The 56,319-nt window shown below is 72.7% G+C and carries 50 protein-coding genes and 1 rRNA gene (1 of these 51 only partly in view); 23 read left to right on the forward strand and 28 right to left on the reverse strand.

Annotated features, from left to right (window positions below; all coding sequences use genetic code 11):
- Window positions 1-105, forward strand: a 5S ribosomal RNA gene (gene rrf / locus AB0H37_RS37040); the annotation flags it as partial.
- Between the two features lie 93 nt (window positions 106-198).
- On the opposite strand, the gene AB0H37_RS37045 is transcribed toward rrf, so the two are convergent.
- The 4 genes from AB0H37_RS37045 to AB0H37_RS37060 form a co-directional block, all read right to left on the reverse strand.
- Window positions 199-1,851, reverse strand: coding sequence for a DNA repair helicase XPB (locus AB0H37_RS37045; protein WP_179832445.1), 1,653 nt, complete (start codon window positions 1,849-1,851; stop codon window positions 199-201).
- A gap of 169 nt (window positions 1,852-2,020) precedes the next feature.
- Window positions 2,021-2,494 carry a hypothetical protein gene (locus tag AB0H37_RS37050; protein WP_360617292.1) on the reverse strand — a complete coding sequence of 158 codons (474 nt, stop codon included), beginning with the start codon at window positions 2,492-2,494 and terminating at the stop codon, window positions 2,021-2,023.
- 138 nt (window positions 2,495-2,632) lie between these two features.
- Window positions 2,633-4,993 (reverse strand): helicase-associated domain-containing protein, encoded by a 2,361-nt coding sequence (locus AB0H37_RS37055; RefSeq protein WP_360617293.1) that lies wholly within the window; start codon window positions 4,991-4,993, stop codon window positions 2,633-2,635.
- 94 nt (window positions 4,994-5,087) lie between these two features.
- Window positions 5,088-5,678: a helix-turn-helix domain-containing protein gene (locus AB0H37_RS37060; protein ID WP_360617294.1), complete on the reverse strand. Its 591-nt coding sequence runs from the start codon at window positions 5,676-5,678 to the stop codon at window positions 5,088-5,090.
- A 196-nt stretch (window positions 5,679-5,874) separates the two neighbouring features.
- Between AB0H37_RS37060 and AB0H37_RS37065 the strand changes: the two genes are divergently transcribed.
- A complete protein-coding gene (locus AB0H37_RS37065) occupies window positions 5,875-6,357 on the forward strand; it encodes a GNAT family N-acetyltransferase (protein WP_218905396.1) in 483 nt (160 codons plus the stop codon).
- Here the strand turns inward: AB0H37_RS37065 and AB0H37_RS37070 are convergent.
- Window positions 6,354-6,716 (reverse strand): hypothetical protein, encoded by a 363-nt coding sequence (locus AB0H37_RS37070; protein ID WP_329095436.1) that lies wholly within the window; start codon window positions 6,714-6,716, stop codon window positions 6,354-6,356. The two genes, AB0H37_RS37065 and AB0H37_RS37070, sit on opposite strands and share 4 nt — an antisense overlap.
- Before the next feature lie 207 nt (window positions 6,717-6,923).
- On the opposite strand from AB0H37_RS37070, the gene AB0H37_RS37075 reads away from it, so the two are divergent.
- Together AB0H37_RS37075 and AB0H37_RS37080 are read left to right on the forward strand one after the other, a co-directional pair.
- Window positions 6,924-7,583: an HAD hydrolase-like protein gene (locus AB0H37_RS37075; RefSeq protein WP_229810736.1), complete on the forward strand. Its 660-nt coding sequence runs from the start codon at window positions 6,924-6,926 to the stop codon at window positions 7,581-7,583.
- Window positions 7,584-7,739: 156 nt separating this feature from the next.
- Window positions 7,740-8,135, forward strand: coding sequence for a cold-shock protein (locus tag AB0H37_RS37080; protein WP_179832451.1), 396 nt, complete (start codon window positions 7,740-7,742; stop codon window positions 8,133-8,135).
- Window positions 8,136-8,155: 20 nt separating this feature from the next.
- Here AB0H37_RS37080 and AB0H37_RS37085 read toward each other — a convergent pair whose 3' ends face one another.
- Window positions 8,156-9,550: an MFS transporter gene (locus tag AB0H37_RS37085; RefSeq protein ID WP_360617295.1), complete on the reverse strand. Its 1,395-nt coding sequence runs from the start codon at window positions 9,548-9,550 to the stop codon at window positions 8,156-8,158.
- 241 nt (window positions 9,551-9,791) lie between these two features.
- On the opposite strand from AB0H37_RS37085, the gene AB0H37_RS37090 reads away from it, so the two are divergent.
- Together AB0H37_RS37090 and AB0H37_RS37095 are read left to right on the forward strand one after the other, a co-directional pair.
- On the forward strand, window positions 9,792-10,568 hold the full coding sequence (locus tag AB0H37_RS37090) for a DUF3027 domain-containing protein (protein WP_360617348.1): 777 nt from the start codon (window positions 9,792-9,794) through the stop codon (window positions 10,566-10,568).
- A 4-nt stretch (window positions 10,569-10,572) separates the two neighbouring features.
- Window positions 10,573-13,569: a hypothetical protein gene (locus AB0H37_RS37095; protein WP_360617296.1), complete on the forward strand. Its 2,997-nt coding sequence runs from the start codon at window positions 10,573-10,575 to the stop codon at window positions 13,567-13,569.
- Window positions 13,570-13,575: 6 nt separating this feature from the next.
- Here AB0H37_RS37095 and AB0H37_RS37100 read toward each other — a convergent pair whose 3' ends face one another.
- On the reverse strand, window positions 13,576-13,836 hold the full coding sequence (locus tag AB0H37_RS37100; RefSeq protein WP_360617298.1) for a DUF2530 domain-containing protein: 261 nt from the start codon (window positions 13,834-13,836) through the stop codon (window positions 13,576-13,578).
- 4 nt (window positions 13,837-13,840) lie between these two features.
- On the reverse strand, window positions 13,841-14,413 hold the full coding sequence (locus AB0H37_RS37105) for a TetR-like C-terminal domain-containing protein (protein WP_179832456.1): 573 nt from the start codon (window positions 14,411-14,413) through the stop codon (window positions 13,841-13,843).
- Window positions 14,414-14,514: 101 nt separating this feature from the next.
- Here AB0H37_RS37105 and AB0H37_RS37110 point away from each other — a divergent pair, with 101 nt between their 5' ends.
- The 3 genes from AB0H37_RS37110 (at window position 14,515) to thpR (ending at window position 17,430) form a co-directional block, all read left to right on the forward strand.
- Window positions 14,515-14,985: a MarR family transcriptional regulator gene (locus AB0H37_RS37110; protein WP_179832457.1), complete on the forward strand. Its 471-nt coding sequence runs from the start codon at window positions 14,515-14,517 to the stop codon at window positions 14,983-14,985.
- Between the two features lie 428 nt (window positions 14,986-15,413).
- Window positions 15,414-16,691 (forward strand): MFS transporter, encoded by a 1,278-nt coding sequence (locus AB0H37_RS37115; RefSeq protein WP_329098404.1) that lies wholly within the window; start codon window positions 15,414-15,416, stop codon window positions 16,689-16,691.
- A gap of 115 nt (window positions 16,692-16,806) precedes the next feature.
- On the forward strand, window positions 16,807-17,430 hold the full coding sequence (gene thpR, locus AB0H37_RS37120; RefSeq protein WP_329095423.1) for an RNA 2',3'-cyclic phosphodiesterase: 624 nt from the start codon (window positions 16,807-16,809) through the stop codon (window positions 17,428-17,430).
- Here thpR and AB0H37_RS37125 read toward each other — a convergent pair.
- The 3 genes from AB0H37_RS37125 to AB0H37_RS37135 form a co-directional block, all read right to left on the reverse strand.
- On the reverse strand, window positions 17,367-19,481 hold the full coding sequence (locus AB0H37_RS37125; RefSeq protein WP_360617300.1) for a hypothetical protein: 2,115 nt from the start codon (window positions 19,479-19,481) through the stop codon (window positions 17,367-17,369). The genes thpR and AB0H37_RS37125 overlap by 64 nt on opposite strands.
- 152 nt (window positions 19,482-19,633) lie before the next feature.
- Window positions 19,634-20,647 (reverse strand): hypothetical protein, encoded by a 1,014-nt coding sequence (locus AB0H37_RS37130; protein WP_329095418.1) that lies wholly within the window; start codon window positions 20,645-20,647, stop codon window positions 19,634-19,636.
- A 240-nt stretch (window positions 20,648-20,887) separates the two neighbouring features.
- Window positions 20,888-21,517 (reverse strand): A24 family peptidase, encoded by a 630-nt coding sequence (locus AB0H37_RS37135; protein ID WP_360617302.1) that lies wholly within the window; start codon window positions 21,515-21,517, stop codon window positions 20,888-20,890.
- A gap of 177 nt (window positions 21,518-21,694) precedes the next feature.
- Here AB0H37_RS37135 and AB0H37_RS37140 point away from each other — a divergent pair, with 177 nt between their 5' ends.
- The 4 genes from AB0H37_RS37140 to AB0H37_RS37155 all read left to right on the forward strand — a co-directional run bounded on the left by AB0H37_RS37140 (window position 21,695) and on the right by AB0H37_RS37155 (window position 24,635).
- Entirely contained in the window at window positions 21,695-22,069 is a 375-nt protein-coding gene (locus AB0H37_RS37140; RefSeq protein ID WP_360617303.1) for a hypothetical protein, read from the forward strand.
- A 236-nt stretch (window positions 22,070-22,305) separates the two neighbouring features.
- Complete coding sequence (locus tag AB0H37_RS37145; protein WP_360617305.1) at window positions 22,306-23,724, forward strand: hypothetical protein; 1,419 nt, start codon at window positions 22,306-22,308, stop codon at window positions 23,722-23,724.
- Between the two features lie 42 nt (window positions 23,725-23,766).
- Window positions 23,767-24,165, forward strand: a complete 399-nt coding sequence (locus AB0H37_RS37150; protein ID WP_360617306.1) for a DUF3592 domain-containing protein — start codon at window positions 23,767-23,769, stop codon at window positions 24,163-24,165.
- Between the two features lie 53 nt (window positions 24,166-24,218).
- Complete coding sequence (locus tag AB0H37_RS37155) at window positions 24,219-24,635, forward strand: hypothetical protein (protein ID WP_360617307.1); 417 nt, start codon at window positions 24,219-24,221, stop codon at window positions 24,633-24,635.
- Between the two features lie 72 nt (window positions 24,636-24,707).
- On the opposite strand, the gene AB0H37_RS37160 is transcribed toward AB0H37_RS37155, so the two are convergent.
- A complete protein-coding gene (locus AB0H37_RS37160; RefSeq protein WP_360617308.1) occupies window positions 24,708-25,895 on the reverse strand; it encodes a C40 family peptidase in 1,188 nt (395 codons plus the stop codon).
- A 284-nt stretch (window positions 25,896-26,179) separates the two neighbouring features.
- Between AB0H37_RS37160 and AB0H37_RS37165 the strand changes: the two genes are divergently transcribed.
- The 3 genes from AB0H37_RS37165 to AB0H37_RS37175 all read left to right on the forward strand — a co-directional run bounded on the left by AB0H37_RS37165 (window position 26,180) and on the right by AB0H37_RS37175 (window position 29,922).
- Window positions 26,180-27,733 (forward strand): hypothetical protein, encoded by a 1,554-nt coding sequence (locus AB0H37_RS37165; protein ID WP_360617309.1) that lies wholly within the window; start codon window positions 26,180-26,182, stop codon window positions 27,731-27,733.
- Between the two features lie 14 nt (window positions 27,734-27,747).
- Window positions 27,748-28,191, forward strand: a complete 444-nt coding sequence (locus tag AB0H37_RS37170; RefSeq protein ID WP_360617310.1) for a hypothetical protein — start codon at window positions 27,748-27,750, stop codon at window positions 28,189-28,191.
- A gap of 105 nt (window positions 28,192-28,296) precedes the next feature.
- On the forward strand, window positions 28,297-29,922 hold the full coding sequence (locus tag AB0H37_RS37175; protein WP_360617311.1) for a serine/threonine-protein kinase: 1,626 nt from the start codon (window positions 28,297-28,299) through the stop codon (window positions 29,920-29,922).
- Window positions 29,923-29,946: 24 nt separating this feature from the next.
- Here the strand turns inward: AB0H37_RS37175 and AB0H37_RS37180 are convergent, their stop codons facing one another.
- The 11 genes from AB0H37_RS37180 to AB0H37_RS37230 all read right to left on the reverse strand — a co-directional run bounded on the left by AB0H37_RS37180 (window position 29,947) and on the right by AB0H37_RS37230 (window position 41,167).
- Window positions 29,947-31,458, reverse strand: a complete 1,512-nt coding sequence (locus AB0H37_RS37180) for an OmpA family protein (RefSeq protein WP_360617312.1) — start codon at window positions 31,456-31,458, stop codon at window positions 29,947-29,949.
- Window positions 31,459-31,612: 154 nt separating this feature from the next.
- Window positions 31,613-31,912, reverse strand: a complete 300-nt coding sequence (locus AB0H37_RS37185; protein WP_360617313.1) for a DUF4244 domain-containing protein — start codon at window positions 31,910-31,912, stop codon at window positions 31,613-31,615.
- A gap of 156 nt (window positions 31,913-32,068) precedes the next feature.
- On the reverse strand, window positions 32,069-32,833 hold the full coding sequence (locus AB0H37_RS37190) for a response regulator transcription factor (RefSeq protein WP_360617314.1): 765 nt from the start codon (window positions 32,831-32,833) through the stop codon (window positions 32,069-32,071).
- A 3-nt stretch (window positions 32,834-32,836) separates the two neighbouring features.
- Window positions 32,837-34,009 (reverse strand): ATP-binding protein, encoded by a 1,173-nt coding sequence (locus tag AB0H37_RS37195; protein WP_360617315.1) that lies wholly within the window; start codon window positions 34,007-34,009, stop codon window positions 32,837-32,839.
- Between the two features lie 25 nt (window positions 34,010-34,034).
- A complete protein-coding gene (locus AB0H37_RS37200; RefSeq protein WP_360617316.1) occupies window positions 34,035-34,925 on the reverse strand; it encodes a type II secretion system F family protein in 891 nt (296 codons plus the stop codon).
- A gap of 7 nt (window positions 34,926-34,932) precedes the next feature.
- The gene (locus AB0H37_RS37205) at window positions 34,933-35,862 is read right to left on the reverse strand and encodes a type II secretion system F family protein (protein WP_360617318.1); all 930 of its coding nucleotides are present in this window, start codon (window positions 35,860-35,862) and stop codon (window positions 34,933-34,935) included.
- Window positions 35,859-37,223 carry a CpaF family protein gene (locus AB0H37_RS37210; protein ID WP_360617319.1) on the reverse strand — a complete coding sequence of 455 codons (1,365 nt, stop codon included), beginning with the start codon at window positions 37,221-37,223 and terminating at the stop codon, window positions 35,859-35,861. The genes AB0H37_RS37205 and AB0H37_RS37210 overlap by 4 nt, the downstream gene beginning before the upstream one ends.
- Before the next feature lie 3 nt (window positions 37,224-37,226).
- Window positions 37,227-37,601, reverse strand: coding sequence for a TadE family protein (locus tag AB0H37_RS37215; protein ID WP_360617320.1), 375 nt, complete (start codon window positions 37,599-37,601; stop codon window positions 37,227-37,229).
- Window positions 37,598-39,172, reverse strand: a complete 1,575-nt coding sequence (locus AB0H37_RS37220; RefSeq protein WP_360617322.1) for an AAA family ATPase — start codon at window positions 39,170-39,172, stop codon at window positions 37,598-37,600. The genes AB0H37_RS37215 and AB0H37_RS37220 overlap by 4 nt, the downstream gene beginning before the upstream one ends.
- A gap of 6 nt (window positions 39,173-39,178) precedes the next feature.
- The gene (gene cpaB, locus AB0H37_RS37225; RefSeq protein ID WP_360617324.1) at window positions 39,179-39,886 is read right to left on the reverse strand and encodes a Flp pilus assembly protein CpaB; all 708 of its coding nucleotides are present in this window, start codon (window positions 39,884-39,886) and stop codon (window positions 39,179-39,181) included.
- A 36-nt stretch (window positions 39,887-39,922) separates the two neighbouring features.
- Window positions 39,923-41,167 carry a hypothetical protein gene (locus tag AB0H37_RS37230; RefSeq protein ID WP_360617326.1) on the reverse strand — a complete coding sequence of 415 codons (1,245 nt, stop codon included), beginning with the start codon at window positions 41,165-41,167 and terminating at the stop codon, window positions 39,923-39,925.
- Between the two features lie 659 nt (window positions 41,168-41,826).
- On the opposite strand from AB0H37_RS37230, the gene AB0H37_RS37235 reads away from it, so the two are divergent.
- Window positions 41,827-42,729, forward strand: coding sequence for a hypothetical protein (locus AB0H37_RS37235; RefSeq protein ID WP_360617328.1), 903 nt, complete (start codon window positions 41,827-41,829; stop codon window positions 42,727-42,729).
- Between the two features lie 48 nt (window positions 42,730-42,777).
- On the opposite strand, the gene serC is transcribed toward AB0H37_RS37235, so the two are convergent.
- Entirely contained in the window at window positions 42,778-43,914 is a 1,137-nt protein-coding gene (gene serC / locus AB0H37_RS37240) for a phosphoserine transaminase (protein ID WP_329095373.1), read from the reverse strand.
- 44 nt (window positions 43,915-43,958) lie between these two features.
- On the reverse strand, window positions 43,959-44,342 hold the full coding sequence (locus AB0H37_RS37245; RefSeq protein WP_329095371.1) for a hypothetical protein: 384 nt from the start codon (window positions 44,340-44,342) through the stop codon (window positions 43,959-43,961).
- Window positions 44,343-44,502: 160 nt separating this feature from the next.
- Here AB0H37_RS37245 and AB0H37_RS37250 point away from each other — a divergent pair, with 160 nt between their 5' ends.
- Window positions 44,503-47,394, forward strand: a complete 2,892-nt coding sequence (locus tag AB0H37_RS37250; protein ID WP_329095369.1) for an ABC transporter substrate-binding protein — start codon at window positions 44,503-44,505, stop codon at window positions 47,392-47,394.
- A 79-nt stretch (window positions 47,395-47,473) separates the two neighbouring features.
- Here the strand turns inward: AB0H37_RS37250 and AB0H37_RS37255 are convergent, their stop codons facing one another.
- The gene (locus AB0H37_RS37255; protein WP_329095367.1) at window positions 47,474-48,586 is read right to left on the reverse strand and encodes a citrate synthase 2; all 1,113 of its coding nucleotides are present in this window, start codon (window positions 48,584-48,586) and stop codon (window positions 47,474-47,476) included.
- Window positions 48,587-48,767: 181 nt separating this feature from the next.
- Here AB0H37_RS37255 and pdxH point away from each other — a divergent pair, with 181 nt between their 5' ends.
- The 5 genes from pdxH to AB0H37_RS37280 all read left to right on the forward strand — a co-directional run bounded on the left by pdxH (window position 48,768) and on the right by AB0H37_RS37280 (window position 55,111).
- A complete protein-coding gene (pdxH, locus tag AB0H37_RS37260) occupies window positions 48,768-49,418 on the forward strand; it encodes a pyridoxamine 5'-phosphate oxidase (protein WP_360617331.1) in 651 nt (216 codons plus the stop codon).
- Window positions 49,415-50,710, forward strand: a complete 1,296-nt coding sequence (locus AB0H37_RS37265) for an MFS transporter (protein WP_360617332.1) — start codon at window positions 49,415-49,417, stop codon at window positions 50,708-50,710. Before pdxH ends, AB0H37_RS37265 begins: the two co-directional genes overlap by 4 nt.
- A 185-nt stretch (window positions 50,711-50,895) precedes the next feature.
- Window positions 50,896-51,597 carry a metal-dependent transcriptional regulator gene (locus AB0H37_RS37270; protein WP_179832469.1) on the forward strand — a complete coding sequence of 234 codons (702 nt, stop codon included), beginning with the start codon at window positions 50,896-50,898 and terminating at the stop codon, window positions 51,595-51,597.
- 186 nt (window positions 51,598-51,783) lie between these two features.
- Entirely contained in the window at window positions 51,784-54,111 is a 2,328-nt protein-coding gene (locus AB0H37_RS37275; protein WP_179832470.1) for a SpoIIE family protein phosphatase, read from the forward strand.
- Window positions 54,112-54,115: 4 nt separating this feature from the next.
- Entirely contained in the window at window positions 54,116-55,111 is a 996-nt protein-coding gene (locus AB0H37_RS37280; RefSeq protein ID WP_329095361.1) for a zinc-dependent alcohol dehydrogenase family protein, read from the forward strand.
- A 36-nt stretch (window positions 55,112-55,147) separates the two neighbouring features.
- Here AB0H37_RS37280 and AB0H37_RS37285 read toward each other — a convergent pair whose 3' ends face one another.
- On the reverse strand, window positions 55,148-56,032 hold the full coding sequence (locus tag AB0H37_RS37285) for a methyltransferase domain-containing protein (RefSeq protein WP_360617334.1): 885 nt from the start codon (window positions 56,030-56,032) through the stop codon (window positions 55,148-55,150).
- 218 nt (window positions 56,033-56,250) lie between these two features.
- Window positions 56,251-56,319 carry the 3' end of a hypothetical protein gene (locus AB0H37_RS37290; RefSeq protein ID WP_179832473.1) on the reverse strand. 93 nt of this gene lie beyond the right edge of the window, so the window shows 69 of its 162 coding nt (coding positions 94-162); its start codon lies off the right edge, out of view; the stop codon is at window positions 56,251-56,253.

Genomic DNA, 56,319 nt, shown 5'->3' on the forward strand with positions numbered 1-56,319 from the left:
GGCGAGGGGGAAACACCCGGTCCCATCCCGAACCCGGAAGTTAAGCCCTTCAGCGCCGATGGTACTGCATGGGAGACCGTGTGGGAGAGTAGGACACCGCCGGACATATATTGCAGAAAGGCCCCGCCGTTACCGGCGGGGCCTTTCTCATTTCCGAGGTCTCGGCGCCGACGCTCGGCACCGTCCGGACGGAGTGACTCAGAACTCGTCGCCGGCGAGGACCGTGTCGGCGTCGACGATCCGGTAGGCGTAGCCCTGTTCCGCCAGAAAACGCTGCCGGTGGGCGGCGTAATCCTGGTCCAGGGTGTCGCGGGCCACGACGGCGTAGAAGCGCGCTCCCGCACCGGACGCCTTGGGCCGCAGCAGGCGACCCAGCCGCTGCGCCTCCTCCTGCCGGGACCCGTAGGCGCCCGAGACCTGGACGGCGACGGACGCCTCGGGCAGGTCGATGGAGAAGTTCGCCACCTTGGAGACCACCAGGACGTCGATCTCCCCCTGGCGGAACGCCTCGAACAGCCGCTCCCGCTCGCGGATGCGGGTCTCGCCCTTGATGACCGGAGCGTCCAGGAGCACGCCGAGCTCGTCCAGCTGGTCGATGTACTGCCCGATGACGAGGGTCTGCTCGCCGCGGTGCCGGTCGACGAGCGCCTGGATGAGCTTGGTCTTGGTGTCGGTCGTGGCGCAGAAGCGGTACCGCTCCTCGGGCTCGGCGGTCGCGTAGGCGAGGCGCTCGGAGTCGGTGAGGGTGACGCGCACCTCGACGCAGTCGGCGGGCGCGATCCAGCCCTGCGCCTCCATGTCCTTCCACGGCGCGTCGTACCGCTTGGGGCCGATGAGGGAGAACACGTCCCCCTCGCGGCCGTCCTCCCGGACGAGGGTCGCGGTGAGGCCGAGGCGCCGGCGGGCCTGCAGGTCGGCGGTCATCCGGAAGATCGGCGCGGGCAGCAGGTGGACCTCGTCGTAGACGACCAGGCCCCAGTCGCGGGCGTCGAAGAGCTCCAGGTGCGCGTAGGCGCCCTTCCGGCGCGTCGTCATGATCTGGTAGGTGGCGATGGTGACCGGCCGGATCTCCTTCTTGGTGCCGCTGTACTCGCCGATCTCGTCCTCGGTGAGGGTCGTGCGGCGCAGCAGCTCCTGCTTCCACTGGTGCGCGGAGACGGTGTTGGTGACGAGGATCAGCGTGGTCGCCTGGGCGCGGGCCATGGCGGCGGCGCCGACGATGGTCTTGCCGGAGCCGCAGGGCAGCACGACGACGCCGGAGCCGCCGTGCCAGAACGCCGAGGCGGCCTCGCTCTGGTAGGAGCGCAGCTCCCAGCCGTCCTCGGCGAGGGAGATGGCGTGGGCCTCGCCGTCCACGTAGCCGGCGAGGTCCTCGGCGGGCCAGCCGAGTTTGAGCAGGGCCTGCTTGAGGGCGCCGCGCTCGCTCGGGTGGACGGCGACGGCGTCGTCGCCGACCCGGTCGCCGATCATGCCCTTGATCTTCTTGGCGCGCAGCACCTCCTCCAGGACCGACCGGTCGGAGGACGACAGGATGAGCCCGTGCACGGGGTCCTTCTCCAGCCGCAGGCGCCCGTACCGGGCCATCGTGTCGGCGACGTCCACGAGCAGGGCGTGCGGGACGGGGTACCGGGAGAACCGGATCAGGGTGTCGACGACCTGCTCGGCGTCGTGGCCGGCGGCGCGCGCGTTCCACAGGGCGAGCGGCGTCACCCGGTAGGTGTGGATGTGCTCGGGCGCCCGTTCGAGCTCGGCGAACGGGGCGATGTCCTTGCGGCAGGCGTCGGCGAGGTCGTGGTCGACCTCCAGCAGCAGCGTCTTGTCGGACTGGACGATGAGCGGACCGTCGGTCAAAGCAGAAGCCCCCGTCGGGTTTCGGAAGATCGATGCCTCGTCCGGACAGTGGCATCGCTGCCGCACGCTACCCGAGCGGCGACGGCGCTTCGCGCGTTCCGGAGAGGACTGCGGTCTTCAACGCCCCGACCGCCGGGTTTATTGCGCGCGGGCGGCGCCGGCGCGCCGGTCAGATGCCATCGGAGGAGCTGTAGTCCGGCTCGGACATGACGCCGAACGCGATGTAGATGATCAGGATGACGATGCCGATGAGGACGGACGCGGCGAACAGCGACCAGCTCCAGATCGTCAGTCTCCGGGCGGACGGCGGGTCGGTCTGGGTGCGGCCGAGGGCGATCGCCGCGGTGATCACGCCGGGGATCGCCACGATGTTGCAGCACAGCAGGATCGCGACGGCGTTGCAGACGAGCGCGGCGATGGTGGAGCCGTTGCTCGCGGCCTGGTAGGGGACGCCCGGAGGCCCGTACCCGTAGCCGGGCTGGCCGTAGCCGGGCTGGCCGTAGCCGGGCTGGCCGTAGCCGGGCTGGGTGTAGCCGTATCCCTGCCCGTACGGCTGCCCATAGGCGCCGCCCGTGTCCCAGTTCTGGTCGCCGCCGTAGGGGTCGTCCCAGCCCGACGGCGGACGCCCTCCGTACCCGCTCATCGGGAGCCTCCTCACACCATTCGCCCGGACACGCTATCCCGTCCGATGGGCCCTTGATTGGACCGTATGGGAGGTTCTTCGGTTCCCGCCGGTCTCAGCGTCCTGTTCCGGACAGCAGCGGGGTTCGCCGGGGCGGCCTCAGGGGGCGTCGTCGAGTTCGGAGACGCCGGTGATGCGGTGCAGCGCGAAGCGGTGCACGGCGGCGCGGGTCGCGTCGTAGCCGGTGAGGAATCCGCCCTCGACGCGGACGGGTTCGACGATGCGGCTGGACGCCTGGCCCTGCTGGTCGAGGTAGCCGATCCAGACGCGGCCGCCGCGCTCGACGGCGCCGCGGAGCCGCTCGACGGTGGCCATCGCGGGGGAGCGGGGCGGGTCGCCGGACGGGGCCTGCCGGGCGTGCTCGGCGCCGTGCAGGGACGCCTCGTCCCCGGCGCGCAGCGCCCGCACGGCCGCGGAGATCATCGAGGCGTCGGTGCGGTCGTCGGGGCGGAGCCGGACGATCTCGGCGGTGGGCGGCGGATCGGCGCGCTGCGCGTCCGGCCGGGTCACGATCACGCCGCCGCCGGGCGCCTCGGCGACCGGGGCGAGGCCCATGGCGCGCAGGCCGTCGAGCAGGTCGGCGCGCTGCACCCCGGACGCCAGGACGGTCGGGGCGAGGCGGTGCAGGCGCAGCGGCGCGGCGCGCCGGTCGGCGAGGATCTCGTCGAGGGTGGCGGGCGCGTCGGTGCGGACGTAGGACGACAGGGCGCCGACGCGCAGGTGGCCGTGCCGGCGGCCGACGTCGTCGATCAGGTAGACGAGCGGCTGCGGGAGCGGGGTCGCCGAGTGCCGGGTGAGCAGGTCGGTGACGTCGGCGGCGGTCCGCCCCGCGTCCAGGGCCCGGCGGATGGACTCGGGGGTGAAGCGGTACACGGTGGCGCCGCCGGTGGACTCGACGTCGGCGGCGAGCGCCAGCTCCCGGGCGAGTTCGGTGACCAGCGGGCCGGGTGCGACGGCGGTCAGGTCGGCCTGGACGAGGATCTCGTCGACGGGCTCCGGGAGGTACTTCTCCAGCGCGGGCTCGGGGTCGTCGCCGGCGAGCAGGTCGCGGCCGAACGGGGCCAGCTCCCCGAACCCGGTGAGGCCGAGGGCGGCGGCCTCGCGGAGCGTCCAGCCGACGAGGCGGTCGCGGGCCGGTCCGCCGTGGCGGGGCCGCAGCCACGCCAGCCGGGCGAGGAGCGCGTCCTCGCCGACGACGACGCCGCGGCCCGCGCCGGCGAGGACGTCCAGGGCGGCGCGGCGGGTGGACGGCGCGCTGCTGCGCACCATCGCCTCGCTGAGGGCGTTGATGAGCCGGTCGCGGTCGTCGCGGTCCCCGGCGAGCCCGGCGGCGCGGTCGGACTTCAGCCAGCCGCGGGCCAGCTCCGTCCAGCGCCCGGCGGTGTCGCGCATCAGCCACAGGTCGTAGGCGGGGGTGGGCAGCCATTCGCCGTCGAGGTCGCCGCTGCGGGTCAGCAGGCCCGCCGCGTAGGCGACCTCGACGAGCAGGGCGGCCTTCCACTCCGGGACGTCCAGGAGCGTCGCGGCGGCGCGCAGGTCGCGGACGGCGAGGCCGCCGCTGCGCAGGACGGGCGGCGGTTCCAGGCCCCAGCGCTCCAGCAGCTCCTCGATCAACCGGACGGCGCCCGCGGCCTCGCCCGCGGCGGCGCGCACGACCACGTCCTCGCGGCGCGGTGCGGCCGCGGAGGCGAGCGTGGGCGGCTCGGCGGGGACGTCCCGGAACAGCCGCCCGCCGCGCAGGTGCAGGGCGACCTCGCGGGGCAGGGTGACCGTGCGGTCGTCCTCGGCGACGAGGAGGCCGCGCGCGAGGAGCCGCTCGATCGGGGTGGTCGCGGTGGCGAGCCGGACGGGACGGCGCGCGTCGGCGACGCGCCCGACCGGCGGGCCCCACGCGAGCTGGTCGAGGGCGGCACGCGCCTCGGGCCCGGCGTCCTCGACCAGGGCGGCGGGGTCGCCCAGCAGCTCGGTGAGCCGGGCGAGGAGGCGGCCGGAGTCGGCGAAGCCGCGCGGCGCCTCGCCGTCCAGGTCGGTGACCAGGTCGGTGAGCCGCTCGGCGGGGTAGCCCGCGAAGACCTCCCGGGCGGGCGGCCCGAGCCCGGCGGGGTGCGGCAGGCTCTGCCGGACGCCGGGCGCCGTGGCCGGGGCGTCGTTCCCCCAGGCCAGCCCGAACCGGCGGAGGGTGGCGAGCGCGCCCTCGACCTGCTCGGGGGCGGCGTCGAGGGCGGCGGCGAGCGCGTCCGGCCCGGCCGGGGCGGGCAGGACGAGCAGGGCCTCCAGGACGGCGAGGGTGAAGCGGTCGAGCCGGTCGAGCGCGCGGGACACGGCGGCGGGCGTGGCGGCGCGGGCGGCGAGCGCGGTCAGGTCGGCGGGGACGGGGGCGAGCAGCTCGGGACGCGCGGACAGCAGCGCGCGCAGTTCGTCGTCGCCGCGCGCGCGCAACCAGTCCGCATACGTTTCCATGCCGTTCCCCAACTTTATGTCGCGTGCATGCCGCAGGCACGCGGGCCTCCAGGTTAGAGGCCCGCGCGAGGTGGGGAACTCCGGTGTGCCGCGATCAGGTGGCCGGCGTGCGCTCCAGGTGCACCAGCCCGAGGCCGAGGCGCGCCCAGCTCTCCACGAACCGCTTCTCGTCGATGCGCGTGGGCGGCTCGTACATCGCCTCGTTCGCGAGCCAGTAGTTCACCACGGCGCCGCCGAGGATCGACGCGACCGCCGGCCAGTCCTCGTCGGAGCCCTCGAACTCGGGCTGCGTCGCGAGCCAGGTGGCGATCCCGTCGTACAGCGGGTTGACGATGCCCTCGCGCATCTCCGCCACCAGGTTCGGGAACTGGTCGAGGTCGCGGAACAGGACCCGGATGAGGTCCTGCTCCTCGCGCATCTTGGCCAGTCCGGCCTGGCACGTCATGCGCAGCCGGGTTTCGAGCGGGCGCTCCTCGAAGGCGGTGGACTGCGTGAGGACGTCGCTGATCTGCCGGCGGGTCCGCTCGATGTGCTCGCGGATGGCCGAGGAGAGCACCTCCTCCTTGGACCGGAAGTGCCGGTAGAGACCGCCCGCGCCCGGGGACAGGCCGGCCGCCGCCTCGATCTCGGCGACCGACGTCGCCGCGTAGCCCCGGTCGGCGAACAGCCGGAGCGACTCGGTCACGATGCGATCGCGCGTAGATGTCGTCATGGTGATGAATTCCTCCGCAAGAACAGTAAGGCATGTTCATGCGGCCGGCCCCCCGCGTCACGCGCGGCGCGCCCGAATCCTTGATGCCGCTCGCGGCGGGCCGGCCGGCGACTAGAGTTCCTTCGTCCGCGCCCCGTCGCCGGAAGGGGCGTCGTCGGAAAGGTCGGCGATGTTCAAGTCTCCGCGGAAGGCGGCCGACGGGGCCTTCCTGCCCGAGGACTTCGTGGTGCCCACGCTGGTGGCCGGGCCCGACTTCCAGATCCGTCCGATCACCGTGCACGACGTGGTCAAGGACTACGGCGCCGTCATCGGCAGCCTGGACCGGCTGGCCGGCCGGTTCGGGCCCGAGTGGGGCTGGCCCGACCGCGAGTTCACCTTCGAGCAGGCCCTGATCGACGTCGCGTGGCTGCAGAAGCAGGGTCAGTTGCGGCGCTCGTTCAGCTACGTCGTGATCACCCCGGACGGGGAGCGGCAGCTCGGCCGCATCCACGTCGCCCCGTCGGACCGTCCCGGCTCGGACGCGGTGGTGGTGTTCTGGGTGCGCGCGGACGAGGAGAACTCCGTCCTGGAGAAGGAGCTGGAGGGGTTCGTCCGCGAATGGGTCGGCACGGCGTGGCCCTTCGACAAGGTCCGCTTCCCCGGCCGCGACTAGCCCAGGCGGCGGACGAGACCGACGAGGACGCGGCCGACCACCAGGTAGACGAGGGCGGCCAGACCGTAGTTGACGGCGACCTCCACCTTGGGGTTCTCCGGCTGGAAGACGTCCTTGAACTGCCAGCACAGGTCGGTGGCCCGGTCCCCGAACCAGCGGACGAGGTCGTTGGCCGTGTTGGCCTCGAACGCGACGAAGACGATGTGCACGGCCAGGACCGTCACCACGAGCGTGGTGGCGATGGAGACCGCCGCCGCCAGCAGGCCGACGGCGCGGCGGCGGGCCGCGGCGGCGGTGGGGATCCGGCGGGCGCGCGGGGCGCGGTGGTCACCGCCCGGCTCGGTCTGGGTCCCTGCCATGTGCGGCCTCCTTCACCGGGTCGGATCGTCCTTGGGGCGGGGATGGGGGGTTCGTGTGCTGCGTTTTCCCTGGTCAGGTGGTTTGTGGGCGAGGGCCCGGGTATATCCGGAGCACGGTCCCGCGCTCTCCTACTCGGATCCCGTCGCATCGCCACTACCAGGAGAGCGCGGGTCCTTGCGTGTGTCCAGCCCCCTTACCCTGTGGACGTGTTCGATCTCGCCTCCTCCGCGCCGTCCCGCGACGGCCTCGCCATCGGTTTCGACCTCGATCTGACCCTCGCCGACACCCGCGCCGGGATCAGTGCCGTCTACGCGGCCCTGGCGGCGGAGACGGGCGTGCCGATCGACACCGGGCAGGTGGTGCGGCGCATCGGACCCCCGCTGGAGGAGGAGCTGGCGTACTGGTTCCCGCCGGAGCGGGTGCCGGCGATGGCGGCGCGCTACCGGGCGATCTACGCCGACGTCGCGGTCCCGGCGACCGTCCTCATGCCGGGGGCGGCCGCCGCGCTGGAGGCGGTGCGGGCCCGCGGCGGGCGGGTGGTCGTCGTGTCGGGCAAGAACCAGGCCGACACCGAGCGGACCGTCCGGTTCCTCGGGCTGGCGGCGGACGCGGTCGTGGGCGGCCTGTTCGGCGCCGACAAGGGCGCCGTCCTGCGCGAGCACGGCGCCGGCGCCTACATCGGCGACCACACCGGCGACGTGGACGCCGCCCGGGCCGCCTCGGCGGTGGCGGTGGCCGTCGCGACCGGCGCGTTCGACTCGGCGGCCCTCACCGCCTACGGCGCGGACGTCGTGCTTCCGGACCTGCTGGCGTTCCCCGGCTGGCTCGGCGGTTTCGGGGCGGGCGGAGCCGCCCCGCAGGGCTGAGCTGGGCGGCGATAATCGGATGCCCTTCCGGGGTGCCCGGGATAGCGTCGATCCCGTTGCCCCACAGGCGTCGCGGGGCCCCCGGCATGTTCACCGGCCCGCGGCGAGGGACTAATCTTGGGGTCGATTCAGGACGATTACCGAACGAGGTCTCCGGTGCCGACTGGCAAGGTCAAGTGGTACGACTCCGACAAGGGGTTCGGCTTCCTCACCCGCGACGACGGCGGTGAGGTCTTCGTGCACTCGTCGGCGCTGCCGGGCGGGGTCACGACCCTCAAGCCGGGCCAGCGCATCGAGTTCGGCGTGGTCGAGGGGCGGCGCGGTCAGCAGGCCCTGCAGGTGCGGGTGCTGGAGACGCTGCCGTCGGTGGAGAAGACCATCGCCAAGCAGCGGCGCAAGAAGCCCGACGAGATGGTCGTCATCACCGAGGACCTGATCAAGCTGCTGGACGGGATCTCCAACACCTACCGGCGGGGCAAGCACCCGGCGCCCGCCGACGCCAAGAAGATCGCCATAGTGCTGCGCGCGGTCGCCGACGACCTGGCGCCCTGACGCCCCTCGGGCGCCGGAGTTCAGGCGCGCATCTCGTGGTGCGCGTCCTTGAGCGGGCCGGTGCGGCCGGGCCTGCCGGCCTGACGCCGGGCTCCGGCCTGCCGCATCACCAGCAGCCCGGACGCCAGGGCCAGCGCCGCCGCGACGATCGCGAGCGCGAGCCGTCCGTCCGCGACGATCGACATGCCGAGGCCGAGCAGCCCGCCGAGGACCCAGCTGAGCTGGTGCAGGGTCTCCGACACCGCGAACGTGGACGAGCTCACCTCCTCGCCGATCTCGCGCTGCACGACCGCGTCCATGGACAGCTTGCCGAGCACCTGCCCGAGCCCGGCCGCGGTCGCCACGGCGAGGGCGGCCCACAGCCCGAAGAACGCGGCGCCCGCCGCGGTGACGCCGGTGACGCACGCCAGCGTCGCCGACACGATGAACCGCGGCGCCCGCGCCTTCATCCAGGCGCCGAGCGCGGTGCCGATCAGTCCGCCCGCGCCCGCGCACGCCGCCAGCAGGCCGAGGGCGACATGGTGCGACACCGGGTCGAACCGCTCCTGGCGCAGCAGGAACGCCAGGTAGATGATCAGGAAGCCGGAGAACGCGCGGAGCACCGCGTTCGCCTGCATCGCCTCGGCGACGACCGGGCCGACGCGCGGCAGCGCCCGCCACGCGCGGCGCGGGGCGGCCTTCTCCGCCGCCGGTTCGGCTTCGGGGACGTCCACGTGGCGGGGCAGCCGCATGGTGAACACGGCGCCCAGCAGGAACAGGACCGTGCCGATCCGCAGCGCCCAGCCCGGCCCGATCAGCACGGCGAGGCCGGCCCCGGCGGGCGCGGTGATCGACGCGGCGATGAGCCCGGCGAACGAGCAGCGCGCGTTCGCCGTCACCAGCGGGATCTCCTCCGGCAGGACGCGCGGGGTGACCGCGGCGCGCAGCACCCCGAAGGCCTTGGAGATCACCAGCACGCCGAACGCGGCCGGCAGGAAGGTGACCTGGTCGCCGTGCGGGAGCGCGCTCGCCAGCGCCCAGCACAGCAGCGCCCGCATCACGAACGTGCTCGCGATCGCGTAGCGGCGGACGTGCCGGGCCCGGTCCAGCGCCGGGCCGATCAGCGGTGCGACCAGCGCGAACGGCGCCATCGTGACGACGAGGTAGAGGGCGACCTGGCTGCGCGCCTGGTCGACGTCCAGGCCGAAGAACAGGGTCCCCGCGAGCGCGACCGTGACCAGCGCGTCCCCGGCGGAGTTGAACGCGCACGCCTCGATCAGGCTGCCGAGTCCGCTGCGGCCGGCGCCCTGCGCGTGGGTGACGCGGCGGGTGAGCCGTCCCGTCCCGAGCGCGGCCGAGCGCGCTGCGCGGCACGCCCGTGCCGCACCCCCGGTGACGGCACGTGCGGACCGACCCGCCCGTGTCCGGTCTGCCATGCGCCCTGATCTCTCCTCGCGGTCGTCCCGGCTCGGGGCCGGGGGCGGCCATCGGAGTCCTCGACTGAGAGTACGTTCCCCGCTGGAATGCGGGATCACCTCGCGGACGACGCCCGCCTTGTGCGGGTCACGTGCCCGCATGGGCGAGAATTGACATGTGAGCCCACAGCGCCAGTCCAGCCCCGCGCACTCCGCCGCCGCGCGCACCACGTCCGGGGCCGCCCGCCGGTCCCGCACGCCCATCGTCGACTCCGCCTGCGCCGAGGCGGTCGACCTCGCCCGCGAGGCCGCCGAGGACACCGCCGGCCCGGCCCAGGTCGGCGAGCACCTCGGCCTGCGCGCCGAGGCCGACCGAGTGGTCACGCACTACTTCGTGTGCCTCGACCCCGCCTACACGGGCTGGCGTTGGGCCGTGACGGTGACCCGCGCGTCGCGCGCCAAGAACGTCACGGTCAGCGAGTGCGTCCTGCTCCCCGGCGACGACGCGCTCCTGGCGCCGCCATGGGTGCCGTGGCTGGAGCGGCTGCGCCCGGGCGACCTCGGCCCCGGCGACCTGCTGCCGACCGCGCCCGACGACGTGCGGCTCGCGCCCGGCTTCACGCAGGTGGACGAGTCGACCGACCACGAGACCCAGTGGGAGCTCGGCCTCGGCCGCGTCCGGGTGCTGTCGCGGGAGGGCCGCGACGAGGCCGCCGCCCGCTGGTACGACGGCGTCGCCGGGCCCCGCGCCCCGATCGCCGCGTCCGCCCCCGCCCAGTGCTCCACCTGCGGCTTCTACGTGGTGCTGGCGGGTGCGCTGCGGCAGGTCTTCGGCGTCTGCGCCAACGAGTACGCGCCCGACGACGGCCGCGTCGTCTCCGCCGACCACGGCTGCGGCGCGCACTCCGAGGCCGTCTCCCTCCCGGCGGTGTCCGAGCACAACCCGCCGGTCATCGACGAGCTCGGCTACGAGGTCGTCCCCACCGGCGGTGACGAGGACGCCGCCGCCCTCGACGACGAGGCGCTCGGCCACAGCTGATCCCATGGAGGACGAGTTCGGCGCTCGGACGCTGCGTGAGCGGGTCCTGCGCGCCTGGGCCGAGTCCCCGGCGCGCTTCCGCGAGGACGCCAACGCCGAGGAGGACCACGCGCTCGGCGGCTACCGCGACCGCGTCGTCATCGAGCTGGCGCAGAACGCCGCCGACGCCGCCCGGCGCGCCGCCGTGCCCGGCCGCCTCAGGCTGACGCTGCGCACCGGCGGGGAACCGCTGCTGATCGCGGCGAACACGGGCGCGCCGCTGGACGCCGCCGGCGTGGAGGCCCTCTCGACGCTCCGCGCCTCGGCCAAGCGCGACGAGCCGGCCACCGCCGGCCGCTTCGGCGTGGGCTTCGCCGCCGTCGTCGCCGTGACCGACACCCCGGCCATCGCGTCCGGGACGGCGGGCGTCGAGTGGTCGCTGCCGCGGGCCAGGGAACTGGTCGGGGGGATCGCGGGCCTGGCCGAGGAGCTGGGGCGGCGCGGCGGGCACGTGCCGCTGCTGCGCCTGCCGTTCGCCCTGGAGCGGGCCCCCGAGGTCCCGGCGGGCTTCGACACCGTCGTGCGGCTGCCGCTGCGGGACGACGCGGTCGAGCCGGTCCGGAGGCAGCTCCGGCAGGTGGGGGCGGCGCTCCTGCTGGCGCTGCCCGCGCTTGAGCATGTCGAGGTCGACGTCGACGGGGACGTCCGGACGCTGACCGCCGAACGGCGCGCCCCGGGCGAGGTGGCCATCGACGGCGGCCTGTGGCGGACGGTCGAGGAGCACGGGGAGATCCCCGCGGCGCTCCTGCGGGACCGTCCCGTGGAGGAGCGGGGGCGGCCGTTCTGGCAGGTGCGGTGGGCCCTGCCCGAGGACGGGCTGCCCGAGGGCACGCCCGGCGTGCTGCACGCGCCGACGCCGAGCGATGAGCGCCTCGACCTGCCCGCGTTGCTCATAGCGTCGTTCCCGCTCGCGCCCGACCGGCGGCACGTCGCGCCCGGCGCGCTGACCGATTTCCTCGTCGACCGGGCCGCCGGCGCCTATGTGCGGCTGCTGGGCGAGCTGCCCGTCTCCCCGAGGGTGCTGGAGCTCGTGCCGGGGCCGATCGCCGCCGCCGAGCTGGACGCGCGGATCCGGCGGGGGATCCGGGAACGGCTCCCGGAGGCGCCCGTCCTGCCCCACCGGACGCGGGGGCGCGACGCGGTCGCCGTGGACGCGCCCGCCGCGTTCGTCGAGGTGCTCGGCGGCCGAGACGCCAGGGGTGACGTCGAGAAGGACATCGAGGGGGACACGGACGTCGTCGTCGGCGGCCTGCTGCCGCCGGAGTGGCCCGCGCGGAGCCCGGCGCTGGCGGCGCTCGGCGTGCGCCGGGTCGAACTGGCCGACGTGATCGACGAGCTGGCCGCTGTGGACCGGGAACCGGCGTGGTGGCACCGGGTGTACGAGGCGCTCGCCGGGGCCTCCACGGAGGCGCTGGGGGCTCTCCCGGTGCCGCTGGCGGGTGCGACGGGGCGCGTGGTGCGTGGGCCGCGCGGGTTGCTGATCGCGGACGGCGTCGATCCCGCGGGCCTGGACGCGCTGGGGCTGCGCTTCGTCCACCCGGAGGCCGTGCACCCGATCCTGGCGCGACTCGGCGCGGTCGAGGCGGGGCCGCGGGCCGTGCTGGCGGACGCCGCCGTGCGGGCGGCCGTCGAGGAGTCCTTCGACGCCGATGATCCCGACGCGGTCGCCGAGGCCGTGCTGGGGCTGGTCGCGGCCGCGCACGCCGATCCCGGCGACGAGCCGTGGCTGGCCGAGCTGGCCCTGCCCGGCGACGACGGCGAGCTCTATCCGGCGGGCGAGCTGCTGCTGCCGCAGAGCCCGCTGCGGGGGCTCATGGCCGATGACGCGCCGTTCGGCGTCGTGGACGGCGAGGTCCTGGAGCGGTGGGGCGCGGAGACGCTCATGGCCGCCGGCGTCCTGGACGGGTTCGCGCTGGCCAAGGCCGAGGACGTCAACCTCACGGGCCTCGCCGACGAGGCCGAGAGCCTCGACCTCGACGACGAGGACCTGTGGGCGGACGAGGTGCTGCGCCGGATCGGCGAGCAGGACCTCCCGCCGCTCGTCCCCGAGTTCACGGCGGTCCGCGACCTCGAACTCGTCGACGACTGGGCGGCGGCGCTCAGGGTTCTCGCCGCACCGCCGTGGCGGTCCGCGATCGTGGATCCCGCCCATGCCGCCCTGCACAACGGGCGGCGTGTCGCCGTCCCGTCCTACACGGCGTGGTGGCTGAGCCGCCGTCCCGTTCTGGACGGGCGCAGGCCCGGCGAGTTCCGCCTGGGCGGCGACGAGGCGCTGGCAGGGCTCTACGACGTCGCGCCGCAGGGCCTGGACGAGCACCTCCTGCTCGCCCTGGGCGTCCGCACGTCACTGGTGGAACTGCTCGACGAGCCCGGGGGCGCGCAGGAACTGCTCGATCGCCTGGGCGATGCCCGGCGGTCGGTGGGGCGGGCCCAGCTGGGCGGGCTCTGGACGGCGCTCGCCGACGCCCCGGACGCGGCCGTCGAACCGCCCGACCGTGTGCGGGCGGTCGTGGACGGCGGCGTCGAGGTGGCCGACGCGGCGGACGCCCTCGTCCTCGACGGCCCGGACGTCCTCCCCCTCCTCGAAGGGCAGCCCCTCGTCATCGCGGCGCAGGGCCGCGATGCGCGCCTCGCCGAACTCCTGGACCTGCCGCTCGCCGGGGAGGAGATCCCGGGCCTCGTGGAGTCGGACGGCGAGGGGCGTTCCGTCCCCGAGGCCGTCAGGGCGGTCCTGCCCGACGCCCCCGCCGACTACCTCGCCCATGAGCGCCTCGTCGTGGACGGCCAGGACGTCCCGTGGTGGACGAGGGACGGCCGGGTCCACGCGAGCGGCGTCGCCGGCCTGGCGCGGGCACTCGCCTGGTCCACCGGGAACTGGGGCGACCGGCTCCTGCTGGAGGCCGTCCTGCGCGCCCCCGAGACCCTGCCCCTCCTGCTCGCCGAGGACGACCTGGAGCCCTAGCGGGGCCTAGCGGGACGCCTCGCGCTTGGCGGCGCGGTCGGCCTCCTGCCGGGCCCGCCCGGCCTGGAGCCTCGGGGTGTACCACACGCCGAACAGCCCGATCACGATGCCGGCGCCGCACACCCACAGCCACCAGCGGTCCTCCGCCGGCAGCCCGACGATCAGCAGCACGACGAGCGCCACCGCCCAGGCGAGCGCCCCGGCGGCCGCGATGCGGACGTCGTTGGTCTGCATCGGCGGCGGATCCGGGCGGCGCGGAGGGCTCATGCCGTCAGGCTACGCGGCCCCGGCCCGCCAGTCCGCCGATGACCATCGTGATGAGCAGCTCATAACTGGCCTCCAGGTCCGCGGGCAGCCCGAAACCGCCCGCCGCCTCCAGGACGGCGAACCCGTGGACGGCCGAGCGCAGGCAGCGCGCCGCGTGGACGAGTTCCGGCCCTTCCAGGGCGTAGCCGCGCAAGGCCCCGTACAGGATGTTCAGCAGCCGCTCCGCGGCGTCGCCCACCGAGCCGCCCTCCGGGGCGGCCGTCTGCTCCATCGCCCCGTAGCGGCCCGGATGCTCCACCACGTACGCCCGGTAGGCGTACATCAGCGCCCGGACGGCGTCGTCGCCGGACCGCCCGAGCGCGGCCTCCCCGAGCCGTCCGGCGAGTTCTTCCAGGACGCGCGCGGTCACCAGGTGTCGCAACTCGGCGAGATTGCGGACATGCTTGTACAGGGAGGGTGTCGCGACCCCGGCCCTTCCCGCCACCGCCGCCAGGGTGAGGGCACCGGGGCCCTCGGCGTCCACGACGGCGACGGCGGCGTCCACGACCGCGTCGGGCGACAGTCCCATACGGGGCATCGCGACCCTCCTCTACGTCTCTTTAGCTGCAAGGCTAATGAGGTTAGCGACAGTGTCAAGTGGCGGCGTGGCAGCATGGGCAGCACAGGAGACCGAAGACGATGACAATGCCACCGATCCGCGGCCGTACGGCGTCCGCGCCCGGGCTGGCCGAGGAGCTGCGCATCTCGATCGCGCGGCTGTCGCGCCGGCTGCGCACGCTGCGGCCGTCCGCGGCGGGCGAGGGCGGCCCGAGCCCGCTGTCGCTCACGCAGTTCGCCGCGCTCGCCGCCATCGAGCGGCACGGGTCGATGACGCCGCGCGAGCTGGCCGACCACGAGAAGGTGCAGCCGCCCTCGATGACCCGCGTCATCGCCTACCTGGAGGAGCGGGGGCTCGTCGCGCGCAGCCCGCACCCGACCGACGGGCGCCAGGTCGTGCTGAACGCCACCGAGGAGGGCGCCGCCCTGCTCGCCGACGAGCGCCGCCGCAAGGAGGCCTGGCTCGCCATGCGCCTCGGCGAACTGACCGACGAGGAGCGGGAGATCCTCCGCCGCGCCGCCCCCGTCATCGACAAACTCAGCCGTTCCTGACCCCGCTCGCGCGGCTCGCGGGGGCCGCGGTTGGCTTGGTCAAGTTCGTCGCACTTGCCGGAATGCGGGTGGGGCGATTACCGTTAGCCTTGGTAATGACTTCTGCTAACGAAAACCCCGACGAACCCGAGGGGACCGCGACGCGCGGCGCCCGCGGGCGGCGGGCCGCACATCCGGCCCGGGCCGCCGCCATCGCGAGTCCTGCCCGCTCCCGCCGTCGCCGCCCCGCCCCCCATGCGTCCGCCCGCCCCGCCGCGCGCCCGGACGCCGCCCCCTCCGTGACCGTGACGGACCAGGCCGGAACGTTCCACGAGGCCGTGGCGGACGTTCCGGAGCCCGCGCCCGCACCGTCCGCCCCTGAGGCCCCGGGCCCGGAACGGCCCGACCCCGCCGAGGAGCCCGCCGGGGAGCCCGAGGGCCGCGCCGGCATGTTCCGCTCCCTCCGCAACCACAACTTCCGCCTGTACACCGCGGGCCAGGTCGTCTCCAACACCGGGACGTGGATGCAGCGGATCGCGCAGGACTGGCTCGTCCTCGATCTCGCCCACGGCAGCGGTACCGCGCTCGGCATCACGACCGGCCTGCAGTTCCTGCCGATGCTGCTGTTCGGCCTGTGGGGCGGCATCATCGCCGACCGCTACTCCAAACGCCGCGTGCTGATGCTGACGCAGGTGTCGATGGGCCTGCTCGCGCTGGTCCTCGGCCTCCTCGCGATCTCCGGCACCGCGCAGGTGTGGCACGTGTACGTGCTGGCGTTCGGGCTCGGCGTCGCGACCGTCGTGGACAACCCGACCCGCCAGTCGTTCGTGGTCGAGATGGTCGGCAGGCGCGACCTGCCGAACGCGATCGCGCTGAACAGCGCCACCTTCAACGGTGCACGGCTGCTCGGCCCGGCCGTCGCCGGGGTGCTGATCGCGCTGATCGGCACCGGGCCGGTCTTCCTGGTGAACGCCGCGTCGTTCGGCGCCGTCCTGTTCGGCATCTACGCCATGCGGACGGACGAACTGAGCCAGGCCGCCCCCGTCAAGCGCGCCAAGGGCCAGCTCCGCGAGGGGCTCCGCTATGTGCGCGGGCGCCGCGACCTGATGCTCGTGCTCATCCTCGTCGGCTTCCTCGCGACGTTCGGCATGAACTTCAGCACCACGGTCGCCCTGGTGGCGAAGCAGGTCTTCCACACCGACGCCTCCGCGTTCGGCCTGGCGTCCAGCATGCTGGCGCTGGGCGCGCTCGGCGGCGCCCTGCTGGCCGCCCGCAGGGTCGCCCGGCCCCGGCTGCGGCTGCTGGTGGCGATGGGCCTGGCGTTCGGGGCGCTGGAGGTCCTCACCGGCCTGATGCCGACGTACTGGTCGTTCCTGGCGCTACTGGTGCCGACCGGGATCGCGATGATGACGATCATGACGGCGGCGAACGCGTCCGTCCAGCTCGGTGTCGCGCCCGAGATGCGCGGCCGCGTCATGGCGCTCTACATGCTGGTCTTCCTTGGAACAAACCCGCTGGGTGCGCCCGCGGTCGGCTGGCTGGCCGAGCACTTCGGCGCGCGGGCCTCCCTCGTCCTCGGCGGGCTGGTCTCCGTGGTCGCCGCCCTCGCCGTGGGCGCCCTGGCCCTGCGGTGGAGGACCGACGAGCAGAGGGGGACGGCGGACGAGCGCACGGCCGCACGTCCCGCCCTGGCCCGGTTCCGCCGCGCCCGGGTCGCCGAGCGGTAAAGGTCGCGTGCGGCCCATAAGACCGGCCGGGTGGGGCCGATTCGGTTGGCCCTATTTGCGTGACAAGGAACGCCGCCTGCTGAAAGGCTGGCGGGGTGGCCCTGTGGAAGCGTTCATGAGGCTTTTCGTGGCGATCGTCCCGCCGCCGGACGTCCTGGACGAGCTCGCGGAGGCCGTCCGGCCCCATCTCGGCACGGTCTCCGAGCTGCGCTGGATCCGGCGCGATCTGATGCACGTCACGCTGACGTTCCTCGACGAGGTCGACGACCGCACCCTGGAGCGCCTGCTTCCGAGGCTGGAGCGCGCCGTCCGCCGCCACGAGCGGATGACGCTGTCGCTGGCGGGCGCGGGCGCGTTCCCCGGCAACGGCGCGCACGCCCGCGTCCTGTGGACGGGCCTGTACGGCGACCGCCGCGCCCTGGCGAGGCTGGCCGCCTCCACCACCGCCGCGGGCCGCCGCGTCGGGACGATCCCCGACAAGCACCGCGGTTTCCGCCCGCACATGACGCTGGCGCGGTCGCGGCGCCCGGTGGACGTGCGGTCGCTCGTCGAGGCGCTGTCATCGTTCGCGGGCATGCCGTGGACGGCGGACTCGGTCCACCTGATGCGCAGCCACCTGCCCGGCAAGGACAACACCGAGCTGGCGTACGAGCCGCTGATGACGTGGCCGCTGCGTCACAGCTCCGGCGGCGGAGGGGCGGGACGGTCGGCGTCCGGAGGGCCCCAGGGGACGCCGTAGCGCTCGCAGGCGCGGCGCAGCTCGCCGAGGTCGGGCGGGAACGTGATCTGGCGCAGCACCCGCCCGGACGGCCCCCACACCACCAGCCGGGGCATCCGCTCGACCGCGTCGTCGATGCCGACGCCGCCGAGGCGGTCGCGGGCCAGGTCCCACTCGACCCGGCCGCGCCGGGTGATGACGGCGACCCCGGCGGACGACACGCGCAGCTGCGACCGGTTGCGGTCGTACAGCCAATAGCCGAGGAGCCCGACCATGAGCCCGGCCGGTATCGACCACATCGCCGTGGTGTTGAACCCGCCCAGGTCGGGGCCGAGCCACACCGCGCCCAGCAGCGCCACCGCCTCGCACAGCAGGACGCTCATCCCGTAGGTGCCGACGCGGGACCTGCGGGTCGCGTCCAGGACCGTGCCCGGCGCGGTCACCGGGCTGGGCGGAGTGTGGACGGGAAAGACGAAACCGGGCTCCTCGGACGGCTCCGGCTGGGGCGCCGCGCCCTCGTGCGCGACGCCCTGCGCCGACAGGGCCGCGGCGGGCTCGGGGTCGGGGGCCGACAGCGAGGACATGGCCGAGTGGAACGCGGCGCTCAGGTAGGCGTCGTACTCGGCGTCGTTGACCGGGAGCCCGGCGCGGCGGGCGGAGTCGCGCAGGTCGGTGCGGGAGATCCGCAGGGCCGACAGGGGCGCGGAGAAGAACTCGTCGCCGTCGGAGTCGTACAGCCGGATCCAGGCGTGCCCGGAGACGGTCAGCAGCTCGATGCCGCCGATGCGGTCCTGGGGCATCTTCAGCACCACGTCGCCGGCGGCGTCGGCCCAGCCGAGCCCGTCGCCCTCGACGACCAGGCGCCCGCCGGGCACCTGCGCGAAGATCTCCGGCAGCCCTTCGAGCCCGTAGTCGGGACGGCGCGGCGCCCCCGCCCCGGGGGTGATCACGCGGTAGCCGTGGTCGTCGAGGGCGTGCGCGAGCTGGAAGCCGTCCAGGCCGTGCGCGGGCAGCCGGGCGACCAGCTCCAGCCGGTGCCCGAACGCCAGCGCGGCGAGGTCGGCGCGGCGCGGCTCGCCGCTCACCGGGTCCAGGCGCAGGCCGGGCCCGACGACGACCGCGGCGACGTTCTCGGCGCGCAGGTCCTGGGTCTCGCGGCGGCGGCCGGGGCGGGCCCGCACCCGCAGCCGCTCCGCCGTGATCGTCCAGCGGACCTGGGCGGCCCGCAGCAGCCGCCGGCGCGCCGCGAGGACGCCGCCGATCGCGGCGAGGGCCCAGCAGCCGGCGGCGAGCCGGGCACCGAACTCGCCCGTCCCGTCCAGCGCGATCCGGACGATCATGACGGCGCCGAGCAGGGCGGTGAGCGCGCCGAGGAACATGATCCGGCGGCGGCTCGGGAGCGGCTCCGGCGTGGCCAGCCGCTGCTCGTCGGGCGTCGCGCGGGGCGCGCGGCGGGAGGGCGTCTCGGGGGGCGGCTCGTGCGCCGCCGCCAGCAGGGCCGCCTCCTGGTCCAGCAGGCGCTTCTCGGCCGCGTGGTCGCGCGGGAGGGGGCCGCCGCCGGGGACGTCGTCCTCCAGCCCGGAGACGCGCAGGGCCTCGTCGAGCGCCGGGTCGAGCAGGTCGGTGGCCTCGCCGTCCAGGACGTGCATGGGGATGCCGAGCCTGCGGGCCGCCACGAACACCGCGAGCGGCTCCAGGCCCATCGCCGTCATCCCGCCCACGGCGGTGCGGCCGAACCGGTGGAAGACGGTCAGGACGCCGTCACCGGTGGTGATGGCCAGGCCGTCGATCCGGGACCGCTCGTAGGAGACCATCGTCAGCCCGCCGCGGCCGACGCGTTCCAGCCCGGCCGCCGACAGCCGCCAGTACGGGCGCGGGCGGCGGCGGCGCGCCTCCGGGATCGCGCCGAGCAGCCACGGGAACGCGGCGACGGCGCCGATCAGCGCGGCCCACAGCCACACCGGCCTGATCGGCAGCAGCGCCAGCGCCACCGCGAGGACGGTGAACGGACCCGCGGCGACGGGGCGCCACCGGCCGCCGGATCCCGCGAGGCCCACCAGCTCATGCTCCACAGTCCGCATCCTCACACGGGTCCCCGCGGGACCGTCGCCCCCTTCCACGATCCGGTCGCCCTCCGGAACCGACATCCATCGCGCCGGTCAGGTCGGGGCTCCACTGCCGTCATATGAATCTCACCGGACACGTGAGTCCCGCCACCGTGCTCTCACCGCCGTCGCCGCAGCAGGCCGTAGCCGACCGCCGCCGCGATCGCGAGGGCGAGGAACAGCGCCATCCGGGTGTTGGTCGCGTCCCGGTGGCCGCCCGTGGTGTCATTCCCCGCGCCCGCGTTCCCGGGGGAGGACGCCGGGGACGGGCGCGCCTCCTCCGGCAGCGGCAGCCGGTAGACCGGCTGGCTCCTGCCCTCGGACCCCACCAGCAGCGACCTCCCGTCGGGGGTGTAGGTCACCGACTCGCCCTGCACCTGCCGGGGCAGGTCGAGGGATTTGATCGTCTTGCCGGGACGGCCGTCGGCGCCGACCGAGTACAGGCGGGCGCCGAAGTAGGTGCGGATGACGCAGGTCCGCCCGTCGGGGGCGAACGCGCCGTCGGTCGCGATCGCCGGGGCGTCCCCGACCTTGCGCAGCACGTTGAAGCCGCCGGTCCGCAGCCGCGCCGGAGCCTCGTAGACCTTGCCGCCGAACAGCTTGCTGGCGATGTAGAGCCGGTTCGTGCGCGGATTGATCATCATGGTCTCGGCGTTGCGCGGCCCGTCCTCGTACTTGATCCGGAACCGGGTCGCCTGGAGCGTCTGGCTCACCAGCCGCGTCGGCTCCGGAATCCGGTAGACGGTCACGTAGGGCCAGGCGCCGCCGAGGTTGTCGCCGATGTCCGCGACGAAGATCGCCGGACGGCCGCGGCCGTCCTTGCCGATCGCCATCGCCTCCCAGTCGCGGGCTCCCGCGCCGGCGAGCGTGAGCACGGCGGCGACCCGCCCGTCCGGGCCCAGCGCGTAGACCTTCGGGACGCCGCCGGAGTCGTTGTGGGTGTACACGACGCCCCGGTGCCGTGCGCTGGCGGCCAGCCCGCTGGACTCGGTGATCCGAAGGTCCTTGATCGTGAAGGCGACCGCGTCGTCGCGGCGGGTGCCGGCGGAGGCGGAGGGGCAGAGCAGGCAGACCGGGACGCCGGCGAGGACGAGCGCGGCGCCCGCGCGGACGGCGGCCCGGCGTGCTGACATGGATCGATCATCCCCGTTCCGCGCCCCGACGATCACCTGATCCGCGCCGCTCAGCCCAGCAGCGCCCCGACGACCACGGCCAGGATGAGCGCGGTCAGCACGGTGGGCAGCAGCCATTGGGGCGCGCGGTTCACGCCCCGAGCTTATTCGGCCTCCCGGCCGCCTCGAACCGTCCGCCCATGATCTGCATCTCATCCCGCCCGTCCCGGCTCTCCCCGAGCTCCGGGCCCGGCCGCCGCCTCAGCCGGTCGCGGCGGCGAAGGACAGCACCGCGACGAGCGCGCCGGCGAGCATGGAGGGGCCGAACGGGAACTCGCCCTTGCGCGAACGGCGGACGATCATGATGCCCACGGCCACGAGGCCGCCGAGCAGGTAGGTCACCAGCAGGCCGGCGACCCACGCGTCCCGCCCGAACCAGCCGAGGTACAGGCCGAGCACGCCGGACAGCTTGACGTCCCCCAGCCCGATCCCGGACGGGACCGCGAGCGCCTGCGCGAAGTACAGGGCGAACAGCGCGGCCATGCCGGCGAGCGCGTGCTCGCACCGCTGCAGGCCGTCCCCGGTGAACGGCGCGGCCGCCGCGAGGAGCGCCGCCGCGATGCCGTAGGAGGGGAGCGTGAACCGGTCGGGCAGCCGCTTGACGCCGACGTCGATGAAGCCCAGGAGCGTGCCCACGGCCGCGAGGTACAGCAGCGCGGGCAGGACGGGCTCGAACCCGACCCGCCACCCGAGCACGCCGAAGAGCGCCGCGGTGACCAGGCCCAGGAGGACGCGGTGCCGGCGTGGGACGTCACCGACGTACGGCGCCGCCAGCGGCGCCGCGAGCAGGCCGACGACGAGCCCGACGGGCACCAGCACCAACGCGACCATCGACCCTCGCCCCGATCCGTCCTCTACCGCGCCCCGGCACCTGACCGGACGGATACCGGCGGCGGGGGGCCCAACGCCCATTCAATCGGCCGCACCGGGCCCCGCACATGGGCCCCCGGACCCAATCAGGGCTCTGGGCGTTGTGCGCAAAGCCCCTTGCACGCGAAGGTGGGTGTCATGCCGAATCAGGTGAAGACCGTGCGCGTCCTGATGTTCGTCGCCGCCGGGCTCACGATCCTCATGACACTGGCGTTCTTCGCCGCCGTCGGGGTCACGGCCGCCGCCATAGGCGCGGCGTTCTGGTTCGCCCTCCCCGGCCTCGTCAGCCTGCTGCTCGCACTGCGCATTCCGAACGGCGGGGCGGGCCTGCGGCGCGGCATCATCGCGCTTGAGGTGTTCTACATTCTTCTCTCGCTCGCCAGGATCGGCCAGGGGGACCCGCGAGGCGTCCTCAACATGGTGCTCCCCATCGTCATCCTGGTGCTGCTGTTCCGACCCGAGGCGAAGGCCTACTTCGGTGGTAAGGCGCCGGCGAGCGGCTCCTACTTCTGATTCTCCGCGCGGGCGGCCTCGCCGCGTCCGGGGCGCAGATGGGTCTCCAGACCCACCGAGAGTCCTTTCTTTTAATCTCGCGCGGCGGCCGGCAGGCGACAAACCCCCGTCCGTGAGGAATCCGGCCCCAAATAACTAGGCCTTTGTATAGGTCTCGGTGCCCTGTTCCCCTCCCCAAGCCGCATCGTAGGTTCGCACCCTCTCGACTGAATATCTCTCGGTGAAGGGCGGCAGCGGTGGCACTCTCGCGTAAGCGAAGTTCCGACGCCGGTGCGAGCGCCATGGAGTACGCCGCGCTCGCCCTCGTCGGGGCGCTGGTGCTGGGCGTCCTGCTTACCATCGCCTCGCCCGGCATGTTCGGAGCCGACGTCGAGTACGCGATCTGCCGGTTGTTCTCGAAGGACCCCGGCCAGTGCGAGTCCCGCCAGGACAAGGCGCTCAAACCGGATTGCACGGCGACCCTGGCCAGCGAGAGCTACGGCGGCTCCGCCGATGTGGCGATCTTCTCGGTCGGCCGGGACTACGGGTTCATGAGGTTCACGACGATCGGTCCCGACGGGAGGAAGGAGATCAAGATCGTCGCTGTCAAGGGCGTCAGCGGCGGTGTGGGCACCGGGGTAGGGGTGGGCCTCAATGGAGGGAAGCTCTTCAACGTCGGGGCGGACGCCAGCGTGGACGCCAAGCTGAAGGTCGGCGCGGGCGACGGCTGGATGTTCTCGGGTCCGGACGCCGAGAAGAAGGCCGACAAGTTCATGGGCGACATCAAGGAGCAGTACTCGATCGACGCCGTCAAGGAGAACGGCGGCCTGCTCGGCGCGATAGGCGGCAACGTCTACGACGCCTTCGCCGGACCCGACATCCCCGACCCGGACATCGAGCGCTACGAGGGCCAGCTCGATGTGAGCGGCTCGCTCACCGCCGGTCTCGGCGTCGGCCTCAAGGACAAGCCGGAGTACAAGGGCAAGCACCGCGAGGAGACCTGGAAGGACAAGGTCCCCGACTCCCGCGGCAGCAACGGGGTCACCCCCAACATCAACGCCTACGTCGGCATCAACGGCGGTGAGAAGGTCATTTACGAGGACAACAGGAAGACCGGCGACAGGTCCATGACCTTCATTCTTTCGGGCGAGGCCAACTACGGCGAGAACCACCTGTTACCCGGCGCGCAGGGCAGGGCGAACGCGTCCGGTTCGATGACCCTCACCACGGACCGGAACGGCAAGATCAAGGGCGTCTCGTTCACCCAGGCCCACATCGTGAACGGCAGGGCCACCACGATCACCACCACGCTGCCGATCAGCACCGACGACGAGCGCTCGACCCTGGCCGAGTACCTCCTCAACCCGCTCAACACCGGCGGTCCGGGCGGTCGGCTGCTCAGCCTCACCTGGGACGACATGGCCCCGACGGAGCCGCCGGGGCCGGGGGCCCACCCGCTGCAGAGGCTGCTGTACGACAAGGGCAGGACCGCCAGGGTGGACTACGACTATGACCAGTCCGACGCCTCCTACGGGGCGAGCGTCAAGGTGGGGCTCAAGGTGGGCGCCAACGTCGCCGTCTCCAACTCCGACCGGCAGGTCACCGACGCCCGGTACCTGGGAGCCCAGGGCCCCGGGGGTACGAGAGAGTGGAAGGACTTCAAGGAGTGCCGCTGACGCGCGGCGGCCGCCCGCCGAACCCACGGCAGGAGAGAAGCGATGGGCCATCTGATCGGCGTCCTCCTCGGGGCCGCGATCTTCTGCGGCGGCGTCTACGAAGCGGTGAAGCGGCTGCGCCTGCAGGGCCGGATGCTCCGCGCGCCCGGCGTCTTCGTCGGGAGGGACGAGGTGATGGGCCCCGGCGGTCCGAGCACCACGAGCCGCGTGGGGCGGTTCCGGTTCACAACCCCGCAGGGACGGCGGGTCGAGGCCTCCAGTTCCCTGTACTCCTTTCCCGGCCCGAAGCCCGGAAGGGCGGTGACGGTGGTCTACGACCCCGCCAGTCCCGAGGACACCGCCGAGCGCCTCGGCGTGCACTACCTGCAACTGATCGCGGTCGGGCCGCTGCTCATGGCGGTTGGCGCCGCCGTGGCGGCGGTGAACGCGGCCGGCCTGTGACGATCGCGCACAGCATCGCGGGCATGGTCTGACGGAGAATGGCGGAGGCGGACATGGATCTTCTGAGAGCGTGGACGGGGGCCGTCGTGGTCCTCGTCTGCGGCAGCGTCATCACCACCGGTCTCGCCGTCAGCGCGGTCGTCTCCGACGACGACCTGAAGCCGGTCACGGGCGCGCTCCTGTGGATCGCGCTCCCGGCCCTGATCGTGTTCGCGCTGACGGCCCTCGCCGGGGCGCTCCTGCATCCGCTTCCGCAGCGTGCGGACGCAGGCCGGCACGCTCTCGCGGTGCTTCTCGTCCCCGGCCTGGCGACACTCCTCGGTATCGCCGTGGGCATCGTCCAGGGCTCCCCCGCGCAGAGCAACGCGGCCGGCGCGGTCGGGGGCCTCCTCGGCGCCGTCGCCACATGGTGGCTCCTCACCCGCCTGCGCGGCCGCCGTACCCCGCGAGGCGGCTACACCGGGTACTGATCGCGACGGTGCCCGCGGCTGATCGGCGCCACCGGCGGGGGCGCGTTCGGCGATCGGGTGCTGGGATCGCCGTCAGCCGAAACGACGGGCGAATGTCGGCGAGCGCAGCGGGGATATCTTGACGACATCCCCGGTCTGCGGAGCCTCGACCATCTGGTTGTCGCCGTAGTAGATGGCCACGTGATGAGTTGGATAAGCTCCGAAGAAGAGCAGGTCTCCGGCCTGGAGAGCGTTCAGGGAAACAGGCCGGCCGCGCCGGTCATCGAGTTGGTTCCCGGTGAAGTGGCCGAGCGCGATCCTGCCCCGGGAGGCCTGGTAGACGGCGTACAGTGTGAGGCCGCTGCAGTCGAAACCGAAGTAGTTGCGGCCGTCGTAGCCACCCGGTGAGCAGCAGACCCCCCGGGTCGGACCACTGTAGTTGCCGCCGCCCCAGGCGTAGGGCGTCCCCTTCCAGCACAGGGCCCAGGCGACCACGGCCGCCCCGAAGCTCAGATCCTCCGCGGGCTTCTTGCCCGTCTTGGCGCACTCGGAGACGACGACGCCTCCTCCCGCCAGCCCGTCGGGACGCCCGTCATACTTGATCGGGTCTTCCGCGTCAACGAGTCGCAGCTTGAAGAGCCGCGTCACCTTGGCGCGGTCACCGCCGGGATAGACCTGGATCCCGGCGCAGACGAGGCGTCGGACCGGCCCGGCGCCGGTGTCATCGGGGCCCGGGTCCCAGAGGTCGAAGGTGCAGGCCGGCGGGATCATCTCGGCGACGGCCTTCTTGGCCGCGACCCGGCCGATCCCCGTCCTGCCCGAGCGGTCGGTGCACAGATGGCGCCTGTGCCGGAGATCGTCACGCTCCTTCTCGGTGAGCTCGTCCTCGCGCTTGAGCTGGCATTCCTTCGATGCCACCGCCACCATGGCGGTGTCGCCCGCCATTCCGCTGAGCCTGACCTCGGTCACGTTCACGTCGTTCTCGTCGGCGTACTTCTTCGCCGCCTTCTCGGGATCCCCGGTCAGCCAGTATCCGGCGCCGGACGGGTCCCGGCCCTCCAGGGCGAGGGAGACCGCCGCATCACGGAGCGGAGCCAGCGTGCCGAGCGCGGACGCGTCCGCACCGGCCTGTGCGCGGGTGAACATGTCGTCGGCCTGCGCGATGCGCCCGACCATGAGCAGTCCCGCGGCGAGTAGTACGGCCATCGTCATGACGAGCACGGACGTGGCGACTCCCTCGTCGCCGGCTCCGCCCCGTCCACGCCGGATCACCCGCAGCATCAGCGCTTCCCATCGCCTCAAGATGATCGCCCCGTCACAGAGACCTAAGCACCACCTCGCATCTCCCGACAGGGTCCTGGGGCCCAAAGTGATGGGCGTCCACGGGCCCCGGCGTTTTGGGGCCTCGAATTGGGTCCGGGGACTCAGGCGTCGAAATTCGCCAATCGCGTACATTCCGGCAAGGCCACGGGGGACGGGAGGCGGATGCGGTGTGGTGCGGGCGGTGGGACCGGTCACGGCGCGACTCCGGGGCGACGGGCATCGAGTACGCGGCGGCCGTCATCGTGTCGATCGCCGTCATCGTCGGCATACTCGCAGCGATGGCGCCGGGGCTGCTCTCTCCGCGCGCCGGGAACGCCGTTTGCCAGGTTTTCCAGGACGGTGGCTGCGCGAGCTCGCCGCCTTCCGATTCCGGACCTTCCGGCTCCCCTTCTCCGGGTGGAACGAGAGGGAAGGGCGGGTCAGCCGACGGCGATACGTCCCGGCCTTCGGACGGCCAGAAGGGCCGGCCCGGCGACCGCTGGGGGCCGCACTGGAACGATGCCTACACCGGGATGCCGCCCGGCGTGGCCGCGCTCTCGGGGTTTAGTCATCAGGTCGGGAATTTCTTCGGCGGAGTCGGTTCCTTCATCAAGGATGCCGGCGGCGGGCTGCTCGGCGGCGTCTGGAGCGATCTGGTCGGTCTCAAGGACCTCGTCGTCCACCCCATCAACTCCGCCAAGGGCATCTGGTGGGCCATCACCCATCCAACACAGTCCGTGCCCATGCTCGTGTGGGACGACAAGTCGCGCGAGGACTGGAACAACGGCAAGAAGGTCCGCGCGGTCTTTCGCGGCATCTGGAACGTGGGGTCGTGGTTCATCCCCTTCTACGACATCGGCAAGGGCATCAGCAAGATCGGCAAGTTCGGCAAAGTCGCCGATGAGGCCGGGAAGGCGGGCAAGTTCGCCAAGACGGCCCGTCTTGCCAAGGAGGCCGGGGAGGCGGCGGCACGGGCCCGCAAGGCGGCCGAGAACGGAGACGTCCCCGCCGCGCGCAAGGCCGCCGAGGACGCTCGCAAGAAAGCGGATGAAGCCGAGCAGGAGGCGAAACGCGCCGGTTGCCGGGTCGGTGGCCTCGGGCCCCCGCTGACAGGCGGATCGTACGGGCGCATGGGGGTGACCCCGACGCTGCCCGCCCGGGCGGCAGCCGGGTGCGATGACGCGGCCAAGGCCCGCAAGGCGGCCGCGGAGGCGGCCAGGCAGCAGCGCGTGGCCGAGCGCGCACAGAAGATCAAAGATATCGACGACGCTCTCGCCAACAAGCGCTACGAGGACGCCGACAAATTCTCCGACGACCTGGAGAAGATGGCGAAGGACGCTGAGGAGCGGGCCGCCAAGGACCCGACGCCCGAGAACAAGAAGGAGGCGCAGGACGCGCGCGCGGCCGCCGAGAAGGCTCGAAACAAGATCGTGGATCAGAAGATAGCGGACAACCTCACGTCTCCCGATGACAATGTCAGGGTGCCGGCCCGAACCGCCCGGGATCTGCGTTCCATCGTGCGGAACTTCGAGAAGAAGTATGGTCCGAACGGCAATCAGGGCGAGATCGACATCGAGACCAACAAGGCGATCGTGGAGGTCGCCAATGGCCGGCAGGCCAAGGGTAAGGTGTCCCAGGCGACCCGCAACAAGAACAATCCGGTCACCAACCCGCAGAGCAAGCCGATCATTGTTTACGCCCCCAACATGAAGTACGGGGCGGTGAAGAATCTGAGGCTGCAGACCGGCGTGACGGTCGTCCAGACCATGGACGAACTGAAGAAGGCACTGCGGGCCCTCGGTGAGCCCGTGCCCTGACGAGAGGAGGCCCCATGGCCGAGTCGGTGTTCCTCGCATTCGGCGAGGAGGTCGACAGGGACCGGTTCATCGGGCTCGTGGCCACGCTCGGCGGGGTGACGGGCCCCGGCGAGCGGGGCGACGCCAGACTCTCCGATGGATACGCACACGTCTGGGTCCATCTCACGGACATCCCCGAGGACGATCCGGACGAGCTCGCCGTGTACGAGGCCCGGCTCGGCGGCAGGGTCGCGGCCGAGATCGAGCTTGAGATCTCCCGCACGAAAGGCAGCGAGCAGCTCGCATGGCGCATCATCGACGCCGCCTCCAGGCACTGGCGGTTCGTCGTCTTCAACGGCCATGACGAGCCCGAAGTTGGGGTCTGCACGGTCGACACCCTGCGCTCCCGGGCCGAGCGGGGCGCCGGCAGCATCTTCTGGCCCCTGAGCGCGGGCGACCGGCCGGAGGACGGCGGCTGATCACCGAGGGGGGAGGCGCGGGCCGTGCGCAGGCCGGGGGCCGGGCCGCCCCTGGTCCCTTGCCGCCTGCCCTGACCGTCGCTACCTTCGGTAGTCATGTCTTCGGTGGACGCAGATGAAGCTCCCCGCCACGGCCGCAGGCTCGGCCCCTACACCCTGATCCGCGTCCTCGGGACGGGCGGCATGGGCACGGTCCACCTCGCCGACGACCCGAGCGGCCGCAAGGTGGCGATCAAGGTCATCAACCGGCGGCTCGCCGACCAGCCGAAGTTCCGCGAGCGTTTCCGGCGCGAGGTCTCCGCGGCCTCCCACGTCCGCCCGTTCTGCACCGCACCGGTGCTTGACGCCGACCTGGACGGCGATCCGCTGTACATCGTCACCGAGTACATTCCCGGCTCTAGTCTGGAAGAGGCCGTCTCGGAGGGGGGCCCGCTGGGCGGGGCCGACCTGGAGGCCCTCGCCGCCGGGGTGGCGACGGCGCTGACCGCGATCCACAGCGCGGGCGTCGTCCATCGGGATCTCAAGCCCGCCAACATCATGCTGTCGCCGTTCGGGCCGCGGGTCATCGACTTCGGCATCGCGCGCAAGCTCGACACCGACGATCGGCTGACCGAAACGGGCCAGTCCATGGGCACGCCGTCCTTCATGGCTCCCGAGGGCCTCGTGGGCGAGCCGATCACCCCCGCGGCCGACGTGTTCACCTGGGGTTGCGTGGTGGCCTTCGCCGGTACGGGCCGTCCGCCCTTCCCCGGCGAGAACGTCGGCGAGATCCTCTACCGGACGGTGCACGGGCAGCCGGACCTCGACGGGCTCGGTTCGAGCCTGAAGAACCTGGTGTTACGCGCCCTCGCCAAGAATCCGGCGGAGAGGCCCACCGCCGTCCGGGTGCTGGAGGAGCTGACCGGCCAAAGTGATCCGGAACACGCCGCACAGAGCGGCATCGTGAGCAGGACGACGTCTCCCGACACCCCCCGGCGACCGGAGCGCGCCGGGCATCGGTCCGCACGCGACGGCCTCACACGGGTCGCCTCCCTGCGCAGGGGCTGGACAGGACGCCGCCGGTGGGCCGTGACCGTAGGAGCGGCGGCGGTCCTGGCGGCGGCGACCGCGGTGCCGTTCCTGCGCGGGGGAGATGACGCCGAGGCGGCCCCGCGCGCGAAGGGAAACGTACTGACCGAGGACTTCGACGGTGGCGGGAGCGGCTGGGACGTCGGCACATGGCCCGGTTACGCGGGCGCCGTCGAGGACGGCCGCTACGTCGTCTCCAAGACCGCCATGGGCGGCTACCGTGTGGTGCGGGCCCCGTCCCGGGAACGTCCACGGAACCTGTCGGTCACCGCCTCCGTGCACCTGCGGTCCACCGATCCGGCGGATGAGGCCGGCGTGTTCTGCCGCGGGGACGAGAGCACCGGATACGAGGTCATGCTCGCCTCCACGGGCGCGGTCCTCATCCGCAAGGGCGGCGCGGACGCGGGGACGTTGCTGGCGAGGTCCCCGCGGCGGATGGGGCGGCCCGGCCGCCCGGAGCGCTTGCGAGCGACCTGCGAGAGCACGGACGGCGGCGTCCGGGTCAGGGCGTGGATCGGCGAGCGGAACGCCGCTGACGTCACCGACCGGCCGGGGCTGCCCCCGGACGGCGCGTTCGGCCTCGTCACCGGACGCGAGCACCGCGAGTGGGGCGCGCCCAGCACGGTGGCCGTGTTCGACGATCTCGTCGTCGACCGGATTTGAGCGCCGGCCCCGCCAGGACCTCGATCAGCGGACGTTCAGGCCCGAGACGGTGGCGTCGTTGAGCCGCGTCCAGGGCACCAGCACACTGACCTTGCTCGTCGTCGCGGGAACCTTGTAGGCGCCCCAGAGGGTGAATGATTCCCCCGGGGCCAGCTCGGCCTTGCCGCTCTGCGACCGCAGCGACGAGCAGACGCACTGCCCATTGGACGTCTCCAGCGGGTAGTACCGTGTTCTCGCCACCGGGTCCAGCAGCAGGACGCCGCCGGCGGCGGAGCCGCGCTGCAGGGGGAAGCTTCCGTGCACGCTGGAGCTGCGATCGAGCCGCGACAGCACATCGATCGTGGACGAGCCGGTGTTGCGGACGGTCCACACCAGCGCGGTCACCCCGGAGGAGTCCCGGTGCAGACCGTTGACCTCGATCTTCAGGCCCTCGGCCTCGGGCGATGTGAACGTGGCGCTGCCCAGCACGGGCGGCACTCCCCTCCCGTATTCGAAGGGCCTGCCCTGCGCGGGCGGGGCGGCGGGCGGCGTCGGCCGTGCGAAGGTCACCGTGACCCGCCGGTTCTTGCGCCGCCCCTGCTCGCTGTCGTTCGGCGCGACCGGGTCCCCGGACCCGTGCCCGGCCGCCTTGAACGCCACGCCCTGCCGGGTGACCAGCTGCTTGAGCCGGGCGGTCACCGTCTGCGCCCGTCGCTCGGACAGCGGCTGGTTGATGGCGTCGTTGCCCGAGGTGTCGGTGTACCCGTCCACCGTCACGGTGGTCCCGCGGGAGGCGTCGACCTGCTTGGCGAGGTTGTCCAGCAGTGCCGAGGCACGCGGAGTGAGATCCGCCTTGTTCAGGGCGAACAGCACGTCGGAGGACAGCCGCACGGAGCGGTTGTCGGCGTCCTCGGTGATCGACTCGTCGTCGCTCTCGGACAGGCTGGACACGGTGAGGATCTTCGGCTCGGCCAGTCGCGCGGAGGCCGGGTCGACGGTCTGGCCCGCGACCGGGCGGACGGGGCCGCTGCCGAGCGGTACGTCCTGGACCGCCGCGCCGGTCGGCAGTGCGAGCGTCACCGAACGCACCTGCGGCGGCGGGGCCGGGAAGACCGCGAAGATGTCGGCCGACCCGCCAGGGGACACCTCGGTGCCGGACAGGTCAGAGCACAGGCAGGCGTGGTCCGCGGTCTGCAGCGGCATATAGAACCTGTTGCCGAGCCCGTCCAGCAGGCCGAGGCCACTGGCGAACAGCACGTTCCCCGAGTCGGGGTCGTTGGACTGGTCACCGAAGGCGTCGGACGGTCGCAGCGGCGCCTGTCCGTCGTTCACAAGCCTCATCTGCGCCGTCACCGCGCCCGCCGACGTCCGGCTCAGCGCCGTCAACTCCAGATGCGCCGGTCCCCCCTTCAGGGCCATCGGGACCGAGCGTCCCACCGCGGGGGCGGACTTTCCGGTTCCGCCGGACTGTGAACCTGGCCGCGGCTTCTTTTCGTCGCCGCCGCAGCCGGCCAGCGCGACGATCCCCGCCATCAGCAGCGCGGTCCAGGCAGCCATGCCGCGCACGCCATTTCCCATCGCTTTCATGACCTTCCTCATTTCGGCTCCAGGCAATAAAAAGAGCGATGGAGAAGGCACCATGTAGGTGACTTTCTCCACCGCTCATGACGGGTCGGCGGGCCACAGGTCGGGGCCTTGGCCAGCTGGTCTGTCAGGGTTTCTTGGTGGGCTTCGGCGTGGGCTGTCCGCCCCCTCCGCCGTTGCCCCCGCCGAACAGGTTGTTGATGGCGTTCGTGAACTGCGTCTTCAGCGTGGAGTTGACGACGGCGATCAGCACGCCGATGACCGCCGCGGCCACCAGGATCAGAGCCGCGTACTCGATGCCGGTCGCCCCGCGGTCCCGCCGCTCCCTGAGCTCCCGGATGACGCCGGCGGCGCGCTCCTGGACGCCGTCGGCCCTGTCCTGAACGAACGTCTGCGCAGTTACGTAAAGAGGGATGATTTGATTCATCTGCTGCCTCCGGCTCTTGCCTGATTCGCTCCGTTGGCAAGAACTCTACGGAAGCCCTCGTGGTAGCCCCAGGGTCCGGCGACCCTATTTCGGCCCTGTCGTTCCGACGCCTCATAGGGCCTTCGGACCCGGACCCGGGCCCCTGGATACGGTGCATCAATGCCCGCCCTCCTCCGCGGTGCCCAGCCAATGCGCTATCGCGGCCGCGCGCGAAGTGACGCCGAGTTTCGCATAGATGCGATTCACGTGGTTCTTTATCGTTTTCTCGGCGAGGAACAGCCGCTCGGCGATGTCCCGGTTGGAGCAGCCCTGCACGATCAGCCGCATCACATCCGCCTCGCGGACGGACAAGTCGAACCGATCCGCCCCCCGGGGACCGGGCCCGATGGCGCCGCGAGCGTACGGAGGTCCGGACGGCCTGCCGGGCTGGGCCGTGTCCGCGTCGGTCCGGGCGGTGTCCGCGTCGTGCCGCGCCGGTTCGACCGGTTCGTGATCGGTGGCGGTCGGCCGATCGCGCACCGCGCCGACGAGTGCGGAGAGCGCGGCCTCCGAGAGCGGGTGGCCGCCCTTCAGCGCACCGTTCACCGCCGTGGTGAGCTCGGCAGGGGTGAACGAACCGTGGACCAGGTATCCGATGGCGCCGTTGGCGATGGCCGCCCGCACCACCTCGGAGTCCTCCGTGTAGGTCAGCATGACGACCTTGCTGATCTCGCTGATCTCGCCCGCCGCCTCGACGCCTCCCACGAGCGGCATCTGCACGTCGAGCAACACCAGGTCGGGTCTCAGGCGCCGGGCCAGCTCCAGTGCCGTCGCGCCGTCGCCCGCCTGGCCCACCACGTCGAAGCCCTCGGCCTCCAGCAGGGACACAAGGCCCATGCGTACGACGACGTTGTCATCGACGACCATCACTTTCACGCCCATGCGTCACACCTCGGCAAGTGATTCGTCTGCTGGTTTCCTGAGGGAGAGCCTGACGGTGACGGTGGTGCCGCGGCCCGGCTCCGAATCCATCTGGACTGTTCCACCGACGCGCTCCGCCCTCTCGCGCAGACCGATCAAGCCGTAATGGCCGCCCGCGGCCAGCATGCTCGGGGCCTGTATCTCGAAGCCGCATCCGTCGTCGGCCACCGTGAGCACTGCGTCCCCGCCGTCCCACGCCAGGAAGACCTCGACCCGGGCCGCGCCGGCATGCCGCTGGACGTTCGCCAGCGCCTCGCCGAGGATCGCCTTCAACTCGTGGCGTGCGCGCAGAGGAAGATCCACCGAGTCGTCGACCCGGCAGGTCACGCCGATGCCGACGGCGGCTCCCCAGTCTTCGGTGACCTCGCGGACGACGTCCGGGAGGGGGCGGACGGGCGACTCCTGGCGCAGTTCGGTGAGCAGCTGCCGAGCCTCCCGGGAGGCGATCTCGGCGGCGAGCGCGACGGTGCGGGCCTCTTGCACCGCCCGCGCCTGGTCCCGGCACACCCAGGCCGGCAGGGCCGCGGCCGCCATGGCGATGCCGCGCAGTGTCTTGGCCAGGGAGTCATGCATCTCCCGGGCGAGCCGGGTGCGCTCCTCCGCCGCGGCGGCGTTCACCTCCGCCCGGCGCAGTTCGGCCTCCTTGGTGACCAGGTCGTCCAGTAGATGACGCAACGCCACCCCAGCGAAACCGGCCAGCGGATAATAGAGGGGCTGGCCCAGCACCATCTGGAAGTCGATGTCGATGTGCTCGGACACCGTCAGGGAGTAGGTCGTGTAGTAGCACACCATCTGCAGACCCGCGACGACGAGCATCCCCTGCCACCGGTAGATGAGCCCCGCCAGCGCGGCCGTCACCACCGTGGACAGGAAGAACGGACCCGAGACGCCGCCGATGCCGAGCACGGTGTAGAGCACGACCATGTCCAGCGCGAACAGCAGCGGGTGCGCGGCGAGGTGCGGCGCGATGAACCGCCAGCTGCGGGCCGCCAGCCACGACAGCACCACGATGAGCAGCACCAGCAGGAACGAGGCGGCGGTCACCTCCTGGGCGGAGACCAGCAGCAGGGTCACCGCGGCGATGAGCATCCGGATCTGCATGAGCATCCGGAACGCGGCCCCGACGCGTTCGGGCACCGGTCCGCCGTCCGGACGTAACTTCTCAGTTGCCGAAGATGCCACCCGTGCTCGCTCCCGACCCGTAGAAGAGTGCCCCCAACACGATCAGCATCAGCGCGGGCAGCGTCAAAGCCATCGTCACCGCGGTGATCTTGGGGGTGGTCCGCTGGGCCTTGCGTTTGGCCCACTGCGCCGACGTCCGACGCAGATCGTTGCTGATGTCCACCAGCGCGTCGCCCAACGGCGCGCCCAGTTCCTCCGCCTGGAGGAGCGCCGTCACGAACTGGTTGACGGCCTCGGAGTCGTTGCGCTCCCGCAGATCCTCGAACGCCTCGCGACGGGGCGTGCCCAGTTCCATCTGCCGCAGCGCGATGAGGAACTCCTCAGCCAGCGGGCCGGGCATGCTCTCGGCCGCCCGGCCGAGCGCCGTCCGGAAGCTGAGCCCCGCGCTGACCGTGACCGCCAGCACGTCCAGCAGGTCGGGCATCGAACGCTGGATGTCGTCCTGCCGGGAGGCCTTCCGTCCGTACAGCATCAGTTCGGGCTGGAGCCAGCCGGCGAAGCAGAGGAGGCCGAAGAACGGGTGTCCTGTCAGCATGAGAAGGAGCCCGAGCAAGCCGAACAGCACCACATAGCCGGCCGTTCGGCGCGCGTACGATTCCACGGTCATTCCGCCGGGGCGGCCCGCCGCGTCGATCCGCCCGCGGATGCTGCGCCGCCACGGTTGAACCAGCTCCATGACGGAACGGGTGAACGGCGTCCCGAGCCGCTCCGCGATGACGTCCAGGACGAAGACCTCCCGCGTCGCCGACGTGCCCGACGACGGGATCGCCGACGCGTTGATCTTCTGGCCGGAGGTCGCCAGCGCGAGGCCCCAGACGCCGAGGAGCACACAGAGCACGGCGCTCCCACCGAGCGTGATGACGGTCAGCATGGGGGCCTCACACGTCGATCCGGGTGATCCGGCGAATGATCAGGAGGCTGGAGACGAAGAGCGTCGCGGCGGTGGCGAGGAGGACCTGACCGACGAGGTGCTCGCTCATGAGCCGCAACGCGCCGGGCTGGAGCAGGTTGACCAGCCCCAGCCCGACCACGCTGAGCACGCCGATCGCCCAGTTGGTCACCACGGCCTCACCCATGATCGTCTTGACCTCGCGCCGCGTCTCCTTGCGTTCCTCCAGCGTGGTCGCGATCGTGCGCAGCGCGGTGACCAGTGAGCCGCCCGCCCGCGCCGAGACGACCAGCGTGCTGACCAGGACGCCCAGCTCGCGAGACGGCAGCCGCTCGGCGAGGTCGCGCAGCGCCTCGTCCACCGGCTGGCCGATCCGCAGGGCGTCGGCCGTGCGCTTGAGCTCCTCGCCCGCCGGGGCGGCGAGCTCGTCCGCGGCGATCTCGATGGCGGTGCGCATCACCAGACCCGCGTGGGTGGCGTTGGACAGTACCCGCGCCAGCTCGGGAAGCTGGGCGATGAACTCCTCCTTGCGGCGCTCCTCCCGGCGGCGCACGTAGGCGAAGAAGAGGACCCCGACCCCGGCCGCGGCGGCGAGGCCGAACACGGGGGCGATCCACCGCCCGATGAGGACGATCGCCACCGCGCAACCGGCGACCATCAGGCCCAGGAAGGTCGTGACGCTCATCCGGGTGCCGGAGACGGCCAGCCGCCGGGCCACCGCCCTCCCGACGCCGGTGCGGCGGACGGCCATGTCGAGCCGGCCTCTCAGCGTCATCACGCGCCCGTCGGGTCCGAGCGCCGAGCGGGCGACGAGCTGCCGCCGCTGTCCCCAGCCGGCGCCGAGCTCCGCGACCCCCAAGATCGCGAGAGCCAGAGTCACCACGAGCACCAGCAGGATGAGCGGATAGGGCACATTCATCGCAGGGACTTCCTTTCCGTCGTGCCGTCATCGGCCCCGGCGTCCGCGCGTCGTCCCCGGGAGCCCGCGGGCGCGAAGGCGGGCGGCACCGCTTCCCCGGCGTAGAAGAGCCTTCTGGCCAGCCGGTCGGACAGCGGGCGCGGGGTGAACACGCCGCGTACGACGCGATCCGCACCCACCGGTTCGGTCTCGAACCGCATGGCCTGCCGGAGTGCGAGTTCCCCATCGCCCTCGTTCTCGACGACGGCCACTTCGACGATCCGGCGTGACCCGTCCGGGCCCCTGCTCAGCTGGACGACCGCGTCGATGGCGCTGCTGATCTGGGCGTTGATCGCCTCGTAGGGGAGCTTGACGTCGCTCATGCTCGCCAGCGTCCGGAGCCGGTGCACGGTGTCCTCGGTGGAGTTGGCATGCACGGTCACCAGCGAACCGTCGTGACCGGTGTTCATCGCCTGGAGCATGTCCAGGGTCTCGCCACCGCGGACCTCGCCGACGATGATGCGGTCGGGGCGCATGCGCAGCGCGTTGCGGACCAGGTCCCGGATGGTGATCGATCCCATGCCCTCGATGTTCGGCGGGCGCGCCTCCAGCGGGACGACGTGCTCCTGCCGCAGCTGGAGCTCGGCCGAGTCCTCGATCGTGATGATGCGCTCGGTCCCCGGGACGAAGGCCGACAGCGCGTTGAGCATCGTGGTCTTCCCGGTGCCCGTGCCGCCCGAGATGACCAGGTTCAGCCGGGCCCGGACGAATGCCGCCAGCAGCATGCCCGTCGCGGCGTCCAGCGACTTCATCTCGACGAGTTCCTCGACGGTGTAAGCGCGGGGGAAGCGCCGGATGGTGAGGACGGGCCCGGCCAGGGAGAGCGGCGGAATGATCACGTTGACGCGCTCCCCGGTGGGCAGGCGCGCGTCCACCATCGGGCTGGACTCGTCCACGCGCCGGTTGACCTGCGCGACGATCCGATCGATGGTCTGGTAGAGCTGGTCCTCGCTGGCGAAGCCGCTGTCGAGCCGGTGCACGATCCCGAACCGCTCCACGAACACCGCGTCCGGGCCGTTCACCATGATCTCGGTGACGTTCGGATCCGCGAGCAGCGGTTCCAGCACACCGAGGCCGAGCGCCTCGTCCACCACCCGGCGGATGAGGTTCGCCCGCTCGTCCACGGCCAGCACCGGGCCCTCGCGGGAGACCAGCAGACCCGTCACCTTCTCCAGCCGGGCCCGCCGCTGCGCCATGCTGAGCCGGGCCAGCTCGTCGAGGTTGATCTCTTCGAGCAGCCGCTGCCGCCAGTGGCCGACCGTGTGCCTGCTGGTCCTGTCGCCGGCCGATCGGTCGTCCTCAAGCCGATCCTTCAGTGCCATTCCTCACCCCAGGGGCATGGTGACGGAGCGGGTCACGGTGTAGTCCAACGGGATGCCCTTCCATATCAGCGGGAGCTGCGCCCGGACGCGGCAGTAGACGCCGTCGTCCCCGCTCACCGAGCGGTGTCCTCCGTCGATCGTGTAGTCGTTCAGCCATCCGGGCATCGCGCGGTTCGCGAACTCCTCGCAGAGCCCTGGCTCGTATCGCTTCCCCGCCTCACGGGCGCCGGTGCGCGCCGCGTTGTCCACGCGCTCGACCGTGGTGGAGGCCACATAGCCCTGGAAGGCCAGGAAGATGACGAAGGCCGCGAGCGGGAAGACTCCGGCGAACTCCAGTGCGGCGGCCCCGCGGTCGTGCCGCCCGCGAAGCAGGTTCATCGCGCCTCCCGGTCCCGTTCGTTGACGATCCTGGCCCGGGTCCTGATGCCCCAGGAGCTGCGCAGGCCGGGCAGCAGGACGGGTGTGTCGATGGTGACCTCCGCGTAGCCGTCCTGGACGTCGAGGTGCAGGTGCTCGTCCTTCCACTTGCCGTAGATGCCGGTGACCGCGCGCCGTCGCACCTCCTCCCGGTTCCTGCGCGCCTCCTCGGTGTCCCGATGGTCGTATCCGGTCACCGCCACGACACGCGCCGCCTCGTTGGAGGCATGGCTGGAGTACATGGACGTCAGGCCGACCAGCACCACCTGCCAGACGACCAGGCCCACCAGCCCGATGAGCGGGACCATGCCCGCGAACTCCAGCGCGACGGCGCCCCGGTCGCCCGCCGCCTTCACGGGCGCCGCGGCGCCGGCCTCGCCGCCGGTCAGGCCTAGATCGGCGGCGAGCTGCCCGACCGCCTTCCGGAACTCGGGGTGGCGCACCGCGTCGGGACGCCCGGTGTTGGCAGCCTCCTCCAAGGCCCTGAAACAGGCGGGCACGGTGACCTTCCGCAGAGGCGAGCCCACCATCTTGCGGGCCAGTTCCGGCTGGATCTCGTTGCGCCTGCCGTGCTTGGCCAGGAGCACCGAGACGTCCTCCTTCTTCCGGATGGCGAGGCGCCCCCACATCCCGGTGAGTCGCTTGACCGACCGCAGTGCCGGGACGTCCGGGGTCGCCACGATCACGACCTCGTCCGCCACCTCGACGGCGACCGCGTTCGCGTCGGTCATGTGGGAGCCGCCGTCGACGATGACCACGTCGTACCGCGACCTGATCAACGTGAGGATCTGCCGGCTGGCGCGGGCGGAGAGTTCTTCGGAGTCCTCCCCCCGTTCGGGGCCGAGCAGCAGATGCGGTCCGAGCGTGTGAACGTACAGCGCCTCCGCGACGACCGCGCCATCCAGGTCGCCGGCGGCGGCCGCCAGGTCGGCGATGCTGTGCCGGTGCTGGACGTCCAGATAGGCGGAGATGTCGCCCTTTTGAAGATCCATCTCCACAAGGCACACCTTCTGCCCGGTGGTGGCGACCGCGATGGCCGTGTGGATGGCCAGCGTCGTGACGCCGACTCCGCCCTTGGCCCCGCACAGGGTCACGAGCCTGCCCAGACCGGTGGAGCCCGGAGCGGCCTCGGCCGAGACGAAATACCGGTGCATCGTGCGCGACCACTCGGCGGCCTGAGACACCCGGCTCTGCAGTTCCGACAGCGTCGGCTCGTTCGAGACGACGCCGCGCGCCCCGGCGGACATGGCGGCCGCGAACGTGTCGGCGCTCGAGGTGTCGGCGATGAGCACGACCGCGAGCTGGGGATACCTGACGACCAAGTCGCGGACGAGGTCGAACGCGGGCAGCGGGCCCAGCCGCTCATGGACGAGGACCACGTCGAGCCCGGGGTCGGCGGCCACGCTCGCCGCCACGTCGTCGGAGCTGTTCTGGACCGCGACGACCTCGATGTCGTTCAGCTCGCGGAACTGGCCGGTCAGCACGGTGGTGAACTGGCGGTCGTCGACACCCAGCAGTACTCGGATGGGCATGCGCCGTCACCTCGCCGGGAGCGTTTCGCAGACGGGCGGGAGCTTGACGCCGTCCAGACCCTGCCCGGACCCGCCGATCAGTGCCAGCCTGATCTTGTTCGCGAAGCTCTCCTCGCGGGTGAGCTTCAGGCTGTCGGCGGCACTCAGCGCGAAGGTGATCGGCACCTGGGAGTCGGTGACCGTGTTGTCCTTCTCGTCCTGCACCTTGGTCTCCTGGCCGATCTGGATGACCCTGGCGGCCTTGACGATCCGCGCGGCGCAGGACTCCTGCCGGTTGCCCTGCTGGTTCTGGTAGGTGGCGTAGATGTCCACCGCCATGCCCTTGCGCACCTTGCCCGCCACCCCGGTCTCAGCGTCGATCATGATGGCGATCTCGCGCTGCCCCGGCTGCAGGACCGGACCCGGGACGAGCATGCCGACCTGCAGGAAGGCGCCCGCCGGGAGGTCGGCGGCGGCGACCTTCCCGTCCAACTGCGACAGGTCCGTCACCATGGTGTCCGGGGACCACTTGCGCGGTACCCGGATCCGTTCGAGGTCGTCGGTGGTGACCAGGTCGAAGGCCGCGATCGGCCGCTTAAGCCTGAGTACGTCCGTCTTCACGCCGACCTCGGCCCGCACCGAGCCGACGTATCCGACGATGCTGATGAACACGGCGACGGCACCCAACGCAGCCAAGACCATCAGCAGAACTCCACGTCGCTGGCGCGGGTTCATGGGACTCCGTTTCCTAGCAGAGGGGGCATGGAGGCTTTACCGGTGGCCCCGGGGGCGGAAGACGACGGTGCCGTTGCGCGGCCACTCGTCGTCCGGAGCCGTAACGGGGACCCGCTCGGGCGGGGGGTCGGTGTCCGCGGCGGGCGGGGCCGCGGAACCGTCGAGGAGTATGTCGGGCGACGCCGCACCCGCGGGCGGAGGCGGGCGTCCGATGTCGGTGGGTCCGGGGACGCCGGCCGGTCCGACCGGTGCCGTTCCGCCGTTGCGGCGGGATGCCGGTGCGGCGCCGTTGCCCCAGGAGCCCGGGGGAGGTTGCACACGCGTTCGGTCCCCCTCCCAGGTACCCGCATCCGGGGCCTGGGAGGAGCGGTCCCCGGGATGCGGGGCGGGCGGCCGTGGCCGAACGGCCGACGGCTGGGATCGTCCTGGGGGAACGGGCCCGGCGGGAGGCGCTTCTTCGGCGGGCTGGACCATGAGGCAGAACGGGCACTCGGGCAGGGCGGTCGGTTCGCCGCACCATCCGCACGGCCTGTACGGAGAACCGGCCAGGAGGCTCTGCAGCGCCCGCGGATGTCCGCTGAACGCGACGAACTCGGTGTACTTCTTCGTCCCCCAGTAGTCCGCGCTCATCGGTTGCGGGGCCACAGGGGTCGACGACACGGCGGCGAGCACCGGTCGCATCTTGCTCTGGAGCCATCCGGCATCGCCGTTCGCGTCGGCCACCAGCATCAGCACAGGGTCGGCGGGCCGCGACGCCGGTTGCGGGACGGGCTTGGAGGCGGTGATGCGGTGCACCTCCGGGTGCGCGCCGGCCGTCACCGCGAAACCGCCGCCGGGCAGATAGGAGGAGACGTGCGCCCCGAGTCCGGTCTTGACGTGCTCCAGGCGCGCCACGCTGTTCACCCAGGCCCCCGCATGGACGGTCTCGCAGAGCCGGTGGACGAGGGTCGCGAGGACCCCGGGCCGTGCGTGGGCCGACGCGAACGTCAACTGGTCGGCGACCAGCGACAGCGCGAGCGGTGGCACGTCCAGCGGCAGCCCGGCGATCCGGTCGGTGAGCAGAGCGGAGCGTGCCAGGCGTACCAGCCGTTGCGCACGGCCCCTCTTCCACGCCGGATACAGCACCAGCACGGCGCCGCGCTGCCGAAGGGCGTGCGCCATGTGGTCGACGAAGGCGGGCGCGGCCTCGTCGCCCGGACCCTCCACGGCCACCCGCTGGGCCACCGCGGCCTGCAGAATGCCGGTGCTGGGAAAGTCGCCGACGAGCACCACCGCGGTCACGGGCACCTCGGATGATCTTTTGGCCTCACCGGGCGGACCCCTCCCGTCCTGAACGGCGACCGAACGGCAGACGACCTATTCGCCTGGTCACGGAGTCGCTGACTATAGTCATTACGGCTGTAACCATTCAAGGGATTGGCCCTTCCGGCAGGGTGCCGGCATCAAAACCGGGGAGCGTCACATTGTTCGATGCCGCGTGCGACGCCAAGGTTCCCGGCGGCGGTGACAGGTTCGAAGAATCTTGTCACATCCGTCCTGACATGCGTTGACGGAAAGGACGTTCGGCCTGGCCGAGGCATGTGCGGGTGGGAGTCGCCCGGCGTCGTGGCGGATGCGGCCCAGAAGAGTGGAATTTTCCACTCTTCTCTCCGATGGTAGCTCTACCTGGCCATTCTCGCCGAAGCGCCGAGTGTTGATCAACGGCGCGCGAAAGGTCCACATTCGGCCATGAAACCGGGCCCCAGGGCCCTAGACACGGCCGCGTGTCCGGTCCTTGGTCATTGACGGGAATTGGCCGGGGCCAATGGTGCCGCTGGGGCGATAATCGATGACGCGGCCGGTCACGGAGAGTGCGGAACAGGCGGGGGCGAAAGCGCGGCCGCACTCGACGAGGTCAGGCGGCCTCGAACCGTCCGGCCCTGGTCTGCATCTCATCCTGCATGTGCGGATTGTTCGGGGTGGTGCGCTCGCCGTTCGCGGCCGACCCGGGTCGGGCGTCGGACGTGTTCGTCATGCTGGGCGCGCTCGCCGAGGAGCGGGGGACCGACTCGGCCGGCCTGGCGCTGATCGGCGCCCCGCCGGGACTCGGCGGCGGGGGCTGCCGGGTGGTGAAGGGACGCGGCCGGTTCTCGGGGGTCTGGCGGCCGGAGTTCCTGTCCGGGCTGGACCGTGCGGCCGTGGCCATCGGGCACACCCGATGGGCGACGCAGGGATCCCCGGCGGAGGCGGCCAACGCCAGCCCCATGGTCGTCCCCGGGCTGTCGGCCACGGTCGTCGGCACGCACAACGGCGACATCGACGTGGCCGGCCTGCGGAAGCGGTTCGCGCCGCCGCCCGCGTCCGGCGCCACCGACAGCGAGCCGATCTTCCAGCTGCTGGCCGGCCGCCGGGCCCCGGCCGAGATCACCGGCGTCCTCCAGGCCCTGGTCGGACGGGTCGCGCTGGCATGGGTCGAGCGCGACCGCCCCACCGAGGTGCACCTGGCGCGCGGCGCGCTCAGCCCGCTCGCGATGGCCGTGGACACCGACCAGAACATCTACTGGGGGTCCAACCCGCGCTGGTTCCGGGAGGTCGAACGGCACACCCGGGTCCGGTTCGCCACCGTCGTGCTGCTGCGCGAGGGCACCTACCTGAAGGTCGGCATGGAGCGTCGGCCCGGGCGCCGCGACCTGCCCGAGGTCCTCGCGACGGCGGACTTCGTGCCCACGGCGCGGGACACCGACATGGACCCGCGCGTCTGGACGGGCTTCACTCCGGCCGACACCGCGGCCGACCAGGCCGGCCTGCTCCACCACGTGGTGGAACGGGCGGGCGGCACCGGCGGGCTGCTGACCGTCGCCTGAACCGGCCCTCGGGGGAGCGGCGTGGCCCCCCGAGGGCTCCGGCTCGTCTCAGAGGCGCTCGACGACGTAGTCGACGCAGGCGGTCAGCGCCTCGACGTCGGCCGGGTCGATCGCGGGGAACATGCCGATGCGCAGCTGGTTGCGGCCCAGCTTGCGGTACGGCTCGGTGTCGACGATGCCGTTGGCGCGCAGCGTCTTGGCCACGGCCGCCGCGTCCACCTCGTCGTTGAAGTCGATCGTGCCGACGACCTGCGAGCGCTGCGCCGGGTCGACCACGAACGGCGTCGTGTACGAGGTCTTCTCGGCCCACGTGTAGAGCCGCTGGGACGAGTCGGCCGTGCGGGACGTCGTCCAGCGGAGGCCGCCCTGCCCGTTCATCCACTCGATCTGCTCGGCGAGCAGCAGCAGCGTGGCCACGGCCGGGGTGTTGTACGTCTGGTCCTTGGCGGAGTTGTCGACGACCGTCTTCAGGTTGAAGAACTCCGGGACGTACCGGTCGGACGAGGCGATCTCGTCGATCCGCTCAAGCGCCGCCGGGGACGCGAGCGCGACCCACAGGCCGCCGTCCGCGGCGAAGCACTTCTGCGGAGCGAAGTAGTAGACGTCGGTCTCGGACACGTCCACGGGGAGGCCGCCCGCGCCGGACGTGGCGTCCACCAGGACGAGGCCGTCCCGCGCGGTCGTGCCCGCCGGGCGCTTGATCGGCATGGCGACGCCGGTCGAGGTCTCGTTGTGGGTGAGCGCGTAGACGTCCACGTCCGACTCGGCGGACGCCTCGGGGTGCGTTCCGGGCGGGGCGGAGATGACGGTGGGGTCCCCCAGCCAGGGCGCGCCCGTGGTGACCTTGGCGAACTTGCTGGAGAACTCGCCGAAGGTCAGGTGCTGCGACCGCTGGCGGACGAGGCCGAACGCGGCCGCGTCCCAGAAGGCCGTGGTGCCGCCGTTGCTGAGCAGGACCTCGTACCCCTCGGGCAGCGAGAAGAGCTCGGCCAGCCCCTCGCGGACGCGGCCGACGAGGGATTTCACCGGCTTCTGCCGGTGCGAGGTGCCCATGTAGGTCGAGCCGGACTCGGCCAGGGCGGCGAGCTGCTCGGGACGGACCTTGGAGGGACCGCACCCGAAACGGCCGTCGGCGGGCCTGAGATCGGCGGGAATGTCGATGGTGGGATTCGCGCTGTCGGTCACTCACACGAGGCTATCTGACCTGCGGCGAAGATCGTGGGCCGGGTTCACATCCCGAGACGCCGGCGGCGCCACCCCCAGGTCAGCAGGGCGACCAGGCCGGCGGCGCAGGCGCCGCCGACGACGGCCGGCGGGTAGATCCAGGCGTCGCCCCTGGAATGCGCCCGCACGGCCGTGGTGGCGGAGTCGTAGATGAGGAACGCCAGGAAGAGGGCCGCGACCGCGACGGCGATCCGTCCCGCGACGGCGTTGGTGGCGCGGCGGCGCTCCTCGCGCTCCGCGTCGAACCGCCTCAGCGCCTGCGCCGCCTCCGCCGCCTCCGAGACCGCGGGCGCCGCGGCGGTGCCGGGCGCCGTACGGGTCGCGGCGCCGGCCGCGGGGCCGATGTCGCCCTCGAGCGGCTCGTCGTCTCCGGAGGGGGCTTCTCTCATGCCGCCCATGATGACAAAGTGGCCGGGTTTCGGGAACCGGCGCATGATCAGCGGAAGGTTTCGATCCGATCGGCCGTTCGCCGCGTCCAATCTGAACGAGGGCGGGCGAGTCGGGGGCGGCCGGGCAGAGGCGGGCGAGACACGGAAGCGAGGCGGGCGCATGGCGGGCGACGGCGACCGGATCCTGAGCGAGGATCGGCTGCGCGGGGTCCTCGACCTGTTCGAACGGCTGCGGGAGCGGCCGCCGTGGCGGTGGCGGGAGCGGCTGCGGCCCCTGCTCCTGCTGCTCGGGCCGGACCGCGCCGCCTCCCACGCCGCCGAGATGCTCAAGTCCCGCTGCGAGGACGAGCGGGCCCCGGTGTCGCACATCGCGGCCGACACGCCCGCCACCGACGTCGCGGGCGTGCTGCGCGAGGCCAAGCGCGAGCTGTCGCAGCCGAGCAGCCGCGCCCGCGGCGAGCCCGCGCTGCGGTTCCCGCTGCTGGAGATGGCGCTGTGGCTGCGCGACCTGCGGGAGATCCGGCTGGCCGGCGACCGCCCGCCGCCGCGCGGCGCCTCCTCGTCCGAGCGCGAGAACCACCTGCTCGTCCGGCGGCTGACGCACCCGCCGGTCGGCGACAACGAGAACGCGCGCCGCCGCGAGCTCAACCGGGTGATCCGGCGGCGCGGCCGGGACGTCCTGCGCGACATCGAGGAGGTGCGCGGCAGGCCCGCCACGTTCTTATCGTTCCTGGAGCAGATCGCTCCCATCGGCATCGCCGCCGTCGCGCTGATCAGCGCCGGGACGGCGGCGGCGCTCGACCTCGCCTCCGCCGTGCTCGCGGCCGTGATCGGGCTGGCGTTCGTGACCGTGCAGATCGTCGCCCGGACGCGCGGCTGGTACGGGGTGCGGCGGTTCGGCTGGTTCCTGCGCCAGCCCTACGTCGACCGCGACTCCACCGGCTTCCTCGGCCTCGCGCTCGGCGTGTTCGACCCCCGCCCGGTCGAGCCGGACGACCACGGGGAGCAGCTCGACCTGCTGCTCGTCGCCGCCTTCCTGGAGGACCTGCGCCGCAACTACCGGCGCGACTACCGGCGCGCCGCGTGGGCCCGGGTCCGCTACCCGGTGCTGATCTTCGAGCACCTGTCCGCCGGGCATCCCGGGGTGGCGTTCGTGGAGCTGGTCGAGCGGGTCCGCGCCGACAGCCAGGCGAGCGACCGGCTTCCCGGCTTCGACCCGCTCATCGTCGTCGCCGGAGTCGACCCGGCCGCCCCGGCGGGCGCCGACCCGGCCGACCCGTCCGGGCTCCGGCTGCTGGAGCGGCTCGCGCGGGCCGTCCGGGTGGACGTGGCCTCGGACGAGCCGCAGAGCGTCATCGCCGCGCGCGGCCTGTGGGACCGCTACACGCGCGAGCAGCGCCGCGTCGGCGCCCTCGGGTCGCGCCGCGAGCTGCGCGTGGACGTCACCCGCGACCCGGGCGGCGACCTGCCGCCCGTGCGTCCGGTGCGGCGCCGCCCCCGGCTCGCCCATCCGGCGCTGCCGTGGATCGCCATGGTCGCGGTCGCCGCCGCGTCCGTCTCGGTGATCTCCGTGCAGGTGGTGCGGTACTGCTCCCCGTTCGGCATCAGGCGGATGGCGAACGGCGAGTGCGTCGGCATCACCGACGGGTCGTTCCGCTTCGGCGAGGACTCCGGCGGCAAGAACAACGACAACCGGCTCAACAAGGTCCTCGACCGGATCGAGTCGCTGAACGACCACGTCATGGAGTCCGGCAAGCCGTACGCGACCGTGGTCTACCTCGGCCCGGTGACCGCCGACCCGTCCATCAAGAACAAGCGGATCGACCTGCTCGCCGGGGTCCAGGGCGAGCTGATCGGGCTGTCGATCGCGCAGAAGCGGTTCAACGACGCCGCCGAGGGCGACGACCTGCGGCTGCGGGTGCTGGTCGCCAACGCGGGCGCCAAGTTCCGCTACGCCGAGGACGTCGCCGAGCAGATCCGCGGGCTGGCGCTCAAGGACCGCTCGATCGTCGCGGTGATCGGGTTCGAGCAGAGCCGCCGGCAGACCCAGCAAGCGATCAGGCTGCTGGCCAAGTCGGCGCTGCCCCTCGTCGGCACCGCCAACAGCTACGACGGGACGGCGCTGCTCGACGGCGACGCCGGCTACTCGCCGTACTACTTCCGGCTCGCGTCCCCCAACGCGCGGACCGCCCGGCACGCCGCGTACTGGGCGCGGCACGGCGACGTCGGCGGCAAGAAGGTGGACGACGCGGTCGTCATCTACGACGGCGACCCCGACGACCTCTACAGCGCGAACCTGGCGACCGACTTCCAGCGGTCGTTCCGGCCCGGCAAGGCGCTGATGCGCCCGTACAAGAACCCCGGCGAGCTGAACAAGTCGGTCAGGGAGGCGTGCCAGGACCAGCCCGACCTGTTCTACTACGCGGGGCGGTCGGACGAGTTCCGCTCGTTCGTCAACGTCCTGGAGCTCTCCTGCCCCAAGCGCCCGCTGGTCCTCGCCGACGACGAGATCGCCAAGTACGTCAGCGACAACGCCGAGGAGCTCGGCCGCAAGAACACCTTCGACCTGTTCTTCACGCCGCTGGCCGCCCGGGAGGCGTGGACGTGGCGCTGGATCGGCGACCAGTCGCCGCAGACGTTCTACTCCGACTACGACCCGGGGGTCCGGGAGATGACCGACGACGGGGACGACCCGTCGGGGCGGCGGCCGTCCATCACCCGCGCCGCCGTCAGCTACGACGCGGCGACCCTGGTCGCGACCGTGGCGAGCAAGGTGTACTGGCAGGAGAAGGCGCTGCCGTCGGCGGGCTCGGTGTTCGCGGCGCTCAACGACCCCGACCACGACGTGCTGCGCAACGGCGCCAGCGGCGTGCTGCGGTTCGGCTCCCGCGGCGCCGGCCACCAGGTGATCGACCGGCCGGTGATCCTCGCGACGATCCGGCAGGACGGGACGACGGAGGTCAAGCAGGTGTGCGGGCGCCTCGTCGCCGGCGGGCAGGGCCGGGCCGACTGCCCGCCGGGGGAGGGGCGGGGCGGCGCCCCCGCGAGGTAGCCGCGGCCCCGGGCCCACGGCAAAGGCCCCCGGTTCGACCGGGGGCCTCAGGCGCGTCGGTGCGGGGGTACGGGCCGGATCAGCCGGCCTTGCGCTTGAGGACCTCCGCCGCGCCGGCGACCTCGTCGAGGGAGCGGCTGCCGGGACCGGTGTAGCGGGCGCTCGGCCGGACGAGGCGGCCGGTGCGCTTCTGCTCCAGGATGTGCGCCGCCCACCCGGCGGTGCGGCCGCAGGTGAACATGGCGGGCATCATCGCGGTCGGGACCTCGGCGAAGTCGAGGACGACCGCGGCCCAGAACTCCACGTTCGTCTCGATCGGACGGTCCGGGCGGCGCTCGCGCAGCTCGGCCAGGGCCGCGTCCTCCAGGGCCTTGGCGGCCTCGTAGCGGGGCGCGTCCAGCTCCTTGGCGGTACGGCGCAGCACGCGGGCGCGCGGGTCCTCGGCGCGGTACACGCGGTGCCCGAAGCCCATCAGCCGCTCGCCGGAGTCGAGGATGTCGCCGACGACCTTGCGGGCGTCGCCGAGCTGCTCGACCTTCTCGATCATCGGCAGTACGCGGGCGGGGGCGCCGCCGTGCAGGGGGCCCGACATGGCGCCGATCGCGCCGGAGATGCTGGCCGCCACGTCCGCGCCGGTGGAGGCGATGACGCGGGCGGTGAAGGTGGAGGCGTTCATGCCGTGCTCGGCGGCCGAGACCCAGTACGCGTCGATGGCCCGGACGTGCTTGGGGTCGGGCTCACCGCGCCAGCGGACCATGAACCGCTCGGTGATGGTTCCGGACTCGTCGATCCGGTGCTGCGGGACCATCGGCCTGCCCACGCCGCGCGCGGACTGCGCCACGAACGACAGCGCCGTCACCGACACCCGGGCGAGGTCGGCGCGGGCCTCCTCGTCGGAGATGTCGAGCAGCGGCTTCATCCCGTACGCGGTGGCGAGAGTGGGGAGGGAGCTCTGCACGTCCACCCGCACGTCGCCGGAGGTGACCGGGAGCAGGTGCGGGTCGGCGGGGGCGAGGCCCGGGGTGAAGCTGTCGTCCACGAGGAGGCCCCAGGCGTCGCCGAAGGAGACACGCCCGACGAGTTCCTCGATGTCGACGCCCCGGTAGCGGAGGGCGCCGCCCTCCTTGTCCGGCTCGGCGATCTCCGTCTCGAAGGCGACGACCCCTTCGAGACCGGGTTTGAAGTCGGACATGTCGTCCTGCCTTTCGTCCCGTGTGATAAGGCGGTGCCGTGCCATTGAACCCTGCCCGCCTTACTGACCAGTACCCCGGGGTCCTGCAAGTTGCACAGGGCCGGGAGTGAGAGGCTCTGACGCTGTGGATTCCCCAACGCCGGACCCCGCACGGCTCCGCAGATCCTATGAGGTGGGCGAATTGTCCGAGTCGGCGCTCCCCGCCGACCCGCTCGCCCTGTTCGCCGTGTGGTTCGCCGAGGTGCACGCCTCCGGGCTGGCCGAGCCGAACGCGATGATCCTCGCGACCGCCTCCGGCGACGGGGTCCCGAGCGCCCGGACGGTCCTGCTCAAGGGCTACGGGCCGCAGGGCTTCCGGTTCTTCACGAACCTGACCTCCCACAAGGGGCGCGACCTCGCGGAGAACCCGCGCGCGGCGCTGGTGTTCCCGTGGCATCCCCTGTACCGCCAGGTCCGGGTCGCGGGACCGGTGTCCGAACTCCCGCGCGAGGAGACGGCCGCCTACTTCCGGACGCGCCCGTACGGGTCCCGGATCGGCGCGTGGGCGAGCGAGAACCAGTCGGGCGTCATCCCGGGGCGCGAGGTGCTGGAGCGCCGCTACGCCGAGGCGGCCGGGCGTTGGCCGGATCCGGCCTCCGGGCGGGCGGAGGCGCCGGAGGGCGAGGCGGCCGCCGCCGTCCCGCTGCCGGACTTCTGGGGCGGCTACCGCGTCGTGCCCGAGTCGATCGAGTTCTGGCAGGGCCGCCGCGACCGGCTCCACGACCGGATCCGCTACCGGCGGGCGGCCCCCGGGGACGCGGGGGGATGGGCGGTGGAGAGACTGGCTCCGTGACACCGCCGGTTGGAACGGTCCGCCAAAGGCGGCTGCGGGGGCTCGCGATCGACACCCGGCCGCTGGGCCATCCGGCCTACCGGCGGCTGTGGCTGGGGCAGGGCGTGTCGTTCGTCGGGTTCCAGGTCACCGCCGTCGCCGTCCCCGTCCAGGTCTACGACATGACCCGCTCGTCTTTCTGGGTGGGCGCCCTCGGCGTCGTCAACCTCGTCCCGCTGATCGTGTTCGGGCTGTGGGGCGGCGCGGTGGCCGACCACATGGACCGGCGCAGGCTGCTGTTCGTCTCGTCCTGCGTCATGTGGGCGGCGACGCTGCTGCTGCTCGTCCAGGCGCTGCTGGGCGTCGGCAGCCTCGCGCTGATCATGATCGTGGTGGCGGTCCAGGCGATCGGGTTCGCGGTGTCCTCGCCCACCCGCAGCGCGATCATCCCCCGGCTGGTCGACCGGTCGCTCGTCCCGGCGGCCAACACCCTCACCTTCACCGCGGGCCAGTTCGGGATGCTGGCCGGGCCGCTGTTCGCCGGCGTCCTGCTGGCCCACTGGGACTACGCGGCGGCCTACGCGCTGGACGCCGTGATGTTCACCGTCGTGCTGTACGCGGCGCTCAGGCTCCCGCCGATCCCGCCGCTCGGCGACGTCACCGGCACGCCCGGCCTGCGGTCGGTCTTCGACGGCCTCCGCTACCTGGCCACCCAGCCGGTGCTCCTGATGTCGTTCGCGGTGGACGTCATCGCGATGGCCGTCGCCATGCCGCGCGCCCTGTTCCCCGAGGTGGCCGAGACACGGTTCGGCGGCGAGGGCGCGGTCGGCTTCCTGTTCGCCGCGATCGCGGTCGGGGCGTTCCTCGGCGGACTGTCGTCCGGCTGGATCGGGCGGGTGCACCGGCAGGGGATCGCGCTCGTGGCGTCCATCGTCGTGTGGGGCCTCGCCGTCGCGGCCGCCGGGCTGGCCGGCCACCTCTGGCTCGCGGTCCTCCTGCTCGCCGTCGGCGGGGCGGCCGACCTGGTGTCGTCGGTCTTCCGCCAGTCCATGCTCCAGACGTACGCGCCCGACCAGATGCGCGGACGGCTCCAGGGCGTCTTCACCGTCGTCGTCGCGGGCGGCCCCCGGCTCGGGGACGTCCGGGCGGGAGCGACCGCGAGCGCCGTGGGCGCGACCGCCTCCTGGGTCGGCGGGGGCCTGGCCTGCGCCGCGCTGGTCATCGCGGTGGGGTTCGCCGTCCCGGCCCTGCTCCGCTACGACACCCGGACCGCCGAGACCGTCTCGGTCGAGCCGCTGCCGGTGGAGGACTGAGCGGCCGTCGGCGCGGGACCGAGGCGACGGTCCTCAGGGCGTCCCGAGCAGGGACGCTCCCGCGTCACGGGAAGGTTTCGCGTTCATCTTGCGTTCCTCCGTACCCGGCTGCAGGGGATATTCGCAGGGCCCGGCGACGTGGGGTCCGAGCAAGTAGACTCTTGCCCATAAGACTGGAGGGAGCTGTGACCTCACACGGCCTGATCGATACCACGGAGATGTATCTCCGGACGGTCTTCGAGCTCGAGGAGGAGGGGATCATTCCCCTTCGCGCGCGCATCGCCGAGCGGCTCTCCCAGAGCGGCCCGACGGTGAGCCAGACGGTCGCGCGCATGGAACGTGACGGGCTGCTGCGGGTCGAGGGCGATCGGCACCTTGAGCTGACCGACAGCGGGCGCGGTCTCGCGACGCGCGTCATGCGCAAGCACCGCCTCGCCGAATGCCTCCTGGTGAACGTCATCGGGCTGCCCTGGGAGGACGTCCACATCGAGGCGTGCCGGTGGGAGCACGTGATGTCGGAGGAGGTCGAGCGCCGCCTGGTCGCGCTGCTGGACAACCCGACCACCTGCCCGCACGGCAACCCCATCCCCGGCCTGGACGAGCTCGGCGGGCACGGCGACGACGCCGAAGCGGCGCCGCTGGCGGTGATGACCGCCGTCGCGAGCCCCCAGGGCGCGGGCGCGGTGATCCGGCGGATCAGCGAGCAGGTGCAGAGCGACAGCGACCTGATGCTTAGACTCAAGCAGATAGGGATACAACCGGGACGAGAGGTGATTCTCCGGGCGACCGACGACGGGGTACGGGTGATCGGTGACGACGAGGACGACAGTCCCGCGACGGAACTCTCGCGCGACATCGCCGAGCACGTCTTCGTCAGCAGGCGCTGACACGGTCGGCGTGTGCACCCCCGCCTCGACGGTCTATACCGAAGATCTCCATAACATCGCGTCTTTCGGGCGTATCCCGGCGGCGGGTTCGTCGTTCAATACGACGAGGCAACCACGTAGGACGTCCGTGCCGCGACGCGCGGTGATCATCGGGGCGAGGATCGGGACCGGCATCGGGATGGGGAGATGAACCACTGGGGGGAAGCGCCTGACGAGGCGCACCTGCCGCCCGAGACCGTCCTCGCGCAGATGGAGATGGCGGTCATCGTCTGCGACCGCTTCAGCAACATCATCTACGGCAACGCCTTCTCCCGGCAGCTGTTCGGCTTCGGCGGCGACGCGATCATCGGCCACTCCATCCTGTCGCTCGGCATCGCCGAGGAGGACCACGAGCAGGCCACCGAGCTGGCCAAGCACGTCCTCAAGGGCGGCGTGTGGGAGGGCACCTTCTGCAACCTGCGCGCCGACGGCACCACCGTCTACACGCGGGCGCACGCCGTCCCGCTGCGGCACCCGTCCGGCGCCGTCGACGGAGTGGTGATCTTCGCGCGCGAGGCGCTGCGCTCCAACCAGCGCGAGCAGGACCGCTACGGCCTCATGGAGCGGATCGGGGAGCGGCTCGCCGGGTCCCTGGAGCTGGAGAGCACCCTGCGCCGCGTCGCCGACACGCTCGTCCCGCAGTTCGCCGACCACTGCTTCATCGACCTCTACAGCGGCGACCGCCTCTACCGGAAGGTGTCGCGGCACGCGGGCGGCTGGGAGCCGCCGCCCGGCACCTGGGCGGAGGTCGGCGAACCCGTCTCCTACCCGCCCGGCCACTTCAGCGCCAAGGCGATGGACCGCCGCGACGCCGTCCTCGTCGAGGACATGATCCAGCACCGGTTCACCGCGCCGAGCGAATCGTCCCAGCGGCTCGGCCACGAGATGGGCATCACCTCGGTGATCTCCGCGCCGCTGCTGGTGCGCGGTGAGCTGCTCGGCGTGATGAGCCTGGCGCTGTCGAACCTGTCCAAGCGGCCCGACCCGCACTACGACGGCTTCGACCGCGACCTGCTCGGCGCGATCGCCAGCCGGGTCGCGCTCGCCGTCGATAACGCGCTGCTGTTCGAGGAGGAGCGCGACACCGCGCTCGCCTTCCAGAAGCACCTGCTGCCCGGCGACCGGCCGCCCCCGCTGGACGGCCTCCAGATCGCCTGGCGGTACGAGCCGGCGCGTCCCCTGGAGTCGCACGGGCACGGCATCCAGACGCAGGTCGGCGGCGACTGGTACGACGTCATCCCTCTGTCGGCCGGACGCGTCGGCCTCGTCATCGGCGACGTCGAGGGCCGCGGGGCCCGCGCCGCCGCCGTGATGGGCCAGCTGCGCGCCGCGCTGCGCGCCTTCGCCCAGGACGACAAGCCCCCCGCCGACATCCTCCGCAAGCTCGACGAGTGGGTCCGCACGATGACGCGGCCCGAGCGGATGCGGTCCGGCTGGAACAGCGACGACCTCGTCCGCCCGCCCCTGGTCTCGTGCACCTACTTCGTCTACGACGCCTGGTCGCGGGTCCTGGAGTTCGCCAACGCCGGGCACGACCCGCCCCTGCTGATCGTCGACGGCGAGGTCGGCGAGCTGGACTTCGAGAGCGAGGGCGGCATGCTCGGCCTGCGCGCCCCCGGCATGGGCGGCGAGCTGCTGTTCAACGAGGAGTCGGCCGAGCTGAAGCCGGGCTCCACGCTCGTCCTCTACACCGACGGCCTGATCGACCGCCGTTCCAAGGACGACGGCGACTACCACACGCGCGAGGAGGCGCGGGAGATGGTCCGCGCCGCCGTCGCCGGGGTCGCGCGCGGCGGGGTCGAGGCGATCGCCAACGCCGCCTACGACGCGGTGCCCGGCGACATCGCCGACGACGTCGCGATCGTGGTGATCCGCACCGCCGCCGAGGAGCTGGCCGTGGAGGAGCGCACCTTCACCGCCGAGCCGATCATGGTGTCGGAGGCGCGCCGGATGGCCTCCGACGCGTTCGCGACATGGGGCATGCCCGAGGAGCAGGCCGAACTCGCGTGCCTGCTGGTGTCGGAGGTCGTCACGAACGTCGTCCTGCACGCCACGGCCACGCCGTCGCCGCGCCGCGAGCTGGTCGTCCCGGTACCGGCCGGGCCGCCCGGCCGCGGCGGCGAGCCGCTGGGCGCGCCCCCGCCCGTGCAGTTCAACACCGACTTCGGCGCCCTGGACACAGACCCCTTCGACGGCGGCGCGTTCGACGAGGACGACTGGAACCTCGGCGCCGACCTCGGCCGCCGCGAGCCGCCCACCAAGGAGTTCCGGCTCCGGCTGCGGCGCGGCGCGGACGCGATCTGGGTCGAGGTCTTCGACTCCGACATGCGGCTGCCGCGCATCCGCAGCGCCGGCGAGACCGATGAGGGCGGTCGCGGCCTCTACCTCGTCGACCAGCTGGCCACCCGGTGGGGCGCCCGCCCGACGTCCGACGGCAAGGCCGTCTGGTTCGAGCTGCCGCTGAACCCGGCGTGAGCCGATGCGCGCCTGGGCGGTGGAGCGGCCTGCCCCGGTAGCGGAGGGGCCGCTGCGGCGCGCCGACCGCGAGGTGCCCTCGCCCGGCCCGGGTGAACTGCTGGTCCGCGTGCTGGCCTGCGGCGTCTGCCGGACGGACCTGCACGTCGCCGAGGGCGACCTGCCCGTCCACGTGCCGGGCGTGACGCCGGGCCACGAGATCGTCGGGCGGGTCGAGTCCGCGGGCCCCGGCTGCCTGCACGGGCCCGGTGACCGCGTCGGCGTCGCATGGCTGCGCGGGACGTGCGGCGCGTGCCGGTTCTGCCGGCGGGGCGCCGAGAACCTGTGCCCGTCCTCGGTCTACACGGGCTGGGACGCGCACGGCGGCTACGCCGAGTACGCGCTCGCCGTCGACGCCTACACCTACGCGCTGCCCGCCGAACTGGACGACGTGCGCGCCGCCCCGCTGCTGTGCGCCGGGATCATCGGGTACCGGGCGCTGCGCCGCGCGTCCCCGCCGCCGGGCGGACGCCTCGGCATCTGGGGGTTCGGCGGCTCGGCGCACCTGGCCGCGCAGATCGCGCTCGCCGAGGGCGCCGACGTGCACGTGTTCACCCGCAGCCCGGCCGCCCGCGAACTGGCCCGCGAGCTCGGGGCGTCCTGGGCGGGCGACTCCTTCGACGCCGCCCCCGCCCCGCTGGACTCGGCGATCATCTTCGCGCCCGCGGGCGAGCTGGTCGCCGCCGCGCTCGAACGCCTCGACCGCGGCGGGACCTGCGCCGTCGCGGGGATCCACCTGAGCGACGTCCCGCCCCTGGACTATCGGCGGCACCTGTTCCAGGAGCGCGAGGTCCGCTCGGTGACGGCGAACACGCGGGCGGACGGCGAGGAGTTCCTGACGCTGGCCGCGCGTCTGGACGTCGCCGTCACGACGCACGTCTACGGCCTGGACGACGCGGACCGCGCCTTGGCCGACCTGGCGGCGGACCGCTTCACGGGCGCCGCGGTCCTCGTCCCCTAGAGATCGGCCCCGCGCTGGGAGAACCGGCTCTGCGCGCTAGGGGATCGGTTCGGCGGCGACGTGCGCCCAGGACTGGGTGAACCAGAGTTCGCCGCCGATGACGCGAGGCTTGGCGCCGGTGCGGGGACCGCCGTCCACCTCGTCGAGCATGGCCGCGCGGATGCGGTCGGCCGCGGCGCCGTCGCGGGCCCCGGCGAGCCACGGCTCGACGGGGCGTTCCACCGTGAACACGTCCAGCCGCCGGATGCTGCCCCCCACCGAGGTGATCATCTCGGTGAGCCGGGCGATGGACGGGGTGCCGGGATGGTCGGGGTCGCGCAGGCGCTCGATCCGGTCGCGTTCGGGTCCGGCGAGGTTGCCGCGGACGAGGTCGGCGATCACCACCCGCCCGCCGCCCGGCCGACACACCCGCAGCAGCTCTCGCAGCACATGGCCCGGATCGCCCAGGTTGTAGAGCGAGAACCGGGCCGTGACCAGGGAGAACGTGTTGTCCCGGTACGGCAGCGCGGTGGCGTCCGCCTTGACCGGATCGCGCGGGGCGGGACGCGGGGGCCGCGGCCGCGGGTCCTCGCGCGTCGTGGCGGCCGGATCCCTCGGGCGGGCCCGGCCGCCGTCGTCATGGGCGTCGCGGGCGCCGTCCGGGCCGCGGGCGCCGCCGGTGATGCGCACCGGGCCCGTCCCGAACTCCACCGTCTCCATCCGGCCCGGCCGGGCCGGCGCGGACGCCGCCGCCACGGGCGTCGCGTCCACCGCGGTCACGTGGCGGACGTGCGGGCCGAGCGCGGCGGGCATCGGGCCGCGCCCGCGCGCGACGTCGAGGCACACGTCGCCGGTATGGGGTTCGACGAACTCCAGCAGGCGCCTCAGATGCGGGGCGATCGTGCCCCCGGTCTCCTGGACGGCGGTCGCCGGATGCGGCACGGGTGCTCTCCCTCGGCTCGGCCGGCTTCGCCGTACGGGGTGCCGTTCGCGTCCACCGTGCAGGCGCGTGCCGGGGAGCCCGCCCGGGACGGGCGGGGCGCGTCGGCGCCGGCGGGCAGCGAACGGGCGTGAAGCCGGTTTCGCCAGTTATGACTCCCCGCGGGGCCGAGAGGTTCGGGATCGGCCCCGAAAATTCACTTGCCGTGCATGTCCGCCTGTCAGTTCCGCAGGTGCTCGCCGTACATCGCCAGGACCACGATGACGAACACGGTGATCACCGCGGCCCG

Source organism: Actinomadura sp. NPDC023710 (genome assembly GCF_040639875.1).
Lineage (GTDB): Bacteria > Actinomycetota > Actinomycetes > Streptosporangiales > Streptosporangiaceae > Spirillospora > Spirillospora citrea.

Excerpts from the sequence above, each read along its gene's own strand:
- AB0H37_RS37050 (WP_360617292.1), bottom strand. The coding sequence starts at position 2,494 with ATGAGCGGGTACGGAGGGCGTCCGCCGTCGGGCTGGGACGACCCCTAC.
- AB0H37_RS37055 (WP_360617293.1), bottom strand. The coding sequence starts at position 4,993 with ATGGAAACGTATGCGGACTGGTTGCGCGCGCGCGGCGACGACGAACTG.
- AB0H37_RS37065 (WP_218905396.1), top strand. The coding sequence starts at position 5,875 with ATGTTCAAGTCTCCGCGGAAGGCGGCCGACGGGGCCTTCCTGCCCGAG.
- AB0H37_RS37070 (WP_329095436.1), bottom strand. The coding sequence starts at position 6,716 with ATGGCAGGGACCCAGACCGAGCCGGGCGGTGACCACCGCGCCCCGCGC.
- AB0H37_RS37085 (WP_360617295.1), bottom strand. The coding sequence starts at position 9,550 with ATGGCAGACCGGACACGGGCGGGTCGGTCCGCACGTGCCGTCACCGGG.
- AB0H37_RS37095 (WP_360617296.1), top strand. The coding sequence starts at position 10,573 with ATGGAGGACGAGTTCGGCGCTCGGACGCTGCGTGAGCGGGTCCTGCGC.
- AB0H37_RS37100 (WP_360617298.1), bottom strand. The coding sequence starts at position 13,836 with ATGAGCCCTCCGCGCCGCCCGGATCCGCCGCCGATGCAGACCAACGAC.
- AB0H37_RS37105 (WP_179832456.1), bottom strand. The coding sequence starts at position 14,413 with ATGCCCCGTATGGGACTGTCGCCCGACGCGGTCGTGGACGCCGCCGTC.
- AB0H37_RS37110 (WP_179832457.1), top strand. The coding sequence starts at position 14,515 with ATGACAATGCCACCGATCCGCGGCCGTACGGCGTCCGCGCCCGGGCTG.
- AB0H37_RS37115 (WP_329098404.1), top strand. The coding sequence starts at position 15,414 with ATGTTCCGCTCCCTCCGCAACCACAACTTCCGCCTGTACACCGCGGGC.
- thpR (WP_329095423.1), top strand. The coding sequence starts at position 16,807 with ATGAGGCTTTTCGTGGCGATCGTCCCGCCGCCGGACGTCCTGGACGAG.
- AB0H37_RS37130 (WP_329095418.1), bottom strand. The coding sequence starts at position 20,647 with ATGTCAGCACGCCGGGCCGCCGTCCGCGCGGGCGCCGCGCTCGTCCTC.
- AB0H37_RS37135 (WP_360617302.1), bottom strand. The coding sequence starts at position 21,517 with ATGGTCGCGTTGGTGCTGGTGCCCGTCGGGCTCGTCGTCGGCCTGCTC.
- AB0H37_RS37140 (WP_360617303.1), top strand. The coding sequence starts at position 21,695 with ATGCCGAATCAGGTGAAGACCGTGCGCGTCCTGATGTTCGTCGCCGCC.
- AB0H37_RS37150 (WP_360617306.1), top strand. The coding sequence starts at position 23,767 with ATGGGCCATCTGATCGGCGTCCTCCTCGGGGCCGCGATCTTCTGCGGC.
- AB0H37_RS37155 (WP_360617307.1), top strand. The coding sequence starts at position 24,219 with ATGGATCTTCTGAGAGCGTGGACGGGGGCCGTCGTGGTCCTCGTCTGC.
- AB0H37_RS37160 (WP_360617308.1), bottom strand. The coding sequence starts at position 25,895 with ATGCTGCGGGTGATCCGGCGTGGACGGGGCGGAGCCGGCGACGAGGGA.
- AB0H37_RS37170 (WP_360617310.1), top strand. The coding sequence starts at position 27,748 with ATGGCCGAGTCGGTGTTCCTCGCATTCGGCGAGGAGGTCGACAGGGAC.
- AB0H37_RS37180 (WP_360617312.1), bottom strand. The coding sequence starts at position 31,458 with ATGGCTGCCTGGACCGCGCTGCTGATGGCGGGGATCGTCGCGCTGGCC.
- AB0H37_RS37185 (WP_360617313.1), bottom strand. The coding sequence starts at position 31,912 with ATGAATCAAATCATCCCTCTTTACGTAACTGCGCAGACGTTCGTTCAG.
- AB0H37_RS37190 (WP_360617314.1), bottom strand. The coding sequence starts at position 32,833 with ATGGGCGTGAAAGTGATGGTCGTCGATGACAACGTCGTCGTACGCATG.
- AB0H37_RS37200 (WP_360617316.1), bottom strand. The coding sequence starts at position 34,925 with ATGCTGACCGTCATCACGCTCGGTGGGAGCGCCGTGCTCTGTGTGCTC.
- AB0H37_RS37205 (WP_360617318.1), bottom strand. The coding sequence starts at position 35,862 with ATGAATGTGCCCTATCCGCTCATCCTGCTGGTGCTCGTGGTGACTCTG.
- AB0H37_RS37210 (WP_360617319.1), bottom strand. The coding sequence starts at position 37,223 with ATGGCACTGAAGGATCGGCTTGAGGACGACCGATCGGCCGGCGACAGG.
- AB0H37_RS37215 (WP_360617320.1), bottom strand. The coding sequence starts at position 37,601 with ATGAACCTGCTTCGCGGGCGGCACGACCGCGGGGCCGCCGCACTGGAG.
- AB0H37_RS37220 (WP_360617322.1), bottom strand. The coding sequence starts at position 39,172 with ATGCCCATCCGAGTACTGCTGGGTGTCGACGACCGCCAGTTCACCACC.
- cpaB (WP_360617324.1), bottom strand. The coding sequence starts at position 39,886 with ATGAACCCGCGCCAGCGACGTGGAGTTCTGCTGATGGTCTTGGCTGCG.
- AB0H37_RS37235 (WP_360617328.1), top strand. The coding sequence starts at position 41,827 with ATGTGCGGATTGTTCGGGGTGGTGCGCTCGCCGTTCGCGGCCGACCCG.
- AB0H37_RS37245 (WP_329095371.1), bottom strand. The coding sequence starts at position 44,342 with ATGAGAGAAGCCCCCTCCGGAGACGACGAGCCGCTCGAGGGCGACATC.
- AB0H37_RS37250 (WP_329095369.1), top strand. The coding sequence starts at position 44,503 with ATGGCGGGCGACGGCGACCGGATCCTGAGCGAGGATCGGCTGCGCGGG.
- AB0H37_RS37255 (WP_329095367.1), bottom strand. The coding sequence starts at position 48,586 with ATGTCCGACTTCAAACCCGGTCTCGAAGGGGTCGTCGCCTTCGAGACG.
- AB0H37_RS37275 (WP_179832470.1), top strand. The coding sequence starts at position 51,784 with ATGAACCACTGGGGGGAAGCGCCTGACGAGGCGCACCTGCCGCCCGAG.
- AB0H37_RS37280 (WP_329095361.1), top strand. The coding sequence starts at position 54,116 with ATGCGCGCCTGGGCGGTGGAGCGGCCTGCCCCGGTAGCGGAGGGGCCG.